The organism is Candidatus Krumholzibacteriia bacterium, from assembly GCA_035649275.1.
Classification (GTDB): domain Bacteria; phylum Krumholzibacteriota; class Krumholzibacteriia.
In genome coordinates, this window is the sequence record DASRJW010000122.1 from 1 (window position 1) to 40,912 (window position 40,912).

Here is a 40,912-nt window from a genome sequence, read left to right on the forward strand (position 1 = left end):
CATAGAGACCGATGGCGTACATCGACAGCACCGCCGCGGTGCGCGCGGTGTCGTGGGCAGAGAAGCGTCCGTGCTCGTAGAGCAGGGCGATGATGGGCTCGCGGAGCGCCACGAGACCCGCGGTCGCCGGAAGCGTCAGGAAGGCGACCAGCTTGAGCGCGCCGGTGAGGCTGGCGCGGAAGGCGGGCAGATCCTCCCGGGCGGCGTGCCGGCTCAAGGCAGTCAAGTTCACCGTCGCCACGGCCACGCCGAAGACGCCGATGGGAAGCTGCAGGAGGCGGAAAGCGTAATTGAGCCAGGAGGGACTGCCCTGCTCCAAATGGCTCGCCAATATGTTCGCGACGAAGATGTTGACCTGCGTGGCCGACAATCCGATCACCGCGGGAGCCATGAGACGGAGGATTTGGCGCAGCGCCGGGTCGTCGAAGCGGGGGCGGAAGCGCGGCCGGAATTGCCAGCCGGCGCGGGCGAGAGGCGGGATCTGCACTCCCATCTGCAACAAGCCGCCGAGCAGGACGGCGCCCGTCCAGAGCAGCACCGTCGAATGCTCGCCGGGATGGACGAGGAGCAGCACCGCGCCGACGACGATGGCAGCGAGGTTGAAGAGCGCCGGCGCCACTGCCGGGACGAAGAAGCGGTGCTGGGCGTTCAACATCCCCATGAGCACCGCGGCCAGCGCCACCATGGGGAGGAAGGGGAAAAGGATGCGGGTCAGCGTCGTGGTCAGCTCGAGCTTTCCAGGCGTCGCCGCGAACCCCGGCGCGATCCAGCGCACCAGGGGTTCGGCGGCGATGGTGCCGATCAGGACCACTGCCGCCGTCACCAGGCAGAGGGAAGTGAGGACCAGGTTGCCCAGGGAGAAAGCCGCCGGTTTTCCCTGGCGTACGAGCTGTTGGGTGAAGGTGGGCACGAAGGCGGTGGAAAGAGCTCCTTCGGCGAGGAGGTCACGCAACAGGTTGGGGATGCGGAAGGCGACGACGAATGCGTCGCTGTAGAAACCGGCCCCGAGGAGAGCCGCGAACATCTGCTCCCGCACCAGGCCGCCCAGGCGCGAGAGCGAAGTGGCCAGACTCACCAGCCCTGCCGCACCCATGAGGCCGCGGGCGGGCCGGCTGGTCGGAGCCTGGACCGTCGCTTCGCTTCCCGCCGCCACACCCACCTCCCCGGCCTCGACCCCATGGGGGCGAGCAACCCGCCGCCATTCTAGGCACCCGCCGGTGGCGCTGAGAAGCGCGCGATCGTTGCGACCGCCATGCCCCTCGGCTATCGTCGTCGGTAGCGAGGGGCTGGGCCATCGGCGGGCCCGGCGGCTTCAGGAGCATCCGAGCCGGCGGAGGACTGCTTGACCCCCACGAAGGCCACCACCGCACCCCGCCTCGACGCCGACGCCACGGCCAGCCGCGAGCCCATGTGGGCCCTGGTGGTGGACGCGCCCACTTGGAACGAACGTACCGGTTTTCGCAAGACCCGCGTTCCCCGCCCCGTTCTCGACGAGAAGCAGAACCCCGCGGACGCCCAGCAAGTCTTGGTGCAGGTGCTCCTGGCCGGCGTCTGCGGTACCGATCGCGGCATCTACGAGCGCACCAGTCTGGGGGAGACGATCCTCCGTTCGCTCGCCGCTGAAGGCAAGAGCGAGCGCGTCGTCGGGCACGAGTTCATCGGTCGCATCGTCGCCGCGGGCTCGGACGTGCAACGGGATTACGGCTTCGCTCCCGGCGACATCGTCGCCGCCGAATCGCACGTCTTCTGCGGCCGCTGCTACCAGTGCCGCCTCGGACAGACCCACATCTGCAGCGACGATCGCATCCTCGGCGTTTCCCGCGATGGCTGCTTCGCCGAGCTGGTGAAGTTGCCGGCGCGGGTGCTCTGGCCGACCGACGTGCGCAAGATCGCCCTGGAGGTGGCGGCCATCCAGGAGCCTTTCGGCAACGCCGTGCACGCCTGCACGCGGGTGGACCTGCGCGGCAAGACGGTGGGCATCTTCGGCTGCGGCACCATCGGTCTCTTCGCCGCGATGATCGCCAAGTCGCTGGGGGCGACGCGGGTCTTCGGCATCGAGCCCGACGCCGGGCGCCGCGAGCTGGCGCGCCGCGCCGGTGCCGACGTGGTGCTCCCGGTGCGCGCCACCGGAACCCACGACCCCGGAGCGGACGCCGGTCTCCTGGAGGCGCTCCGCACCCAGACGGGCGGCGTCGGCCTCGATGTGGCGCTGGAGATGTCGGGCTTCAACAGCTCTCTCAACAACGCCATTGGCGCCGCGCGCCGGGGCGGCGAGGTGGTGCTCTTCGGCCTGCACTCCGGCGACTTCACCGTGCAGCGCTACGAGAGCGTCATCCTCAAGGGGCTCACGCTCTACAGCGTCATCGGCCGCGAGATCTTCCGCACCTGGACCTTCACGCAACGATTGCTCGAGGAGCCCGCCAACGGCATCCAGGACAAGATCCTGGAACTCGTGCTGCGCAACGGCGACGGCACCATCCTCGACATCCGTGATTTCGAGGCGACGGTCTTCGAGGCCATGCTGCGCCAGCATCCAAAGGTGCTGCTGCGCTTCGCCACGATCTGAGACATCGAGGTCGCAGCTCTCAGCCTGCAAACTACAGAGTCGGACCCTCCCTCGACGTCGAAGGGCCGCACACGCTCATGGTCTCGCCCGCAGCCCTTGAGATCATCGCCGTCTGCACCTGAGTGGCGGAGCGGCTCGCCTCCTCTTGAGAAAAGTGAGAGGTCCTTCCCTGTGGCCTGGGCGATCGGAACTCGTTTCGAGCGGTCCGCACCGCCCTCATGAGAAGGGCGATTGGGCGCGGCGGGTTGCCGCTTCCCTCGAGGACGGTCGCTGGCGGAATCTCAGTAGTCGAAGCCGATGGCGAAGAAGGTCTTCCACTCCTGCTTCTGGCTGAGCGGGTCGAAGGGCTCGGTGTTGAGCGGCAAAGCGGCGTCGAAGCGCAGCGGCAAGCCGACGTAGGCGCGCAGGCCGAAGCCGAAGGCGGTGTGCACCCGCCGGTAGCGCGGGTTCTCCTCTTCGAACCAAGTCGAGGCGGCATCGAAGAAGACGACGCCGCGGATGAGCTCGGTGGCGCCGAAGAGCGGGAAGCGCGCTTCCACGTTGGCGAAGGCAGCGCGGGTGCCCGTCAGCCCGCCGAAGTCGGTGCCACGGAAGGTGTCGGGGCCGCCGATATAGAGGATGCGCGAATCCCGACCCCAGGAGGAGGCGCCGATGAAGCGCAGCGCCAGGGCGCCGCGGCGGTGCACGTTGAGATAGCGGCGCCAGTCGAGGACGCCGATGGTGTAGTCGAGGTCGCCGAAAGTCTTGCCGCCCTCGATGCGCCAGCGCCCGCCAGCGATCGGGGTGAAGCCGGAGTACGAGGTGTTGTCGTGCACCAAGGCCAGGGTGGGGATGGAGTAGTAGTAGTTCGCATGCATCTCCTCCACCACCGACACCGGTTGGAGCGAGTCGCCGCCCACCGTCGAAAACACCGAGCGGGTCAGGTCCTCGTTGCGGAAGTCCACCGAGAACTCCAGGCGGCGGAAGCGGTTGAAGGGGTAGTAGAACTGGGCCCCGAGTCCGCGATAGACGGTGCTCTCGACATTGCCCTTTGATGGCGAGCTGTAGACCAGGATGTCGTCGCGGTACTGGAACCCCGCCAGCCCCCACTGCCAGCGGTGGCCGAGGTCGGCGTACTGCACCAGGATCTCCGACTGGTCGAAGTCGGTGCGCAGATAACCCGAGAGCAGCAGGTAGTGGTTCCCGAGCATGTCACCGAGCAGCAGCTGGCCGGAGCCGGCGGCGCCGGCGTTACCGATGTAGAGGGCGCCGACCACGGCGTACTCTGGGGTGAGCCGCGCCTTGTAGTCGCGCTCCTTCGCATCCAAGTGGGAGCTGGCGTTCTCCTGGATCGCTTCGGGGTGCGAGCTGGCCAGCTCCAGCTTCGCCGCGTCCGGCTCGCCGGGGAGATCTTCCGGGAACCCGGTGGTGCGGTACAGGTGCCAGCCGCCGTGGTGGAAAACGGAGTAGTAGATGTCGTTGGAAGCGGCCCAGGAGATGGCCGGGCCGGTGGGGATGATGCCCACGACACCGGAGGCGAAGCGCGTGCGCTGCCGCACCTCGCCGGTTTCGAAGTCGTAGGTGTAGACCTGGTAGGTGCCGGTGCGGTCCGAAACGAAGGCGATGGAGCTGCCATCGGGGCTCCACACCGGGGCGAAATCGTCCGCCTTCGAGACGACGAGGTCGGTGCGCTTCCCGGCCAGGAGCTCCTTCCCGGGACCGGGCCTCACCTCGAGTTGGGCGATGTTCCAGCTGCCAAACACCAGGCCGTCGAGGTCGGTGTCAGGGCCCTCGTCGGTGGCGAAGACGATGGAGCGGCCGTCGGGGGAAAAACGCGGGGCGCGCTCGGCGAAGGCGTCCTGCGTCAGGCGCGACACGTGGCCCGACTCCACCTCGACCGCGAACAGATCCCCGTTCCCGCCCTGCACGCCGGAGAACACCACCCAGCGCCCATCGGGCGAGAAGGCAGGATTGGCCACCGACTGCAGGTCCGTCTTGATGCGTCGGATGATCTTCCGCTTCTTGAAGTCCATGATCTGGATCATGTCGTGACCCTGACGGGTGACGACGAGGACCACGAGCCGCCCGTCGGCGGACCAGTCCGCCGAAGCCGACAGCAGGGGCAGCTCTTCGACGTCGGCGCTGCGCTCCCCGGCGAGGAGGCTGCGCGTCTTCCAGCCCTCGGGCGTCCGCTCCGCCACCATGAGTTCGTTGTAGAGGCCGCGGGAGGAGTAGAAGAGCACCCGATTACCGTCTGCCGCCGCCACCGGCGCCAGGTGGAAGGCCTTGGCGTAACCGGATTTGTGCGCCACCGCTTCGGCCACCGAATCGGGCGAGACCAAGTCTTGCCCCAACTGTGTGGCCAGGCTCTCGGCGTAAGCGCGCCAGAGGTGGTCCAACGATTGGCCTTCCGCCGTGGCGCCGTCGAACGCCGGCGGCGGCGCGCTCGTCTGCATGCTCGACGCAGGGTCCACCGGCGGCGGCAGCGATGTCGGCGGCTGCGGTGTCCGCCCGTCGGTGGAATCGGCGACGGCGGGGCGCTCGCGCTCCGGCGCCTTCAGGAGCTGGCGTACCCGGGCCGGCCCATAGCTCTTGGCGATGACCTCGAACAGTGCCTGCCCCATGCGGTAGACGCGGATGTCTTGCACCGATGACATCTGCTGCACCGAGGGCACCTTGCCGGCTCGTTGCGCATCCATGACCCACATCGCGGTGACCGGGTCGACGCCGTTGCTCACCCATTCCGCCATACCCTCCATCATCCAGAGCGGCAGGGAGCGGGCATTCATCTGCGGCAGGATGTTGCGGTTCAGCAGGTCGAACTGGAAGGCGTGCACCAACTCGTGCACCAGCACGTGGTTGAGCTCCGCGTAGGAGCCCGTGAGGGGGAGCGTGACCCGACCCTTGAGGGATTCGGTGACACCCCCGGTGCCCTCGCTGATGAAACCGCCGATGACGTTGGACTGCTCGAAGTCGTGGTGCGTCGAGTAGAGGATGACCGGGATCTTGTCCTCGAACTCGTGCTGGTAGAAGCTCGAAAGATAGGCGTAACCGCGCTCGGCCATCCGGGCCGCCTCGTTGGCCGCGGCGGCTTCCTGAGTGTAGTAGTGGATGACGAAGTGCTCGGTTTCGAGGATCCGCCAGTCGAAACTACGGTACTGGACCTTGTTCTGGCCGAACTGGGCCAGGGCGGTCCCTGCCGGCAGCAGGGCCAGCAGGACGGCCAGGAAGGGGGTCCTCGGGTCGAATCGCCTCACCCACGTCCTCCGGGGGTTCCGTGGTGCCGGGCGGCGGGAGACGGTGAGGAGCCCCGCACGGGCCAAAAACACGGCTTCCACTTCCCAGGGGCCTGGGGCCGATCGGGCGGCCAGACTTAAAGATACATCCAGGCGGCTCCCATTCCAAGGAGGCGGGGGCAGGACGGGCGTAGGGCGCTGCCGGGCGGTCGTGCCAGCCGCACCGGGTGCGGATGTGCCGCGAAGACCGTGTTAGACTGCGCTTTTTCGAGCTCTCGGAACGCCATGAGCTACCGCGGCTACTGGAAACGCGACTGGTTCCGGGTCTCCCGGCGACTCTGGGCCGAAATGATCCGCGACGATGTCTTCGGAGCGGCGGCGCAGCTGGCCTACTCTTTCCTCCTCGCCTTCTTCCCCTTCCTGGTTTTCCTGGTCGGAATCCTCGCCTCGCTCCAATTCGACGAGGTACTGATCCGCAAACAGGACCTGCTCGAGGCGATGGAACGCTTCGCCGCCGCTCTCCCAGGGGACGCGGCGGAGGTGGTGCGGCGGAGCATCGATGCCCTGAGCCAGCAGCACTCGGGGCTGCTGTCCCTCGGTGCGCTGGCGGCTCTGCTCGCGGCCTCCAGCGGCATGCGACCGGTCATGACCACGCTGAACCGGGCGTGGGGGGTGGCGGAAGGTCGCAGCTTCGGCCACCGCAGCGTGCTCTCCTTGGCGATGACGCTCGTCTTCGTGGTGCTCGTCATGGCCGGAACGATCCTGCTCTCCCTCTCCAGTCGGCTGGATGTCTGGATCGCGCAGCACTGGGGTGCGGGCTGGGCCACGGCCTGGCGGCTCGGCAGCCTCGCCGGCGGTTGGGCGACGTTGCTCTTCGTCGTCGAGTTCATCTATCACGTGGCTCCGAACGTACGCCGCCCCTGGCGCTGGATCACCCCGGGATCCTTGCTCGCCGTGCTGCTCTGGTTCGCCGGCGTGCGGCTCTTTTCCCTCTACGTGTCCAATTGGGGGCGCTACGAGCTCATGTATGGCAGCCTCGGTGCGGCGGTGGTGTTTCTCCTCTGGCTCTACATCGCCGGTTTGGCGGTTCTCGTGGGCGGTGAGCTGAACGCGGAGTTGGAGAAATCGGCCGGGATCATTGCCGTCGCGGCTTTGCCGCCGGCGGCGGCGGCCGAGGCACCTCGAGAGCGCGGCAAGCGGGCGGCCAGGGCGGAAACACGGCAGGAGCGGGGAAGGGGCGCGAAGCCGGTCGAGGCGCGACCGGTGCGGAGAAACAGCGCACCGAGGGCGGAGCCAACGCCGCCACGAGGGAAGCGCGCCGCGACCGGATCGCGGCGCCGGCGCAGTGCAGCCCAGCCGCCGCGGCGAGGGCGCGAGGGTGCCGCTCCAGGCGGGCCGGAATGAGGGGATCCGTCACCGTCGCGCGCCTGGTGCGGGCCGGGGGCGCTTGCTGGGGGCCAAACCGCCGGGTAGACTGACCTGCCGACGCGAAGCGAGCCACCGCCCACGGGAGGCGCAAGGTGAGCGCCGCTCGCAGCGTCGAAACGCCGCCTAGCCGCTCGGCACGTCGGGCTCGCAGGCCCTGAGGAAGCTCCCGAAGGAGGGGTTCGATGACGCACATCGTGACCGAACGGTGCGTGGATTGCCGTTACATCGATTGCGCCCGGGTCTGCCCCGTGGACTGCTTCTACGTGGTGGAGAACCCGGCCATGCTGGTGATCAACCCCGACGAGTGCATCGATTGCAAGGCCTGCATCCCCGAATGTCCCGTGCATGCGATCTGGCCGGACGACGAGCTCCCCGAGGTCTACAACGAGTGGCTGGAGAAGAACGCCGACCTCGCCGGCAAGGGCGAGCAGGTGACCAGCGACACCGGGCTGGAGAAGCTGCCGGACGCCCTCACCCTGGAGCAGGTGCAGGAGCGCGAGCGCTCCCGGGGCTGGGAGGTCCCGGAGCCCTCGGACGCATGAACGCGGCGGCACGCCGCCGCCGGACAGCACCGGGCAGGGAAGCATGCAACCAGCGTCGATCCCGGATGCACACTGTCATCTCGACCTGATCGCCGACCCCGAGCGCGCCATCGAGGAGGCCCTCGCCGCCGGCGTCGGCCCGTTGCTGGCGGTGGGCACCGAACAAGCCTCCAGCGAGCGCGTCCTGGAGCTACGGGGCAAGTACCCGGGGAGCGTGCTCGCCGCCGTCGGCCTGCACCCGAGCGAGATTCCCGCTCTGAGCGAGGCCGAACTGGCGGCGGAGCTCGAGTTCGTGGCCGCGACCCTGCCGCAGGCGGACGCCCTCGGTGAGGTCGGCCTCGATTTCCGCGACGCTCAGGAGGAAGGCCAGCGCGCCCGTCAGCGGCAAGCGCTGGAGCAGCAGCTGGAGTGGGCGAGCCGGCATCGCAAGCCGGTGAGCGCCCACAGCCGCCGGGCGGAGCACGAGATGGTGGAGCGCATGGGCGCCTTCGTGCAGAAGAGCCGCCTGCGCGTGAACCTGCACTGGTTCACCCACTCGGAGAAGCTGGTGCAGCAATGCGGCCGGCTCGGTATCTACATCTCGCCCGGGCCGTCGATCTTGCATAGCGAGCCGCAGGCCGCCGTGGCGCGGTGCATCGATGCGGCACACCTGCTCCTGGAGACGGATAGCCCGGTGGAGTTCCAAGGGCAACCGGCGCGACCGGTCTGGGCCGTCCAGGTGGCGGAGCGCCTCGCAGCCCTGCGCGGCGTCCCGGCGGAAACCTTGGCGACGTTGCTGCAGGAGAATTTCCGTCGCTATCTTGGGGGGTGAGACCCACGGGGCCGCCGGTGAGGTCGCGGCGCTGTTCCAAGGACCCCCATGCTTTTTCTTCTCCTCCGCACCTGCATCGCCGCCGTTCTTGCCGGCGCCCAGACGCAGTGGGAGGCAGCGCGGCGGAAACTCGGGGCCCAGGCCTCTCGGAGCGACGCTCCGGTGCGCGCGGCGAGCGACGCCGACCAGAAGTGGTATCTGCGCCAATCGCCCTTCGCGTCTTTGCCCCTCACGCCGGCGCAAGCGGCGCGCATGAACGCCGATGTCGCCGCCGGACGCGACCCCAGCCGCTGGTTGAGTCCGCGGCAGCGCGGCAACGCCCCATGACACCGAAACCGCTCCGACTGGACCATCTGTCGCTGTACGTCAGCGATCTCGAGCGGGCAGAGAGCTTCTACGTCGACATTCTCGGCTTGGAGCGCGTCATGCGCTTGCCGGATCAGGCGCTCCTCTCTCTGGGAGAAGTGAATATCGGGCTCATGCTCGGGAAGCCCCCGCCTCCCGAGCCGGACGTCCTCGACCGTCCCTTCGGCCGGGCGCATCACGCCTTCCGCATCGAGGCGGAAGCCGTGCAAGCCTGGCGGCAACGTTTGTCTGCCGCCGCGGTGCCGACGAGCGCCGTCATCGACTGGGGCGACCACGAGTGTTTCTACTTCCTCGACCCCGACGGCAACTTGCTCGAGTTCGTCACCCCGCCGCAGCCCGACTCTCGCTAGGCGCAGGCTTGCGCACCACCATGGACCAGAGGGTCCGATGGGTGTGTTGCAGCGCCTCGATGACGTGGCTGCACGAGGTCGCCAGCGCTTCCATCTCGGCCCGGTGGAAGTGGTACGAGATGGGGGCGTGGATGAAGTCGAAACAGCTCATCCACACGAAAGCGAACTTCGCCTTGGCCCAGAAGAGCAGGAAAGGGCCAAGGGGAAGAGCTCTGGCCAGGCGCGGGCTGAGGTGTGCCAGGGGCACAACCAAGAGATGGATGTGGAGGAAGAGGAGCCCGGCGGGCCCCAGCGCCAGGATTCTCTGGGCCCGCAGCGGCAGGCGGTGCAGGAGCTGCTTCGAGGGTTCGATCACCCGGGTCATCACGAAGTTGCCTTCGTGGCTGTAGACGCAGACGGCGACCATGCCGCCAGGTCGGGTCAAACGCGACAGCTCCTGGTAGCCTTTGCGGTGGTCGAGCACGTGCTGCAGGGCGTGGTCGCAGATGGCGATGTCGGCGCAATGCGAAACCAACGGTAGCCGGCAGAGATCGCCGCGCACCAGCACGATCCTTTCGAGGGCGTCAGGGAAGAGATCGCGGATGGCGTAGATCTCCGCGCCGATCTCGTTCACGATGAGACGCGCCGCACCGGCATTCCAGAGGTGGAACGCCTCCCTCCCGCGGCCGCCGCCACCGATGAAGACCGTCTTTCCCCGCACCGCCTCCCGTGGAAGCGGGATGAAGCGCCAGAATGTGTTCTCTCCATAGAAGTCGTCGGGGTTCCGGGTGAGATCGGCAGCGGTGAAAGGCTGGACGGTTTGCCACTGGTATTCCCAATTCGCCGCCGCCGCGTGCTGGGCCTTGGCACCCCCCGACAGCGTGGGCGCGGTGCCGACGTCGATGCCATTGCGACCGAGGAACTCGCGCTCGGTGGCGCCGAGGTACACTCCCTGCAGCTCGCGGGGGAAGAAAACGGCGACGCCCTCCACGACCGGATAGGCGGCGGCGCAGGTGGGGCAGTGCAGGAGGGCGCTCTCCATGACGGAACCCACGGTGCGGACCGCGGTGGCTTCGAGCGCACCGCCACACTCGAGGCAGCGGAACAGCTGTACGTCGTCCTCTCGCACCTCGAGGCACCTCTGTCGGCGGCTGCAACCGATGCATCATCCGACAGTGCCTCACCCAGGGGCAAGGGGGCGCTCCTCCAGCAGCGCCCGCAGGCGCAGCCCCAGACGGGTGTGGCGGTCCTGGCGCCGGGCGTTGGAGAGAGCCGTGTGCAGCGCCCGCCGCTGGCCTACCAGGACCACCTGCCGCCGCGCCCGGGTCACCGCGGTGTAGAGGAGATTGCGCTGCAGCATCACGTGGTGCTGGGCGTGGAGGACGAGCACCACCACGGGGTATTCGCTGCCCTGCGCCTTGTGCACGGTCATGGCATAGGCCGGGGCGAGCTCGTGCAACGCCTCGAAATCGTAATGCACCGCGCGCTCGTCGAAATGCACCAGGACCTGTCTTTTCTTCTCGTCCACTGCAATGATCCGGCCCTGGTCGCCGTTGAAGACGTCCAGATCGTAGTTGTTGCGCACCTGCATGACCTTGTCGCCGACGCGGAGTGCCGTGGCCCCGACCGTCGTCCCGTGCGGATTGAGCCACTCCTGCAGCGCCGCATTGAGCGCCACCGTGCCCAGGGCGCCGCGGTTCATCGGGGTCAGCACCTGGATGCTCTTCTCCGCCTCGACACCGAGCGAGGCCGGCAGGCGCTCGCACACCAGCTGGCGCAGCGTGGCGAGAATGGACGCCGGTGTCTGGCGCTCGATGTGCACGAAGTCGGCGCGCTGGCCGGGCGGCGGCAGATCCGGAGGCTCGCCGCGGCGGATGCGATGGGCGTTGTGCACAATGAGGCTCTTCTCGTCTTGCCGGAAGAGCTCGCGGAGCTGCACCACGGGAACGCAGCCTGAGGCGAGCAGGTCGGCCAGCGTGGCTCCCGGTCCCACCGAGGGCAGCTGGTCGGCGTCACCGACGCAGAGCAAGCGGCTCTGGGGCGGCAAGGCTTGCAGCAGGTGATGCAGGAGCGGCAGATCCACCATGGAGGTCTCGTCGACGACGAAGACGTCGCCGTCGAGAGGTCGCGAGGCAGCGCGGAGAAACCGGGCCTCCCGCGGGTTCCACTCCAGCAGGCGGTGCAAGGTGGAGGCCTCGCGGCCCGAGGCCGCGGCCAGTCGCTTCGCCGCCCTCCCGGTGGGGGCGCACAGTACGCCTCGCAGGCGCAGGCGCTCGACCAGGTCGAGGAGGACGCGGACCAGCGTCGTCTTGCCCGTCCCGGGGCCGCCGGTGATGACGAGGAGGCGCGAGATGAGCGCGGCCAGCACCGCCTGCCGCTGGCTCTTCGACAGCGAGAGCCCGGCCTTGGCTTCCAGCTCCGCCATCAGGTCTGCGGCAGCCGCGGGGGCCGGCGGTGCCTGGAGCAACAGCGCCTGCAACGCCCGAGCGCAACGCCGCTCGAGGTCATGCAGGCGCGGCGTGTACACCGCCACCTCGTTCCCTTCACTCTCGAGCACCAGCGCCCCGCGCCCGGCGAGAGCGTCGACCGCCGGCTCCACCAGGCTGGCCGGCACCGGTGTCTCTCCGGCGGCTGCCGACGCCTCAGCAAGCAGCTGCGTGGTCCGCATCACCAGCGCCGGCCGCGGCAGGAAGCAATGCCCTTCGTCCGTGGCCCGGTCGAGCACGTGCAGCACCCCGGCCTCCAAGCGGGGCTCCGCATCAAGCGGCAAGCCGAGAGCGCGGGCGACGTGATCGGCGCTGCGGAAGCCGATGCCCGTCACCTCCTGGGCCAGGCGATAGGGATCCTGGCGCAGGACTTCCACGGCGCCCGCGCCGTAGGCGCGGAAGAGTCGGAGCGCGTAGTGGGAACCGAGGTCGTGGGCCTGCAGGAAGAGAGCGATCTCTTGTAGGTGACGCTGCTCCTGCCAAGCGGCACGAATGGCGGCGGCGCGCATCTTGCCCAGGCCGCGCACTTCGCTCAAGCGCTCCGGCTCGCGCTCCAGCACTTCCAGAGTCGAAGTGTCGAAATGCTGCACCAGGCGTCGCGCCAGCACGGGGCCTACGCCGCGCACGAGACCCGAGGCCAGGTACTTTTCGATCGCGGCGGCCGAGGTGGGCGGCAAGCTCGTGAAAGTGCGGACGCGGAACTGGCGGCCGTAGCGCCGGTCGTTTTCCCAGGCGCCCTCGAGGCGCACGCTCTCCCCCGGCCGCAACCCCGGCAGGGTGCCGACGAGGGTGACCGCGGCGCCGCCGGCTTGGGGCTGCAGGCTCGCCACCGTCCAGCCGCTGCCGGGATCGGCGTAGACGACGCGCTCGATCACGCCTTCCAGGAGCGTGGCAGAAGCGCCGGGAGCGAAGAGATCGGTGCGCACCTTGGCTCCGCGGGAGGGCGGGGGAGCGGCGCGCTCAGCTGATGCGCCAGTACTCGAGCACGCGCTCCAGGGTGAGGGAGGCCTCGGCTTCGCCACGACAACTGTACCAGCAGCGTGTGCACGGTGTGGGTTCCATGCCGCGGTACTCCTTGTAGTCGACGAAGGGCGCGAAGTCGGCGCATTGCCGCACCTGGCCGTCGGGGGTGAGCTGGACGAAGCCATTGCCCGCCTTGCAACCGGCGATGCCCGCGCCGTTGGTGAAGTAGGGCACGATGCGCTCGAGGTAGAAGCGCGAGTTGCTGATGTTGCCGTAGCGCTTCTTGTGGGCGATGAGATCGACCACCAGCTTCTCCAGGGTGGCCCTCTGCTCCGGGGAGAACCAGTGCTCCCGGTTGCCGTTCTTGAAATCCGTGTAGCAGCTCAAGGAGACGTCGGCGTTCCAAGCTTGCATCTGCCGGGCGATGGGCAGGATCTGATCCAGGTTCTCCCGCATGATCACGGTGTTGGCGGCCATCCGGTGGCCCCGCGCCGCCATCTTGGGAATGATGTCCATGATGTGGGTCAACAGGCCGGGCAGCTTGCGCTCTTCGTCCTGGCGCTCGTCCAGGTAGTTGAGGGAGATGTTGAGCTGGTCCAGGCCGGCGGCGAAGAGCTCCAACGCCTTCGCTTCCGTGAGCAGCGAGCCGTTGGTGATCACATAGATGTAGATGAACCCGTGGGTGGCCTTGACGTCGCGGATGATCTGGGGCAGCCGTTTCTCCAGCAGCGGCTCGCCGCCGGTGATCGCCAGCACGATGGGGTTGAGCCGGCGGGCCATGTCGGTGACGTCACCGAGCTTGGGGCTGTAGCGCGTTTTCCAGTCGTCACAGAAGTCGCAGCCGGCATTGCAGTGCTTGGTCATCTCGATGCTGGCGAGCATCGGCCGGCCGTGGACGCGGTTGTAGATGTATTTGCGCGTCGCCTCGACCTTCTCGTACACCGTCAGCTTGCGCATGGCCTACCTCCCTGTCGCGCCAGGGCGGGAGCTTAACAGACCTGGGAGGGGTGGTGAAAGCGGGCTCAGGCGGAGCCGCGGAACTTCTGCTTCAGGAGGCCGAGCTGTTCGGCCATCGTGTGGGTGAGCGAGATGCCGCCTGCCGCGGCGGCCGGTGGCTTGTCCCGCGGGCGCGGGGCGCGTTCCCGGCGCGGTTCGCGCCGCCGCGGCGGCGGCGCTTCGGGCTCGACGGCACGGCGCAGGGAGAGCGAGATGCGGCGCTTCTCGACATCCACCTGCAGCACCTTCACCTGCACTTCCTGTCCTGGGGTGACCACGTCCTGGGGCGCGGCGATGTGCTGATGCGAGAGCTCCGAGAGATGGACCAGGCCGTCCAAGCCCACAGGCAAATGGACGAAGGCGCCGAACGGCGCCAAGCGCACCACGGTGCCGGTGAGGACGTCGCCGGCATGCAGCTGCTCCTGCACTTGCGCCCAGGGATCGGGACCGAGATCCGCCAGCGCCAGGGCGATGCGCTCGCGCCGCGTGCCGGGATGCTCGATCTTGACGACGCGAACGCGCACCTTGCCGCCCACGGTGAGGATGGAGGCCGGGTCCTCGACGCGCGAGTGCCCCATGCGCGACACGTGCACCAGACCCTCCAAGCCACCCAGGTCGACGAAAGCGCCGAAGGGTTGCAAGCGCTTCACCACGCCCTCGACCTCGGCGCCTTCGCTCAGCTGCTTGCGCAGCTCCCGCGCTTGGGTCTTGGCTTCCTCCCGCAGCACGCTGCGGCGGGAGACCACGATGTTGCGCCCGTGATTCTCCCAACGCAGCACGCGGAAGGGGAGCGTCTTGCCCAGGTAGCTCTCGGGGGTGAGCACGAAGGCCACGTCGATCTGGGACAGGGGGCAGAAGGCGCGCACCCTGCCGATGCGGATCTCGAAGCCGCCCTTGTTCAGGGCTTGCACGGTGCCGGAGACGTTCGCCCGTTGCTCCAAGGCGAGCCGCAGCCGGGCGGCATCGAGGACGCCGCGCTTCTTCCCGAGGGTGAGCACGATGCCGTCGATGCAGGCGCCGACGGTGGAGGTGAAGCGGTCGCTCTCCCGCAAGAGGACGGTGCCGCTGCGATCGCGGATCTCCGCGGTGCGCAGGCGTGCCGGGGTCGGGCCAGCGAGCTCGACCAGCGTCTCTTCCTCACCGATGCTGACGACGCGGCCGCGGACGCGGTCTCCCACCTTGAGCGCTGGAGCGGCGGCGCTACTCGAGTCCTCGGAGGATGCTGCTGCGGCCGCGCTACTCGAGTCCTCGGAGGATGCTGCTGCGGCGGCGGTGTTGCTCGAGTCCGCGGGTGACGCTACCTCGGCGGCGGACTCGAGGGGTGCGGTGGCGGTGGGAGTGTCAGCGAGCGTCGTCGAGGGGGATTCGGTCGCGGCGGTTGCAGGAGGCGCATCGGCCGCGACGGTCTCTCCTGCGGTGACGACGTAGTCCACCTCGGTGGGCGCCGCCGGCGCAGCGGGCTCCTCGGCCACCTGTCCTGTCGTCTCCGTGGGCGACTCGGGCGTTGGTGACACGTCGAAATCTTGGGGCATCCGGACTCCTGCCTCGGGTGCGACGTCTCGGGTGGCCGAAGGCTAGGCGGGTAGCATAGCGCATCCCGCCCCGCCACCCAAGGGCTGGGCAGGGCGGCCGGGAGGTCGAGGTCGGGAGAAGACGGCACCCGTCCGCGGCCCGTTCGGCGCGCCGTGGGAGGCGGCGCCAAGCCCTCTGGCTATAATGGCGCGTGCGGCGCGCACCCGGCGCGCCCATGGCCACCGTGGGGAGCGCGCCCAACGATGTACCGGATCACCCGAGAACTGCATTTCTGCTACGGCCATCGCCTCCTGGACTACGACGGCAAGTGCTCCCACCTGCACGGACACAACGGCGTGGTGGTGCTCACCCTGGAAGCGCCGAGTCTCGACGCCCTGGGGATGGTGGCGGACTTCCAGGTGCTGCGCTCGAGCCTCGGCCAATGGCTGGACGAAACATTGGACCACCGGATGATCCTACGTCAGGACGATCCGGCCGCTCCAGGGCTGCTCGCCCTCGGTGAACCTCTGCGTCTGGTGCCGTTCAATCCTACCGCCGAGAATCTGGCGCGCTTCGTCTTCGATCGCGCCCGCGAACTCGGCCTCCCGGTGTGCGAGGTTCGTTTCGTCGAGACACCCACCTGCTGGGCCACCTTCGCGCCCTGAGGCCCGCGGCGCCGCCGTCGACCTACGCTCCACGACGTATGGAACCTGGGCCGCGGCGCGTTTCTTGCGCACCGGCAAGGCCCGATCCGTCCCTGGAGCGTCGCGTGTCCAGCCAGGACTACAGGATCAACGCCGAGGTGAGGCGGTTCCTCGTGAGCCGCTGGGTGGACGTGTCGTCGCTGCAGATCGGCACCACGAATGGCGTCGTCTACTTGATGGGGAGCTTCGAACCCATGGTGGAAGACGCGCTCGAACGGGTGGGACACGTACACGAACGCGACCCCTCCCGGCGCCTGCTGCGCCTGCTGATGCTGGTGGAAAAGGAGCTGCGCCGCCTGCGGGGTGTGCGCGACGTGGTGTTTCATCTGCGCAATGCGCGGCGCAAGGGGGGCATCTGGCGAGTTCAGGGACCGCACGGCGAGGTCTCTCTGACCGACGCGTCACGAGAGCGGGGGAAGAGCCGCGGCGCCGGCGACGTGCAGGTGGCCGCGCCGAAGGACGAGGCGAACGATGACGAAGGACCGGACACCGCTGCGAGCGCTGGGTGAGCTGCTGGCAGCGCTGGAGGCGCGCCTGGAGCGCCATCCGCACTTCCCGGACCTGCGCAACCTGCGCGGTTTGGCGCGTACCTACGCCGGGGAGTACGAGGGGGCCTTCGCCGATTTCATCGAAGCCTTGCGCGTGCATCCGCAATACGAGGCGGCCCTGCTGAACGTGGCCTGGTTGCACGCGCAGCGCCATGAGCCCGAGCTGGTGCGGGCGGTGCTGCGCGAACCTCGCGGCCGCCGCTTGCGCCCGGCTCTGCGCGCTCACCTTCTCGTGCTCGCCACCCACGCTGCCTCCGGCGCGGAGCCGGCGCTGCAGGTCCTCGACACCCACGCCCCGGCGCAGCAGCCGGCGGAAGAGCCCTTCCTGGAGCTGGATCGCCTGTGGCTGTCGGTGGAGCTCGGGCGCTGGGATGCCGTGGACAAGCAGGTACGGCGGATCGTGTCCTGGCAACCCGGCGTCGGGCCGCTCTTCCGCCGCACCGGATTGGTGGGCCCGCCCGCCGAGAGTCGCGCCGCCTTCGCCACCTGGAGCGATTGCTACCGCGGCAACCCGAACGTGGCCACACTGCTGCGCGAGGGCGCCCGGTTGCGCGCGGCCGGCGCCGAGAGCGCCGCGTGCCAGGAACTCCTGGCCTGGAGCGCCGTGCTCTCGCTGGATCTCTGCGAGTACTGGCTCACGGTGGGTGAACAGCACGACCTCGAGGCCCGGGACGTAGATGCCGAGACCGCTTTCCGCCAAGCCCTGCAGGTGGATCCCAGCCGGGCCCAGCCATATATCAAGCTGGGCCAGCTCTACGCCGCCTGCGGGCGACCGCAGGAATCGATCCGAGAATTGCAGCACGCCGCGGCCCTGCAGCCCCGCTATGCGGACGTGCGCTATCTTCTCGGCCTCCTGCTCGAAGATCTCGGCCAGTTCGAAGAGTCCGAGGGTCATCTGCGCACGGCGCTGGACATCAATCCGCGCTACACGCTAGCGCGGATCGCGCTCGGCACCATGCTGGCGACGCGGGGTCGTGACCGCGAAGCGCTGAAGCACCTGGAGCAGGTGCGCGGCGACGGCGTGGACTCGGCGGATCTGGAGAACCATCTGGCCGCGCTCTACGAGCGACTCGGCCGTCCCGAGGATGCAGCGCGCGCCCGCGAGCGCGCCCTCGCTCCGGAGGACAACGCCGACCTCGATTGAACCTGCAGGCGTAACGCTTCACCAGCGGTGGTAGGCCGGGTGCCCCGGTTGCACGGCCACGAAGACGCCGCGGCAGGAAGCGCAAGCTTGCTCGCCTGCTTCGAGGCTTCCTTCGACGACGGCGCGATCGGCGCTGGACTCGACCACGCGGGCGCGCAGGCGCAGCGACGTCGTGCTCGGCGTCGGCCGGCGCAGCTTGATGCTGTACTCGGCGGTGACCGTGCAGGGCGGGGACGCGGCACCGCGCTGGCCCATGAGGTGGATGGCCGCGGTCCAGTTGCAGTGGCAGTCGAGGAGGGTGCCGATGATGCCGCCGTTCAGCACCCCGGGGAAAGCCTCGTACTGCGGCGCCGGGGACCATTCCGCCACGACCTCGTCACCGGCGACGAAGCTGCGGATGCGAAGCCCCTCCGGATTGGCCGGACCGCAGCCGAAGCAGGTGTTCGCCGACGCATAGGTTTCCTGCAGGCTTTTCGTCGTCATCCGCCGGGGCCCTTCTTGAAGCGGACGGTGCCCGCCGGAGGCACCCACCCCGGGGGCGGGGCGGTACCGCCGCCAAAGAGGAAGCTCTCGCACTCCTGCATCCAGGCCGACCGCGCCGCCGGGTCCGAGAGGCGCAGGCCCTTCTCGTTGATCAGCAGCAGCGAGTGTTGCAACCACTGGTTCCAGGCTTCCTGGGAAATTTCGGCGAAGATGCGCGCACCGAGCGGGGTGGGGAAAGGTGCTGCTACGAGGCCGGGCAGCTCCCGGCCCAACTTGCGGCAATGCACGCGCCGGTTCGGCTCGGCCGGCGGTGGCGGAGCGGCACCCTGAGAGGCACCTGCCGTCCCGGGAGAGGGCGGTACAGATTTAGGCGAGGGGATTTGCTTCCGCATGGTAGACTCTTCCCGGTCCGGGCGAACCTTGGGTACCCCGCGAGTTTCGCGTCCTCTCCGCTGGCCTCGCCGAGGGCCGCAATCCACCCCAGGATAGCAGGGGATGGCGAAAACGCCCAAGCCAGACGCAGCCCTGGCGAGAAGGCTGGAAACTACGTAGATTCTGGGCTGTAGCCACGAGCGCCCCGCTACGTCTGCCGTGACGGAGATGGTCCATCTTGAGCAAGCGTAAGTCCTCGAATTCCAAGGGGAAACAGGTGCGGAAGCGGCCCCGGCACAAGCCCGCGGCGAAAGCCGAGTCGGCCCGGGTCGAGCCGCGTCGAGTCCAGGACGCCGCCATGCTGGTGGGAGCCCCGGGACCCCGGATGCAGCAGGTCCTCCAGGCGGAGATCGCTCCCTGGCGACGCGATGCCGTGAGCGACGAGGAAGCCCAGATCCGCGAGTTGAAGCGCATCCCCCTGCGTCATGTGTTCGACAACGACGAGGCCCGCCGGCGTCTGGTCGGTCGGGCGATGTCGCCAGGGAAGAAGCGCTTCACCAAGCACAAAGCGGCTTCGGGCTCCTCGAGTTCCTCGGGTTCCTCGGGTTCCTGAAGCGGCCGGGACCAATCGACACGATGGGGGGCGCAGGTCGCCCCCCTCGCTTTTCCTGGATGCATGAGCGCCCCACGCCGTCAGCCTGCACACGTTCTCCTGGAAGTCCTCCTCGGCTGCAGCTCTGCCCTCGGGGTCGCCTGCGAGCGACTGCCGACGGAACCGGCGCGGAGCCGCGACGGGGCCGTCCGGGCCATGACCTTCGCCGCTTGGAGCGCCGACGGCTATGCCTCCGAGTCGGCGGCGGCGGAGCTCTCGGGGGTGGCTGGTCTCGGCGCCACCAGCATTTGGATCCTCATCACCGCCACCCAAGGAGACCGTCACGCCTCGAGCCTCGGGGCCTCGGGCCTCACGCCGAGCTTGGAGTCGGTGCGCGTCGCCGCGACCCGCGCCCGCTCTCTCGGGCTCGACGTCGTCTTGAAAGTGCACGTCGACCTCGCCGACGGCACCTGGCGTGGTCACATCGAACCCGACGATCCCACCGCCTGGTTCCAGTCGTACCGGGATTTCCTCCTGCCGTGGGTGGATCTGGCGGTGGAGCTCGGGTCGAGCCATTTCGTCGTCGGCACCGAGCTCGCCGGGACGGTACGACACGAAACTCTCTGGCGCGAGACGATCGCCGCGGTCCGAGCCCGTTACGCCGGCACGCTCGTCTACGCCGCCTCCTGGGACGAGGCTTCCCGGGTGCCGTTCTGGGATGCCTTCGACCGGGTGGGCGTCGATGCCTATTTCCCGGTGGCGGTGCGCGCCGAGGCAGGGCGGGCCGAGCTGCTCGCGGGCTGGCAGCCCTGGCTCGATCGACTCGAGCGGCTGCACCGCCAAACCCATCGACCGGTGCTGCTCACCGAGATCGGCTATCCCAGCATCGATGGCGCCGGGATGACGCCGTACCGCGTACCCGCAGGCCGCATCGATCTCGGCGAGCAAGCCGATCTCTACTGGGCCGCCCTGCAGGCCACGGGAGAGAACGAGTGGATCGTCGGGCTCGTCTGGTGGAACTGGCTCGCGGGTGGTGGAGGGGGGCCGGGTGACCGTGACTACACCCCCGCGGGCAAGCCCGCGGCGCAGGAGCTCGCCTCAGCGTGGCTACCCATGGTGATGCCTGCGGCGTCACGAACGGGCCAAGCTCGATGAAAACGCCGGCGCGCCACCGCGCGGTTCTCGCCCTCTGGCCGCTCTACGCACTCCTGCCGCTCTCTGTGCTGCTGCTCTCCGCGCTGCTCCCGCTCCCGCAGGAAGCGTACGCCGAGGAGGTAGGTCTCCACTCGGGATGTGTCGAGCTGGGTGTGGCCGGCGCGCTGACCCACGTAGAGGGCTCGACGCAGGCCCAGATCCTGTTGCGCTCCGGGCCCTTCGTCGCCGCAGGACCTGGGCTCGTCGGATTGCAGGGCGAGTTCGGATACACGCACGAACGCGATCTGGATCGTTTCGAGGTGCAGGGGATCGTGTCGTGGCAGCGGAGCGCCTGGCGGCCGGAGCTGTGGCCGTACCTCGCCGTGGCCGGCGGCGTGCAGGTCGAATGGTTGGGGAGCTTTCGCACCACACGCTTCCCCGTGGGCGCCGATGCCGGTGTCCGCACGCTCCTCGGCAACCGGGCCGGCCTGCGGCTCGAGTACCGCTACCGCCGCCTCCTCGACGATCCCGTGGCCGACTACGACGAGCATCGCCTCGTCCTCGGCGTGTCGCTCTTCCTGCACAACCAGCCGCCTTCCTGAACTCTCGTCCACCTCGCTCCGCCGGTCTTCCGGCTGGGCTCGTGCGGCCCACTCCGCACGGAAGTTGCGTTCTCGCCGCAAGGTCTTGCATCGCGCCGGTCGCTGCCAGGCGGCGGCGCTCGTCGCACGCCGACGAGACCACCGAACACGAACTGGCAGCGCACGATGCTGCCGCACGGGAAGCACCAGCGCGGCATGGTACGTTCGATGCAGACTTACGTGACGACGACTTCACCCACCCCGCGCCACACCTCCGCAGATGCGCCGCTCCGGGCGGCCCGATGGCCGATTCAGGTTTCCCTCGACCGCAGGTTGGGGCCGCTCCGGATGCAGCTCGGCCCGGGGGCGCCATCAAACTGGAGGTTTAGGCCACGGGCGCCCGCGCGCTCTTGGTTTCGTGCGCACGTTGTAGGGGAAATGGAGGTCAGCCATGCTTCACATCCCGCGGCTTCTGTTGCTGCCGCTCCTCGCCATCGCACTCCTCGCCGGCTGCCTGAACGACAGCTCCACCGCACCGGCGGTGAGCACCTCGACGAAAAGCGTCCCGTCGTTCCCCTCCGATCCGGGGGAGTTCGTCTCTACCATCGACAACCCCTATCTCAATTTCCGGATCGGGAGGGTGTTCCACTACCGCGCCGAGACGGAGGCTGGCATCGAGACCAACGTGGTCACGGTCACCCGCCAGGCCAAGACCATCCTCGGGGTGCCGGTGACGGTCGTGCACGACGAGGTGTTCCTCGACGGCGTGCTCACGGAAGACACTTTCGACTGGTTCGCCCAGGACCAGGACGGCAACGTCTGGTACTTCGGTGAGGCCACGGTGGACGTCCCCACCGGCGACACCGCCGGTTCCTGGGAGGCCGGTGTCGGCGGCGCCATGCCCGGCATCATCATGCTCGCCGAGCCCGAAGTCGGCATGAAATACCAACAAGAGGACGCCCCGACCGTGGCGGAGGACCTGGCCAGGGTCTCCGGCCTGGACGAAACGGTCGCAGTGCAGCTCGGCACCTACACGGGCTGCCTCAAGACGACGGAGTCGAATGGCCTGGAGCCGGGAAGCAAGGAGTTCAAGTTCTACGCCCCCGACGTCGGTCTCCTGCTGATCGTCGAAGATGGTGGCAAGGGGGCGCGGGTCGAATTGACCGGGATCGAGCATTGAGAGTGGCAGGCGCCGGCGCTAGCCGGAGCGTCACTACAGCCGCTGCGTCTTCTTCAGAAAACGCAGCGTGCCGTAGGCTCCGGCCAGCGCGGCGAAACCGGCGAGCACCCACTCGAGCCCTGGTCTGGCGCCCTTCCAACCGCCCGCGGCGAGGCGTTCGCGGGCCACGATCCCGAGCGCCAGGGCCACCCAAGTGAAGGTGGTGCCGTACTCTTTGCGCGCCAGGCGGCGCCAGTCGAAGCGGTGTCCCGCGAGGGCCTTCCGCAGGGCGCCGAGGGAGGGGAAGAAGCGTGGGACACGCCGGCAATAGTCGGCGTAGACGCCGCCGAACTTGTGCAGGAGATACGCTTCTTCCGCCGCCACGATGGCGAGGTAAGCCAGGGCGAAGAAGGGTACTCCCACCCCGTAGCCCAGGGGCGAGAAGATCATGGTGAACAGTCCGAGAACGATGAGGAAGTTGCCGGCGTAGAGAGGGTTGCGCGTGAGGGCGAACATTCCCTCCTGGACCAGATCTTCTGCATGGAGCCGCCGGTTTTTTCCGCCGCGCACGATGTAGACATAGCCGATGGCGCCCGCGCGCAAGAGTTGACCCGAGAGGGCGACGGCGAAGCCGGCGAGGTCGAGGGCGGCGTCGGCAAGGCTGCTACCGAAAGCCGGGCGCGGCCGGGAAAGCAGCCAGAGCGGGACGAAGACGAGGGGGAACATCCCATTGCGCCAGCGGAAGAAGAAATTCCCCAAGGCCACGAGTCGGCGTCGCCCGGAGAGACTCGTCGCAGCCAACGGAGCCTCCGCCGGAGCGACGAGGTTCATTGCATCGCCAGGATCGCGCAAAAGTTGTACCACTTGAAGAAAATGTCCACCTGGCTGAAACCGGACTTGCGCAAGAGCTCCTTGTTCTCCTCCAAGCGGTAGGGAACGAGCACGTTCTCCAAGGCTTCGCGCTTCTGGGCGATCTCGAGGTCGGTGTAACCGTTCCGTTTCTTCAGCTCGTAGTAGTGATCGATGAACAGCCGGTTGAAGGTGGAGCTCTCGCCGAGGACCTTCTCGACCAGGATCAGGCAGCCGTTCGGAGCCAGGCCCTCGCGGATCGAGCGGATCAGGCGTTCGCGGTACAAAGGGCGGACGAACTGCAGGGTGAGCACGAGGAGCACCACGGAGGCATTCTCGATCGGCACGCCGAGCCCGAGGTCTCGGCACTGCAGCTCGAAGGGATGGCGGAAGCCGTGCCGCCGCAGCTTGGTCTGCGCCTGCTCGAGCATGTCCGAGGAGGAATCGACGCCCACGAAGCGGACCTCCACCTCCGGCGGCAGGATGCGGTCCAGGTGCAAGAAGCTCGTGCAGGTGGAGCAGCCGAGATCGTAGACGTTGGTGCCCGGGGCGGCGAAGTCGGCGGCCAGCTCCGCCACCATGCGTTGGATCTCCTGGTAGAACGGCACCGATCGGTCCAGCATGTCGTCGAAGACCGCGGCGGTCTCCCGGCCGAAGTCGAAGTCCTGCGCCCGGCGTTGCACCGCGAAGATCCCGTCCCGCGAACTCTCCGTCATGGCTTGCCTCGGGGTTGCTGCGGTGCGGCGGTGCCGGCCCATCCCAGCGCCGTGACTAGCGCCGCGAACTCGTTCAGATTCAGCTGCTGGAACCCATCGGAGAGCGCCTGCTCCGGGCGGTGGTGGACCTCCAACATCAGACCGTCGGCCCCAACGGCGAGGGCAGCACGGGCGCACGGGAGCATGATGTCCCGGCGGCCGAGCGCGTGGCTCAGGTCGACGATGACCGGCAGCGCGGTCTCCTTCTTGAGGAGCGCCACCGCCGCCAGGTCCAGGGTGTTGCGCGTCCAGGGTTCGAAGGTGCGGATGCCGCGCTCGCAAAGCACGACGGCCTCGTTGCCGTGGGAGAGGATGTACTCGGCGGAGAGCAAGAATTCGTCGAGGGTCGCCATGAAACCGCGTTTGAGGAGCACGGGCTTGGCGACCTTTCCCAGCGCCTTGAGGAGCTCGGTGTTGTACATGTTGCGAGCGCCGACCTGCAGCATGTCGGCGTGCTCGGCGACGACGTCCAGCGTCGCGGTGTCGAGCACTTCGGTCACCGTGGGCAGGCCATGGCGCCGGGCCGTGGACTGCAACAAGCGCAGACCGTCTTCGCGCAGCCCCTGGAACGAGTAGGGGTTGGTGCGGGGCTTGTAGGCACCGGCGCGGAAGATCGTCGGCCCAGGCAATTCCGCCAGGGCCGCTGCGATGGTGTCCATCTGCTCCGGCGTTTCCACCGAGCAAGGTCCGGCGAAGAGCACCGGCCGCCCGGCGCCGATCGCCACCTGGCGTACCCGAATGCCACCGGCCGGCAGCAGATCCCGACGCCGAGCGAGCATGGTGCGGTCCCGCTCGCGGTTCTGCAGGTCCAGGGAACTGCGAAAGATGGCCCGGAAGATCTCTTTGATCGCCTCGGGACCGAAGGGGCCGGGCGGCGCGGCGAGCAAGGCCTCGAGCATTTCCTCTTCGCGGCTCGGTTCGTAGCTGTCGAGGTTTTCGCTTCTCTTGACCGCGGCGATCTCCAGCACGATCTCGGCGCGCCGCTGTAGCAGCTGCAGGAGATCGCGATTGAGCCCGTCGATCTGCCGCCGTAGCTCGCTCAGGCTCCGCTGCGTCACGGTGGGGTCTCCTTCACTGCATCCCCGGGCGTCACGGGGACGCGAACGAGGGAGCGTAGCACTGTCCGGGCGGTGCGTCGAGGCGGCACATGCTAGAGGGAGCGCCGGAAGCGACGCGGCGCTGGGCGTCGCACCGGAGGATGCATTAAACTCGCCCGGCGCGTCTGATGGCTTGCAGCAGGGAGTTCCATGTTCCAACGCGTACTCATCGCGAACCGCGGCGAGATCGCGCTGCGTATCATCAGAGCGTGCCAGCGTCTGAAGATCCAGACGGTGGCGGCGTACTCCGAAGCGGACGCCGATTCCTCCCACCTCGAACAGGCCGATCGTCGAGTCTGCATCGGCCCGGCGAAGAGCGCCGACAGCTACCTCAACATGGCCGCCATCCTCCAGGCGGCGGAGCAGACGGATTGCAGCGCCATCCATCCGGGCTACGGCTTCCTCGCCGAGAACGCCCTCTTCGCCGAGCTGTGCACGCAGGCGAAGATGACCTTCATCGGTCCACCCGCCGGCGCCATGCGCCGCTTGGGGGACAAGGCCACGGCGCGGCAGACCATGCGACAGGCGGGTCTGCCGATCATCCCCGGATCGGCGGGGACGCTGTCCGGCTGGGAGGAAGCGCGGGCGCTGGCGGAGGCGATCGGTTTCCCCGTGCTGCTCAAGGCCACCGCCGGCGGCGGCGGCAAGGGGATGCGCCGCGTCGACGCCGCCGAGGACATCGAGGCCAAGTACCGTGAGGCCGCCCTCGAAGCCGAGAAGGCATTCGGCAACGGTGCCCTCTATCTGGAGAAGTACATCGTCGACGGACGTCACATCGAGTTCCAGGTGCTCGCCGACGCCTACGGCAACGTCGTCCACCTGGGGGAGCGCGAGTGCTCGGCGCAGCGCCGGCATCAGAAGCTGGTGGAGGAATCGCCGTCGCCCGTGGTGGACGCCCGAATGCGGAACGAGCTCGGCGCCAAGATCTGCAGCGCTCTGGCACAGGTCGGCTACCGCAACGCCGGCACGGTGGAGTTCTTCCGCGACGCCGGCGGACAGCTCTACTTCATGGAGATGAACACGCGGCTGCAGGTGGAGCACCCGGTGACCGAGATGGTCACGGGCCGGGACCTGGTGGTCGAGCAGATCCGGATCGCGGCGAACGAGCCGCTGGGCTTCACCCAGGCAGACGTGGCCTTGCAAGGGCATGCGATCGAATGCCGGATCAATGCCGAGGACCCGGCGCAAGACTTCCGTCCCCATCCCGGCTTGGTCGCGAAGTTCGTGCCGCCGGAAAGCGGGAACGGAGGCGATGGGGCACGGGTGCGCGTCGACACGCACGTGCAGCCGGGCTACCGGATCCCACCCTATTACGACTCGATGCTCGCCAAGCTCGTGGTCTGGGGGAAGACGCGAGAGGCGGCGCGGGAGGGCATGCTCCGCGCCCTCGGGTCCTTCACCGTCACCGGCGTGAAGACCACGATTCCCGTGCACCTGCAGATCATGCAAGATCCGCGCTTCGCTGCCGGCGACTACGACACCGGCTTCATCGGCCGGCTGCTGCACTAGTCGAAGGGAACCCCTTGGCCAAGGTCCTCTTGCATCCCCTGGGGCGGCCGATCGCCGAGGTCGTGGAGGAAAAGACCTACCGCTCCAACCTGGAGCAGATGGAGGCGCTCAACCAGCTCCTCGCGGCGCGCCGGGAGGAAGTGCGTCGCGGCTGGGGCGAAGAGTACGTCGAGCGCGTGCATGCCAAGGGCAAGCTGACCACGTGGGAACGTATCGAGCTCCTCAAAGACCCCGGGTCTGCGCTGTTCCCCATCAACACCTTCGTCAACTACGGGATCACTTTCGGGCAACCCCCGCGCACCTCTCCTGCCGCCGGGGTGATCACCGCCTTCGTGCGCGTGCACGGGCGGCTCACCGTGGTCATCGCCAACGACAATACGGTGGCCTCCGGCTCTTGGTGGCCCATGACGCCGGAGAAAATCGAGCGGGCCCAGGAAGTGGCGCTGCGGCTCAAGCTGCCAGTGCTGTATCTGGTGGACTGCTCGGGCCTCTTTCTCCCCGAGCAGGCGAAGACTTTTCCGGGCAAGCTGGGGGCCGGCTACATCTTCAAGATGAACTCGCTGCTCTCGGCGAGCGGCGTCCCCCAGATCGCCGGGGTGTTGGGAGACTGCATCGCTGGCGGCGGTTACATGCCCATCATCTCGGACAAGCTGTTCATGACCGAGGTGGCCTACATGGTGATCGCCGGGGCGGCGCTGGTGAAGGGGGCCAAGTCCCAGCACATCACCTCGCTCGACATCGGCGGCGCCGACATCCACGTCCACCTGTCGAACTGCGCCGACGAACGCGTGCCCGACGACCGGGCGATGATCGCACGCATCCGCCAGGAGGTTGCCAAGTTGCCAGCGAGCGCGGCGGATTACTACCGTCACGCCTTCGCCCCGGCGCCGCCACGCTTCGCGCCGCAGGAGATCAACGGTCTCCTCCCGGTGGATCACCGGGTGGTCTACGACGTGCGGGAGATCATCGCGCGCCTGGTGGACAGCTCGCTCTTCTGGGAGATCCTGCCGCACACCGGCGAGGAGATGCTCACCGGCATCGCCCGCCTCCACGGGCTGCCTGTCGGCATCATCGCCAACAACCAGCGCCTCACCCAGCATCCGGAGCGGCGCGACCGCACCCGTCCCGGCGGCATCCTCTACCGGGAAGGGATCGCCAAGATGTCCCAGTTCTCCCGGACCTGCGACGCCGACGGCATCCCCATCCTCTGGCTGCAGGACATCTCGGGTTTCGACATCGGCCTGGAAGCGGAAAAGCACGGTTTGCTCGGCTACGGGTCGAACCTGCTCTACACCAATTCGACCAACACCGTGCCGATGCTGACGGTGCTGCTGCGCAAGGCTTCCGGCGCCGGCTACTACGCCATGACCGGGCGGCCCTACGAGCCGATCGTGCAGCTGTCGACGCCGGTCACGCGTCTGGCGGTCATGGAGGGACGGACGCTCGCCATCGGCACCTTCCACAGCAAGCTGGACGACAACTTCCAGATCCTCGCCACGGACCCGAAGGAGCGCGCCGAGATCGAAGCCGGCATGAAGGAAGTCGAGGCGCGCATCGATGCGGACATGGACCCCTACAAGTCGGCGCGGCAGATGGACACCGACGAGATCGTGGCTGTGCACGAGCTGCGCGATTACCTGACGACGCTGGTCGAGATGTGCTATCAGAGCATCGGCTACCGGCGGATCAAGAACCCGCGCATCTGGTCCATGCACGACCTGCACGTGCTGACCGAGAAGGTGTGAAGGCGCTGGTCCGAGCGCCGGGAAGATCCCGGCCTGTCCCCTGGAGCCGGAACCGCAGGCGGTGAGGCGGCATGTCGGAGAAGACGTTGATCGCGAACGTGCGCCCCGCCGACGGCGACACCGGGACCTTGATCGTCGCCTCACCGGTTGTGGGCCGCGCCCATGGCGTTCCCGAAGTCGGGGTGTTCCTGAACGCCTTCGCTCCCATCTCCAGGATGGAGATCCTGCACGAGAGCCACACGCTCCGACTGCCGCGGGAAGTGCAGGGGACGGTGGCGGAGATCTTCCTGCCCCAGGCGCTGACGCCGGTGGCCTACAACGAACCCCTCTTCCGCCTGGACCCGCGACTCCCGAGCACGGGTTCCGGCGGGTCTTCGCGGCGCGCACGCGGCACGAGTGCGCCGCAAGAGGATGCTGCCGCCGCCGGAACGATCGTGGTGACCTCGCCTTCCGAAGGCATCTTCTATCGCGGGGCCTCGCCCGACGCGCCCCCCTTCGTCAGCGAGGGCACCCAGATCGCGAACGGCGGTGTCCTGGGACTGGTCGAAGTGATGAAATGCTTCAACCAGATCACCTACGGCGGCCCGGGGTATCCCGAGCGGGTCGAGATCACCAAGATCCTGGTGCACGATGCCGCCGAGGTGCAATTTGGTCAGCCGCTCTTCTGGGTCCGGCCGTCGAGATGATTCTTCAGCGCTGCGCCTGCTCCCGCACCAGATAGCGGTCGAACCATTGGGTGATGGCGACGGTGGAGCGGATCCGGTTCGGCGTCTTGCGCCAGCCGTGGCCTTCGTCCGGGAAGAGGACGTAGTCCACCGGTACGCCGCGGCGTTTCAGGTTCTCCACCACCTGCTCGGCCTCGACGACCGGAACGTTGGTGTCGTTGGCACCATGCAGGACGATGGTGGGAGCCACCACGCGGTCCACTTTGTGGATCGGCGAGAGCTGCCGCAGGAGGTCGGCCTGTGTCGCCGGATCGCCGTACTCGATGGTGGAGATGGCGGCCATCCAGGGTTCGGTGTGCGCGAAGAAGGTCGCGAAGTTCACGACGCCGAAGAGGTTGGCCCCGGCGGCGAAGAGATCCGGGTACTCCGTGAGGCCCGCCATGACCATGTAGCCGCCGTACGAGCCACCCATGATGCCGAGTCGCCGCGGGTCGGCGACGCCGGCGCCGACGATGTAGTCCACGCTCGCCTTGATGTCCTTGATGCCGTCGAAGCGGAGTGCGCCGTTGTCGAGGTTCACGAACTTCTTGCCGAAGCCGGACGACCCACGCACGTTGGGGGCGAAGACGGCGATGCCTTGGCCGAGCAGCGCTTGATAGTTGGAGCTGAAGCCCGGTCGCTCCTGTCCCTCCGGTCCGCCGTGGAAGCTGAGCACCATGGGATAAGGCGGCTTGCCCTGCCGCGGCCGGTAGACCCAACCCGAGAGCTCGAGGCCATCGTGGGCGCGATACCGCACCAGCTCGGGCACGACGAGTTGCGTCATGTCGACGCCGGCATGGGGGCTCTGCGTGAGCTGTCGCAGGGTTTGCTTCTTCAGATCGTAGACCCAGATGTCGGCGGGATGGGTCGAACCGGAGAGAGTGAGCGCCAGGAGCCGGCCGTCCTTGGAAAACTCGACGCCACCGGCCAGTTCCGCGGGGAGCTGGGGGCCGGGCGTTTGGCGTTGCTTCCCGAGGTCGTAGAAAGCGATCTCGCTCTTCCCGGCGACATTCCACACCAGCGCCAACGCTTTGCCCGCGTCGTCGAGGGTGAGGCCGTCGAGCTCGGCGTCGTCGCGCGCGAGCAGCGTCTCGAACGGTCCGGCTTCCCCCGCAGCGGAGAGACGCACACGCGCCAGGGCTCGCAGATCGCGGTCCTTGTTCGACACCAGATACACGCTGTTGCCATCCGGGGCGAGGACGCCCGAGAAGCTCCCGGGCGGCTCGTGGGGCGTCACCAACACTTCACGGCCGGTGCTGAGCTCGACGCGGTAGAGGTTGTTGTCGCCCCGGCTCACCACGCGTTGGAGCAGCGCATAGCGGCCATCGTGGGAGACGTCGACGAAGCCGCCGATGCCGCGGTTCTCGCACACCATGCGTAGCTTGCCGCCCGCGAGGTCGTAGACGTAGGCATCGATGGCGGCGGGAGTGCGTCGGTTCGACCCCAGGGTGAGGAGCTTGCCGTCACGGGACCACGGGCCGAGGCGGTTGTTCTCCTTGCCGCCGCCCGTGATCATGCGCACCTCGGTACCATCGGGACGCATGAGATAGACCTGTTCGTTCAAGCCGCCTCCCGGCGCCAGGGAGAAGGCGATCCAGGCGCCGTCGGGGGACCAAGTGAAGCCGCTCACCGGGTCGTCGAAAGCCGTCACCGCCTCGGGCCAGCCGCCGGCGGCCGCCACCTTCCAGATCTGCGGCTGGCCGCTCATGTTCGAGGCGAAGGCGATGGTTTGGCCGTCGGGGGAGAACGCCGGCTGGTTGCAGAAGCCGATACGGGCCATGAGCGTCACCGAGCGCTCGAGGTCGGAGGCGGGCTCCGTGGCGAGAGTGGGAGCGGCCTGGAGCAACAGCCAGGCGGAGCAGGCGAAGAATCCGGCAGGCGTCTTCATCTCACACTCCTGTTTTCCCAAGGCGAAGATGTCGAAGGCCGTGACGAGTGCCGCGCCCACGCGGACGCGAACTGCACCCCAGGACGTGTCGCCACAACCGTCCAGTATAAGCCCGCGGCACCTTGTCCGGCAGGTGACGAGATCGGAGTCTCCAATTCCTGCTCGCTTGGGGTCGTTCCTCGTATCGTCCGAGACAGGCCTCGAAGCCGACTCACCGGCTTCGCGGGAGCGGAAAACGCCGAGAGCTCTGGCACGTTCTACCGTCGGTCCCGCCGCTGGAGAACGATGAGAGGTGTGCCAGGTGGAGCTCGACCGGTCGAGCGGAAAACGCCGAGAGCTCTGGCATGTTCTACCACCGTTCCCGCCGATGGAGAACGATGAGAGGCGCCGACGAGCGGCGCGAGCCGAGCGGGCAAGCTCCGACCGGTCCGGCAGCTGCCGGACCACGCAGCGCTCTTTCAGTTCCCACGGTACCTACACCCTGGGAGAAACGGGGTAAATGGGAATACAGGGAATATAGAAAAATGGCCGAAGCTTGTCAACAGGTCTTTTCACAGAAAACATCGTGCTTCGCGGCAAACATCGCACAATTGCTCGCAGAGACGCTCTACAGCTGTACACGACGTTGACAGCGTAAGAATCTTTGACGGTTTTCATCGAATGCTATCCACAGAGATGCAAGTCGGCGTGCCAGCTCTGTGGAAAACTCGTGGGGTCGTCAGCCAGCGTTTCAGATCGAAACAGATTGTGAAAACGTTCACGAGCTTATCGGTCGAGTGCGTTGTGGTGTTGCGCGATGTCGTCGCTTCCTTCCGAAGGGGCGCACTCATTCGATGTCGCCGCAGCTGACCGGCAAGCAGGGAGACCCGGAGCGACCGGTTGCATCAGTCGGCGAGGATGGAACGCGCTGCGAGGGCACCTGGCAGGCAGGTGAGCCCGCCACCGGGATGACTGCCGCTGCCGCAGAGGTAGAGACCGGGGATGGGCGTGCGATAGCCGACGCAACCAGCAGCGGGCCGAAGCAGCAGCTGGTCCAGGGCGTGGTCGCCGTGGTGTAGGTTGCCGCCTGGGAGCGCGTACAGCGCTTCGAAATCGGGTGGTGCGAAAACGCGGCGCGCCACGACTTCGAGACCGGAGGCGCGTTCCCTGACCATCTCCTGCACCCGCTCACCGAGACGGTCGCGCTGCTTCGCGTCCCATCCGGGCTCCAGGTTCCAGGGGGCGTAATGCACCAAGACCGAAGCGACGGCCCCTGCGGGTGCGACGGCGCCTGCAGGTGCCACCGCACGGTCGCCAGGTGGCCGGGCTTCCCCATTCGACGACGGAGCATGGATCTCGAGGACTGGCCGCTCGGCGATCCGCCCGTACTTCACGGCATCGAAAGCGCGTTCGATGTCGAGCATCGAGGCGCCAGTGCGCGCGAACTCGACGGGGAGATTCTCGTAGCCCTTGAAGCGGAGGGGGGCGCGCAGCGCGAACAGCACCTGCGCCGTCGTGCCGCGGGAACGATAGTGCTGGAGGCGTTCGGTGAGGCGCCCCGGCAACGAACGGAGCGTTAGAAGCGCCAAGAGCTGCTGCGGATGGCAAGAAGCTGCAACCACCGGGGCGTCGAACGTCTCACCGCTGGCGAGCTTCACGCCTTGGACCTTGCCCGCCATGCGCACCTCGGCGACTGGAGCTCCGTTGCGGATCTCGGCGCCGTGAGTCCGTGCAGCGCCTGCGATCGCGGCCACGAGTGCCGGCCCGCCGCCCTCCACGCCCGGACCTGCGAGGCCGGCCTGGCGCAAGAGCAACGCCGTACCGCCGGGTGAGCGCGGCCCCATGAAGGTGGAAGCCAGGGGGGGAAGGGACAGCGCCGCCTTCAACAAATCATCGGCGAACCATTCGTCGAGCCAGTCGGCGGTGCAAAGGGGTGGTAGGCGCAAGAACTCGAGCAACCCGCGCCGTCCCAAGCGGCGCAAGCGCAGCCCCGGGCGCCAAAGCACCCGAGGGTCGAGGGCCTCGTTCGAGGTGGGGTCGAGGGGTGCTGCGTCGAGGAAGCTGCGCAGCACTTCACGCAGGCCCTCGAGCGCCGCGATGTAGCGCGGATACCTCTCGCCGTCCTGCGGCTGACGCTGGCGGATCGCGGCCGTGGCGCGCGCCACCTCGCCGGCGAGGAGCAAGCTGTCGCCGGGCGCGCCGAGGGCGAGCACATCGGGCGGGGCGGTGCGCCAGCGCAGGCCGTGCCGGGCGAGCTCGAGTTCGTCGGCCACGCGGCGCGAAACGAGTGTCGTGTCCTGGAAGACGCCGCAGCTCCAGAAACCAGGATGGAACTCCTCGGCCGCGGCGAGACCGCCGATGTGCTCCTTCTGCTCGAGAACGAGGACGCGCCGCCCCTGGCGCGCGAGCAGCGCGGCCGTGGTGAGGCCGTTGTGGCCTGCACCGATGACGATGGCATCGTACCGACCGCTCACACACCCCCCGATCGCAGCAATGTCTTCGCCGCTAGCTCGCCGGACGCACCCATGACGCCGCCACCGGGGTGGGTGCCGGCGGCGCACATCCAGAGCTGCCGGAGCGGTGTGCGGTAGCGCGACCAGCCCGGCACGGGGCGGAGGAAAAGCATCTGCTCCAGCCCGAGCTCACCGTGGAAGATGTTGCCTTCCGTGAGTCCGTACTCCTGCTCGAGATCCCAGGGCGTGAGCACGTGGCGGTGCAAAATGGCGTCAGGGAGCGAGGGGCAGTACTCGGCCAGGGTTTGGATCACGGTGTCGGCGAAGGCCTCGCGCTGGGCGGGCCAACTCTCCGGCCCTTCCGCCAACCAATACGGCGCGTACTGCACGAAGATGGACATGACGTGCTTGCCCGGCGGCGCCACCGTGGGGTCGGCGAGTGAAGGGAAGACGATGTTGAGGAACGGCCGGCGCGAGAAGGCACCGTACTTGGCGTCGTCGTAGGCCCGTTCGAGATAAGCGATGTTGGGGGCGATGGAGACGTCGCCCATCAGATGCGCACCGGCGCCCGGCCGGCAGGTGAAATCGGGGAAGCGGTCGAGCGCCAAGTTCACCTTCCCCGAGCTGCCGCGCAGCTTGTAGCGTCGGATCCCGGCGAGGAAGTCCGGCTCGAGATGCTCGGCGCCCACCAGCTTGAGGAAGGTGCGACGCGGATCCAGGGCGCTGATCACGGCGCGCGCCGCGATCTCGTCGCCATTCTCCAGGACGACGCCGCTGGCCCGCCCGTCGCGCACGCGGAAGCGCGCCACCGGAGAGTGGGTGAGGATCTCGGCGCCGTGGGCCTGGGCCGCTCCGGCGAGCGCCAGGCTGATCCGCCCCATGCCGCCCTTCACGAACCCCCAGGCGCGGTAGGAGCCGTCGATCTCCCCCATATAATGATGCAGGAGCACGTAGGCCGTCCCCGGGGAGCGCACGCCGAGGAAGGTGCCGATGATGCCGCTCGCCGACATGGGCGTCTTGAGGTGCTCGCTCTCGAAGAAGAGATCGAGGAAGTCCACCGCGCTCATGGTGGTGAGACGGATGGCGAGCTCGCGCAGGTCGCGATCGAGATTGCGGACCGACAGGCCGAGACGCCGCATGGCGCCGAGCTCCCGCGGCGACAGCGAGGTCGGGTCCGGCGCGGGGTTGTCGATGGTGGGCTTGATGAAGTGCGCCAACCGGCTCATGGCGAGACCGAACTCAGGATAGACATCGGCGTCGCGGGCACTGAAAGCGGCGATTTCGAGCCGGGTGCGCTGCGGGTCGCTCCAGCGCGCGAGCGAGCGCCCATCCGGGAAGGGCGTGAAGGTGGATTCGAGCGGCAGGATCTCCAGTCCAAAGCGCGGCAGGTCGAGCTCGCGCACCACTTGCGGCCGCAGCAAGCTCACGATGTACGAGCAGGCCGAAAAGGTGAAGCCCGGAACGATCTGTTCGCTGACACAGGCGCCACCCACCAGGTGGCGCCGCTCGAGGACGAGAACGCTCTTTCCCGCCTTGGCCAGGTACGCAGCGCAGGCGAGACCGTTGTGGCCGCCGCCGACGACGATGGCGTCGTAGGAGGAGCGCGCCGGCTTGGCGGGCGCGGACCCGGCGCTGCGCTCGGCTTGGGCGAGGTCTGTCGATCGGGTCTTCGCGCTCACGCCTTCTTCCTCTCCGGATCGAAGAAGGGGAGAGCCGTCACCGTGGCGCCCACCTTGCGCCTCTGGAACTCGACGGTGACCTCGATGTCGAGACGGGTGCCGGGAGCACTGGCGGCGCGCCGCACCGTGGCGAGCGCCAGGTTCTTCTTCAGGAGCGGCGACCAGGCGCCGCTCGTCGCGTAACCCACCTGTCGGCCGCGCCCCTCGTAGACCGGCACCGGCGTGCGCCAAGCGCCGGCGGGAAGTCGCGGCGGCAGGCCGTACTCGGCGTGCAGCGCCTCGTATTCCTCCCAGTCGTAGACGAGGCCGACGAAGGCCCAGGTCGCTCCCGCGACCACTTCGGCTCGCAGCGCTGCCTGGCCGACGAAGGGCTCGCGTTCCAGCTTCACCGTCCAGCCGAGGCCGATCTCTTGCGGCGTCGACTTGCGTGCTTCGAGGAGACACATGTGGGCGCTGAAGTAGTCGACGCCGTTCATGACGAAGCCCGCTTCGATGCGGCAAACGTCGAGCGCATCGAGACCGACCGGGAGCAGGTGGAGATCCCGGCCAGCCGCCAAGACGGCATCCCACACCGGAAGTGCGTGCTCGGCAGGCACCCAGAGCTCGTAGCCCAGGTCGCCGGTGTAGCCGGTGCGCGAGATCCAGCCCTGGACGTTGCCGAGGCGCGCGGGGGCGATGCCGAAGTAGCGCATCTTGGCGAGATCGACGTCGCTCATCTGCGAGAGAATGTCGCGGGCGAGGGGGCCCTGCAGCGCCAGCGTGCCGAGCTGGCGCGAGCTGTCTTCGATCGCCACCTCGAAGCCTCGCGCGTGGCGGAGCAACCAGGCGAGGGCGGGTTCCGCCGCGGTGACGCGGAAGCGATCCTCGTCGAGACGCGCCACGGTGCCATCGTCCACTACCTTGCCGCCGTCGTCGCACCAACAGAGGTAGGTCATGCGCCCGACGGCGAGCTTGCTGATGTCGCGCACGGTGACCCAGGAGAGGAACGCCGCCGCGTCACGGCCCTGCACCTCGTACTTGTAGAGAGGCGTCACGTCCAGCAAGCCGGCGCCGTGACGGATCGCCTGATACTCCGGGTCGAGCACGGTGTCATAGGAGCGCACGGCGTAGTAGCCGGCCCACTCCTTCCAGAGAAGGCTCGTGCACTGCGCCGAGGTCCGCGGGTGGAACGGGCTCGGGATGGGCATGGAGTGCTCCGCCCAGAGGGTGTGCGTGCGCGGCCCGAGATGGCGCCGCGCCCACGACCCAGAGCGGCCGCGGTGCGGGCCCCGCGCTCTTCTAGCACAATCACTGCACCAGCAGAAGGAGGGCCTGGGTCGGATCGCCCCGTGGCTGGTGCGTGACGGAGTTCATTCCTTGTCTGATGTTGCGATCGGAGTAGGGCGCAGTAAGCCCATCGGGCCTATCGAGTCGGCGCTGGGGTGGAATGCATCGCCGATAGGTAAAAGGGTCGAGCGAGCGAAACATGTCGAGGCCCCGGTCAGGCGGGGCGCGATGCACCTCTGCCTGCCGGGGCCCTGTTGGTAGCGGGGGCAGGATTCGAACCTGCGACCTTTGGGTTATGAGCCCAACGAGCTACCAGCTGCTCCACCCCGCATCAAGATCGCGCTCACCATAAAGGCCGTGCCGATGGGTGTCAAGGCCATGGCAGGTGAACCCCTTGAAAGAAAAAGTGCTTGGCCTGACGGGCAGGATCCGAGGCGCGAGGTCAGGGGACTTCCTCGAGGTCTTGCCGGCTCGCCATGCGGGCTTTTCCCGCTGCCTGGCGACGCAAGGAAGGTACGTGGCGAGGACACGGAGATGAGCAGCAGCCGCTACGTTCCATGCAACCGTGTCAGGAGCGGCGAGCAGTTGTCGCTGCACGGTTTGCGCAGTGGAAACGGCTGCATACGTATGTTGCCTGTTCCTCGGGTCAATTCCTGGCTTGATCCGATCGCGCCGCAGCCGTAGATTGCCCGAAGCTCGCGGCGACCCGAGCGCCGGCCGCGACCAGGCCCACGAGGTGCGAGATTCTGCTCCACGGAGGGTGGCGGAATCGGGCGCCTTGGGGGAGATTCAGAATGGCGAGGTGAGCCAGCCACTCGCCTCATCGGGGGGAGTCAACGGTGCGCTTCGATTCGAACAACTCACCCGCGGGCAACTCCACCACACGTCCGCGTCCGCTGGACATCTACCTCGGTTTCGAAATCGTCCGCGACCGCGAAGATCGTTTCATCGCCATCCCACAAGGCTGGGCAGGTGCGCATGCTCCCGAGCTCGAGGCCCGGGACCTGCCCACGCTCCGCAAGCTGATCTGGGATTGGTGGTTCAACCTGCCGGACTGAGCGGCAGATTCGGCGAGACGTCGTCAGCGCCGAGTGCCGCGCTGCACGACCTTGCTCCCCCCGGCGCCTTGCCTCGCTGGACGCGGCGGTGCCTTCTCGACCTCCGCTTGCAGGGCCGCCTGGGCTTTCTCCACCCGCTGCGCTTCCTTCTCGCTGACCGCGACGATGCGGACGAGCTTCTCGCCGGGATAGATCATCCCGTATTCCTCGCGTGCGATCCGCTCGATGGTGGCGCGGTCTTTCTTGCGGCGCCCCGCCTCTTCTTGCAGCCACTTCTGCCGCGCCGCGAGCGCGGTCACTTGCCTCTCCAGACGGTGGATACGGAAGCGGCGCCAGAGGATGGAAGCCAGGCCGCCATCGGCGAAGAGGAAACCGAAGCCGAGGAGGGCGACGATGGCGCCGGTGACCCAGCGCCGGCGCCGGCGGCGATGGGCGGTGCGCGCCGCGTGCCGGCGCAGGAAGCGCGGCGGCGTCCAGGCCAGCGGATCGACGGGTTCGCGCTCGATCGCGTCCAGATCCATCGGTTCGGACATCCGCGTCACCTCACCACAACCCATCCACCCGGGCGCCGAACCTAGCTTCGACTCCAGGTGCTGTCAATGCGAGGGGATTGCGCCTGGCGCGCCAAGACGGGCGCCATGGTGGACCGCGCCCTAGGACGAGCGCCGCCGACCCCGCGCCAGGGCGGCGAGGCCCGGATAGCGCGCCGACTCGCCCAGCTCCTCTTCGATGCGGAGCAGTTCGTTGTACTTGGCAGTGCGGTCGGTGCGCGACAGGGATCCGGTCTTGATCTGCCCGGCGTTGGTGGCCACCGCGAGGTGCGCGATGGTGGTGTCTTCGGTTTCGCCGGAGCGGTGGGAAACGACGTTGGTGTAGCCGGCGCTGCGGGCCATTTCGATGGCGTCGAGGGTTTCCGACAGCGTCCCGATCTGGTTCAGCTTGACGAGGAGCGAGTTGGCGATGCCGGCGTCGATGCCGCGCTGCAGCCGCTCGATGTTGGTGACGAAGAGATCGTCCCCCACCAGCTGCAGGCGATCCCCGAGCGCCACCGTCAACTCGCGCCAACCGTCCCAGTCGTCCTCGGCCAGGCCGTCCTCGAGAGAGACGATGGGGAAGCGTCCGCAGAGATCGGTCCAGAAGGCGACCATGGCGCTGGCGTCGAGCTCCTTCTTCGCCTCCGCCTTCAAGGTGTAGACGCCCTTGGCGAAGAACTCGCTGGCCGCGGCGTCCAGCGCCAGGGCGATGTCCTCACCGGCCCGATAGCCGGCGCGCTCGATGGCCACGAGCATGATCTCCAGGGCTTCGGTGTTGCTGCGCAGGTTCGGGGCGAAACCGCCTTCGTCTCCGACCGCGGTCGCCAGTCCTTTCTCCTGCAGCACCTTTCTCAGATGGTGGAAGGTTTCGGCCCCCCAGCGCAGCGCCTGGGCGAAGTCGCCGGCCCCGACAGGGACGAGCATGAACTCCTGGATGTCGAGGTTGTTGTCCGCGTGCCGGCCGCCGTTCAACACGTTCATGAGAGGCACCGGAAGAGTGCGGGCGTTGGTGCCGCCGATGTAGCTGTAGAGGGAGAGGGAGGACTCGGCGGCGGCGGCCCGAGCGACGGCGAGGGACACGCCCAGAATGGCATTGGCACCCAGCCGGCCCTTGTTGGTGGTGCCGTCCAGCTCGCTCAGGCGCAGGTCGATGGCCACCTGATCGGTGACGTCCATGTCCAGGATCTCCGGGGCGAGCTCGTCGTTGACGTGGCCGACCGCTTTCAGGACGCCCTTGCCCAGGTAGCGGCTGGAGTCGCCGTCGCGCAGCTCCACCGCCTCGTGCTCCCCGGTGGAGGCGCCGGAGGGCACCGATGCCCGGCCATGCGCCCCCTCGGTGGTGTGGACCTCCACCTCCAGGGTGGGAAAGCCGCGCGAATCCAGGATCTCGCGGGCATGCACGAACTCGATGGTGCTCAAGCCGCCCTCCTCCGGGAGAGTCCGGGACGAAGAGGAACCGACCGGTCGGCGCAGTCGTTCAGTCTATGGAGGGGGGATGGGGGGGTCAAGCGCACCGGGATCACCGGAGCACTTCGATGTGTTGAAAACTTTAGGACTGCCTAGAATGCCTATGCTAGGGTGCGGCGGACGGCAGGCAGCCCGCAGAGGCGGACCTGCCGCGAGATTCGTGGCTGTGTTGTGACTCCAAAGACCGCCGCTGTTGACGCGGAGGAGCGTGCCATGGAAACCGGAGAGCAAGGGATTGGAGCGCAGTCGCCATCGGCGCGGCTGCACGGGACGTGGGATGATGGGCGCCCGGCTGGCTCGACTGCCCAGGCGGTCAAGACCAAGCTGCAGCATGCGGGGGATGTAGCCAAGAACAAGTTGGTGCAGGCCCGGCATGCGACGGCAGTGAAAGCGCAGCACGCGCGCGTAGGCGTGGAGCGACAGATCCAGGCGCACCCACTGAAGGCGGTGGGGATCGCGCTCGCTGCCGGAACGATCCTGGGTTTGGCGCTACGCCGGCGGCGGCGCTGAACAGGAGCGGCACGGTGCGCGCGGCCGCTGGACCCGAAGGTCCGCGACGGCCGGCGCGAACCGCGCGCTGACCCGCTGGCGTGGGAGCCCCCATGTCCCCGCAGATCGACGAGCAGGCCCAAGACCTGGGCCGGCACGTGGGCGAAATCGTCAAGCTGCATGTCGACCTGGCGCGCGCCGAATTGCGCGCCGGGTCGGCGCGGTTCGTTTTGGGGCTCGTGGCGCTGGCGACGAGCATCTTCGTCGCCAGCCTCGCCATCGTCGCTTTCGCCCTCGCCCTCTATCTCTTGTTGCGGTCCCTCCTGTCCCCGATCCTCGCGGCGACGATCGTTGGCGTGTTGCTGGCGCTGGTGAGCGCACTCGGTTTCCTCCAGGGGTGGAAGTGGGTGCGCGGCATCGGCTCCTTGCTCTTGCCCCGCACTCGGGAAATGGTGGGTGAACTGCTCGCGTGGCGCGACGACAAGACGAGCTCGTAGCGGCGATCCGGCGGGAGCGACAGGCACTGCGCCAGGAGGTCCAGGAATTCCTGGCCCTGGAACCGCTGAAGGCGCAGATCCGTGACAAGCCCGGACCCTGGCTGGCGGGCGGCCTCCTGGCCGGCGCCCTGGCGGCGAGCTTCCTGGTCGGACCGCTGTGGCAGAAGCGGGGACAGTTGGCCCGGTCGTTCGTGCGCTCCCGCCTCAAGGACGTCGTGGTCGCCCTCTTCCTGGCGACGGTCCGCCAGATTCCCCGGGCAGCGGCGCGGATGGATGGGGGCACGGCGCGGCCGGAAGCCGACTCCCGGTACGGGGTCCCGCCGCGCCGCTTCCGAGTCCGCCCGCGGCCGGTATGGTCGGAACGCTCCTGACGCTTTCTCCCCCTCGATCTCCTCCGGACCGGCGGGATCTACGTACTTCCGGCTTGCCTTCCCCGCGCCGGTGGGCTAGGTTGAATGGTGCTCGCGTGCTTCACATACCCCGCCCGGGGATCACGGCGGGGCGCTCGGCGATCACGGAGGAACGCCGGAAGCGCCAGACCGTGAGGTGCGAGTCTTGGCTCGCCCTTCGTTCTTTCGACTCCGTGACAGGTGATCGAGGCGCCGTGGTGCGCTCGTAGCGTGACCACGCCGCCGCCGAGGGCTCGGCAGGTGCCGGTGTTCGCGAGCCTCGCCGAGCACGGTGCGAACCACGAAGGGGTTGCTCGCCGTGAAGAAGGAAGATCTCCTCCTGGTCGAACGCTGCAAGAGCGGGGACCAGATCGCCTACGGACAACTCGTCCGCAAATACCAGAACTCCGTGTACAACCTGTGCCGCAAGATGGTGCGCAACCCGGATGAAGCGCGCGACCTGGCGCAGGAGGCCTTCGTCAAGACGTTCGCGGCCTTGGAACGCTACAACCCCGTGTACGCCTTCTCGAGCTGGTTGTTCAAGATCACCTCGAACCTCTGCATCGACCACATCCGCAAGCAACGCATGCGCTTGCTCTCCATCGACGAACCCCTGGAAGGCGC

38 protein-coding genes and 1 tRNA gene are annotated in these 40,912 nt (G+C 68.1%); 21 read left to right on the forward strand and 18 right to left on the reverse strand.

All coding sequences use genetic code 11. The annotated features are described in order from the left end of the window. Window positions 1-1,153, reverse strand: a 1,153-nt coding sequence (gene murJ, locus VFE28_13110) for a murein biosynthesis integral membrane protein MurJ (GenBank protein ID HZM16934.1), incomplete at its 3' end; no start/stop codon positions are given. A 189-nt stretch (window positions 1,154-1,342) separates the two neighbouring features. Between murJ and VFE28_13115 the strand changes: the two genes are divergently transcribed. Beyond that, complete coding sequence (locus VFE28_13115; protein ID HZM16935.1) at window positions 1,343-2,566, forward strand: alcohol dehydrogenase catalytic domain-containing protein; 1,224 nt, start codon at window positions 1,343-1,345, stop codon at window positions 2,564-2,566. Between the two features lie 281 nt (window positions 2,567-2,847). Here VFE28_13115 and VFE28_13120 read toward each other — a convergent pair whose 3' ends face one another. Then, a complete protein-coding gene (locus VFE28_13120) occupies window positions 2,848-5,802 on the reverse strand; it encodes a BamA/TamA family outer membrane protein (GenBank protein HZM16936.1) in 2,955 nt (984 codons plus the stop codon). A 264-nt stretch (window positions 5,803-6,066) separates the two neighbouring features. On the opposite strand from VFE28_13120, the gene VFE28_13125 reads away from it, so the two are divergent. The 5 genes from VFE28_13125 to VFE28_13145 all read left to right on the forward strand — a co-directional run bounded on the left by VFE28_13125 (window position 6,067) and on the right by VFE28_13145 (window position 9,278). Next, on the forward strand, window positions 6,067-7,185 hold the full coding sequence (locus tag VFE28_13125) for a YhjD/YihY/BrkB family envelope integrity protein (protein ID HZM16937.1): 1,119 nt from the start codon (window positions 6,067-6,069) through the stop codon (window positions 7,183-7,185). 206 nt (window positions 7,186-7,391) lie between these two features. Further along, on the forward strand, window positions 7,392-7,751 hold the full coding sequence (locus VFE28_13130) for a ferredoxin family protein (GenBank protein ID HZM16938.1): 360 nt from the start codon (window positions 7,392-7,394) through the stop codon (window positions 7,749-7,751). 43 nt (window positions 7,752-7,794) lie between these two features. Continuing rightward, window positions 7,795-8,562, forward strand: coding sequence for a TatD family hydrolase (locus VFE28_13135; protein ID HZM16939.1), 768 nt, complete (start codon window positions 7,795-7,797; stop codon window positions 8,560-8,562). A 48-nt stretch (window positions 8,563-8,610) separates the two neighbouring features. Beyond that, window positions 8,611-8,889, forward strand: coding sequence for a hypothetical protein (locus VFE28_13140; protein ID HZM16940.1), 279 nt, complete (start codon window positions 8,611-8,613; stop codon window positions 8,887-8,889). After that, complete coding sequence (locus VFE28_13145; protein ID HZM16941.1) at window positions 8,886-9,278, forward strand: VOC family protein; 393 nt, start codon at window positions 8,886-8,888, stop codon at window positions 9,276-9,278. The genes VFE28_13140 and VFE28_13145 overlap by 4 nt, the downstream gene beginning before the upstream one ends. On the opposite strand, the gene VFE28_13150 is transcribed toward VFE28_13145, so the two are convergent. The 4 genes from VFE28_13150 to VFE28_13165 all read right to left on the reverse strand — a co-directional run bounded on the left by VFE28_13150 (window position 9,250) and on the right by VFE28_13165 (window position 15,234). Beyond that, window positions 9,250-10,386 (reverse strand): methyltransferase domain-containing protein, encoded by a 1,137-nt coding sequence (locus VFE28_13150; GenBank protein ID HZM16942.1) that lies wholly within the window; start codon window positions 10,384-10,386, stop codon window positions 9,250-9,252. The two genes, VFE28_13145 and VFE28_13150, sit on opposite strands and share 29 nt — an antisense overlap. A gap of 51 nt (window positions 10,387-10,437) precedes the next feature. Beyond that, the gene (locus VFE28_13155; GenBank protein HZM16943.1) at window positions 10,438-12,669 is read right to left on the reverse strand and encodes an ATP-dependent RecD-like DNA helicase; all 2,232 of its coding nucleotides are present in this window, start codon (window positions 12,667-12,669) and stop codon (window positions 10,438-10,440) included. Between the two features lie 34 nt (window positions 12,670-12,703). Continuing rightward, window positions 12,704-13,663 (reverse strand): radical SAM protein, encoded by a 960-nt coding sequence (locus tag VFE28_13160; GenBank protein HZM16944.1) that lies wholly within the window; start codon window positions 13,661-13,663, stop codon window positions 12,704-12,706. Between the two features lie 65 nt (window positions 13,664-13,728). Beyond that, window positions 13,729-15,234, reverse strand: coding sequence for a S1 RNA-binding domain-containing protein (locus VFE28_13165; GenBank protein ID HZM16945.1), 1,506 nt, complete (start codon window positions 15,232-15,234; stop codon window positions 13,729-13,731). Window positions 15,235-15,477: 243 nt separating this feature from the next. Between VFE28_13165 and VFE28_13170 the strand changes: the two genes are divergently transcribed. From VFE28_13170 to VFE28_13180, 3 genes are all read left to right on the forward strand, one after another. Then, complete coding sequence (locus tag VFE28_13170) at window positions 15,478-15,879, forward strand: 6-carboxytetrahydropterin synthase (protein ID HZM16946.1); 402 nt, start codon at window positions 15,478-15,480, stop codon at window positions 15,877-15,879. Between the two features lie 104 nt (window positions 15,880-15,983). Beyond that, the gene (locus VFE28_13175; GenBank protein HZM16947.1) at window positions 15,984-16,427 is read left to right on the forward strand and encodes a hypothetical protein; all 444 of its coding nucleotides are present in this window, start codon (window positions 15,984-15,986) and stop codon (window positions 16,425-16,427) included. Continuing rightward, on the forward strand, window positions 16,390-17,610 hold the full coding sequence (locus VFE28_13180) for a tetratricopeptide repeat protein (protein HZM16948.1): 1,221 nt from the start codon (window positions 16,390-16,392) through the stop codon (window positions 17,608-17,610). The genes VFE28_13175 and VFE28_13180 overlap by 38 nt, the downstream gene beginning before the upstream one ends. A gap of 18 nt (window positions 17,611-17,628) precedes the next feature. Here VFE28_13180 and VFE28_13185 read toward each other — a convergent pair whose 3' ends face one another. Beyond that, window positions 17,629-18,093, reverse strand: a complete 465-nt coding sequence (locus VFE28_13185; GenBank protein ID HZM16949.1) for a PaaI family thioesterase — start codon at window positions 18,091-18,093, stop codon at window positions 17,629-17,631. Further along, window positions 18,090-18,380, reverse strand: a complete 291-nt coding sequence (locus tag VFE28_13190) for an oxidative damage protection protein (protein HZM16950.1) — start codon at window positions 18,378-18,380, stop codon at window positions 18,090-18,092. The genes VFE28_13185 and VFE28_13190 overlap by 4 nt, the downstream gene beginning before the upstream one ends. A 323-nt stretch (window positions 18,381-18,703) precedes the next feature. Here VFE28_13190 and VFE28_13195 point away from each other — a divergent pair, with 323 nt between their 5' ends. The 4 genes from VFE28_13195 (at window position 18,704) to VFE28_13210 (ending at window position 21,952) form a co-directional block, all read left to right on the forward strand. Further along, window positions 18,704-19,078, forward strand: a complete 375-nt coding sequence (locus VFE28_13195; protein ID HZM16951.1) for a hypothetical protein — start codon at window positions 18,704-18,706, stop codon at window positions 19,076-19,078. Between the two features lie 63 nt (window positions 19,079-19,141). Then, entirely contained in the window at window positions 19,142-20,212 is a 1,071-nt protein-coding gene (locus VFE28_13200) for a hypothetical protein (protein HZM16952.1), read from the forward strand. After that, complete coding sequence (locus VFE28_13205; protein HZM16953.1) at window positions 20,209-20,793, forward strand: hypothetical protein; 585 nt, start codon at window positions 20,209-20,211, stop codon at window positions 20,791-20,793. The genes VFE28_13200 and VFE28_13205 overlap by 4 nt, the downstream gene beginning before the upstream one ends. A 430-nt stretch (window positions 20,794-21,223) precedes the next feature. Then, the gene (locus VFE28_13210) at window positions 21,224-21,952 is read left to right on the forward strand and encodes a hypothetical protein (GenBank protein ID HZM16954.1); all 729 of its coding nucleotides are present in this window, start codon (window positions 21,224-21,226) and stop codon (window positions 21,950-21,952) included. A 33-nt stretch (window positions 21,953-21,985) separates the two neighbouring features. Here VFE28_13210 and VFE28_13215 read toward each other — a convergent pair whose 3' ends face one another. Genes VFE28_13215 through VFE28_13225 form a run of 3 tightly spaced genes read right to left on the reverse strand, consistent with a single transcriptional unit; the run spans window position 21,986 to window position 24,593 of the window. Further along, on the reverse strand, window positions 21,986-22,732 hold the full coding sequence (locus VFE28_13215) for an isoprenylcysteine carboxylmethyltransferase family protein (protein HZM16955.1): 747 nt from the start codon (window positions 22,730-22,732) through the stop codon (window positions 21,986-21,988). 26 nt (window positions 22,733-22,758) lie between these two features. Then, window positions 22,759-23,496 carry a carboxy-S-adenosyl-L-methionine synthase CmoA gene (cmoA, locus tag VFE28_13220; protein HZM16956.1) on the reverse strand — a complete coding sequence of 246 codons (738 nt, stop codon included), beginning with the start codon at window positions 23,494-23,496 and terminating at the stop codon, window positions 22,759-22,761. Further along, entirely contained in the window at window positions 23,493-24,593 is a 1,101-nt protein-coding gene (locus tag VFE28_13225; protein HZM16957.1) for a bifunctional 3-deoxy-7-phosphoheptulonate synthase/chorismate mutase, read from the reverse strand. Before VFE28_13225 ends, cmoA begins: the two co-directional genes overlap by 4 nt. A 189-nt stretch (window positions 24,594-24,782) precedes the next feature. On the opposite strand from VFE28_13225, the gene accC reads away from it, so the two are divergent. From accC to VFE28_13240, 3 genes are all read left to right on the forward strand, one after another. Then, a complete protein-coding gene (accC, locus tag VFE28_13230) occupies window positions 24,783-26,141 on the forward strand; it encodes an acetyl-CoA carboxylase biotin carboxylase subunit (protein ID HZM16958.1) in 1,359 nt (452 codons plus the stop codon). Window positions 26,142-26,155: 14 nt separating this feature from the next. Beyond that, on the forward strand, window positions 26,156-27,886 hold the full coding sequence (locus tag VFE28_13235; protein HZM16959.1) for a carboxyl transferase domain-containing protein: 1,731 nt from the start codon (window positions 26,156-26,158) through the stop codon (window positions 27,884-27,886). A 71-nt stretch (window positions 27,887-27,957) separates the two neighbouring features. Further along, window positions 27,958-28,572, forward strand: coding sequence for a biotin/lipoyl-containing protein (locus VFE28_13240; protein HZM16960.1), 615 nt, complete (start codon window positions 27,958-27,960; stop codon window positions 28,570-28,572). Window positions 28,573-28,576: 4 nt separating this feature from the next. On the opposite strand, the gene VFE28_13245 is transcribed toward VFE28_13240, so the two are convergent. The 5 genes from VFE28_13245 to VFE28_13265 form a co-directional block, all read right to left on the reverse strand. After that, window positions 28,577-30,478, reverse strand: coding sequence for a S9 family peptidase (locus tag VFE28_13245; protein HZM16961.1), 1,902 nt, complete (start codon window positions 30,476-30,478; stop codon window positions 28,577-28,579). Between the two features lie 884 nt (window positions 30,479-31,362). Continuing rightward, window positions 31,363-32,931: an NAD(P)/FAD-dependent oxidoreductase gene (locus VFE28_13250; GenBank protein ID HZM16962.1), complete on the reverse strand. Its 1,569-nt coding sequence runs from the start codon at window positions 32,929-32,931 to the stop codon at window positions 31,363-31,365. Further along, window positions 32,928-34,589, reverse strand: coding sequence for an NAD(P)/FAD-dependent oxidoreductase (locus VFE28_13255; GenBank protein ID HZM16963.1), 1,662 nt, complete (start codon window positions 34,587-34,589; stop codon window positions 32,928-32,930). The genes VFE28_13250 and VFE28_13255 overlap by 4 nt, the downstream gene beginning before the upstream one ends. After that, window positions 34,586-35,776 (reverse strand): aminomethyltransferase family protein, encoded by a 1,191-nt coding sequence (locus VFE28_13260; protein HZM16964.1) that lies wholly within the window; start codon window positions 35,774-35,776, stop codon window positions 34,586-34,588. The genes VFE28_13255 and VFE28_13260 overlap by 4 nt, the downstream gene beginning before the upstream one ends. A 334-nt stretch (window positions 35,777-36,110) precedes the next feature. Next, window positions 36,111-36,186, reverse strand: a tRNA-Met gene (locus VFE28_13265). Between the two features lie 508 nt (window positions 36,187-36,694). Between VFE28_13265 and VFE28_13270 the strand changes: the two genes are divergently transcribed. Further along, the gene (locus tag VFE28_13270) at window positions 36,695-36,913 is read left to right on the forward strand and encodes a hypothetical protein (protein HZM16965.1); all 219 of its coding nucleotides are present in this window, start codon (window positions 36,695-36,697) and stop codon (window positions 36,911-36,913) included. Window positions 36,914-36,936: 23 nt separating this feature from the next. Here VFE28_13270 and VFE28_13275 read toward each other — a convergent pair whose 3' ends face one another. Together VFE28_13275 and eno are read right to left on the reverse strand one after the other, a co-directional pair. Next, the gene (locus VFE28_13275) at window positions 36,937-37,446 is read right to left on the reverse strand and encodes a septum formation initiator family protein (protein HZM16966.1); all 510 of its coding nucleotides are present in this window, start codon (window positions 37,444-37,446) and stop codon (window positions 36,937-36,939) included. Window positions 37,447-37,566: 120 nt separating this feature from the next. After that, complete coding sequence (gene eno, locus VFE28_13280; GenBank protein HZM16967.1) at window positions 37,567-38,865, reverse strand: phosphopyruvate hydratase; 1,299 nt, start codon at window positions 38,863-38,865, stop codon at window positions 37,567-37,569. 261 nt (window positions 38,866-39,126) lie between these two features. Here eno and VFE28_13285 point away from each other — a divergent pair, with 261 nt between their 5' ends. From VFE28_13285 to VFE28_13300, 4 genes are all read left to right on the forward strand, one after another. Continuing rightward, window positions 39,127-39,423, forward strand: coding sequence for a hypothetical protein (locus VFE28_13285; protein HZM16968.1), 297 nt, complete (start codon window positions 39,127-39,129; stop codon window positions 39,421-39,423). 92 nt (window positions 39,424-39,515) lie between these two features. Next, window positions 39,516-39,899: a phage holin family protein gene (locus tag VFE28_13290; protein HZM16969.1), complete on the forward strand. Its 384-nt coding sequence runs from the start codon at window positions 39,516-39,518 to the stop codon at window positions 39,897-39,899. After that, window positions 39,872-40,270, forward strand: a complete 399-nt coding sequence (locus tag VFE28_13295; protein ID HZM16970.1) for a hypothetical protein — start codon at window positions 39,872-39,874, stop codon at window positions 40,268-40,270. The genes VFE28_13290 and VFE28_13295 overlap by 28 nt, the downstream gene beginning before the upstream one ends. Window positions 40,271-40,580: 310 nt before the next feature. Then, window positions 40,581-40,912 (forward strand): sigma-70 family RNA polymerase sigma factor (locus tag VFE28_13300; protein HZM16971.1); only part of this gene is annotated, 332 nt, incomplete at its 3' end.

Excerpts from the sequence above, each read along its gene's own strand:
- VFE28_13125 (HZM16937.1), top strand. The coding sequence starts at position 6,067 with ATGAGCTACCGCGGCTACTGGAAACGCGACTGGTTCCGGGTCTCCCGG.
- accC (HZM16958.1), top strand. The coding sequence starts at position 24,783 with ATGTTCCAACGCGTACTCATCGCGAACCGCGGCGAGATCGCGCTGCGT.
- VFE28_13135 (HZM16939.1), top strand. The coding sequence starts at position 7,795 with ATGCAACCAGCGTCGATCCCGGATGCACACTGTCATCTCGACCTGATC.
- VFE28_13290 (HZM16969.1), top strand. The coding sequence starts at position 39,516 with ATGTCCCCGCAGATCGACGAGCAGGCCCAAGACCTGGGCCGGCACGTG.
- cmoA (HZM16956.1), bottom strand. The coding sequence starts at position 23,496 with ATGACGGAGAGTTCGCGGGACGGGATCTTCGCGGTGCAACGCCGGGCG.
- VFE28_13185 (HZM16949.1), bottom strand. The coding sequence starts at position 18,093 with ATGACGACGAAAAGCCTGCAGGAAACCTATGCGTCGGCGAACACCTGC.
- VFE28_13145 (HZM16941.1), top strand. The coding sequence starts at position 8,886 with ATGACACCGAAACCGCTCCGACTGGACCATCTGTCGCTGTACGTCAGC.
- VFE28_13165 (HZM16945.1), bottom strand. The coding sequence starts at position 15,234 with ATGCCCCAAGATTTCGACGTGTCACCAACGCCCGAGTCGCCCACGGAG.
- VFE28_13200 (HZM16952.1), top strand. The coding sequence starts at position 19,142 with ATGAGCGCCCCACGCCGTCAGCCTGCACACGTTCTCCTGGAAGTCCTC.
- VFE28_13140 (HZM16940.1), top strand. The coding sequence starts at position 8,611 with ATGCTTTTTCTTCTCCTCCGCACCTGCATCGCCGCCGTTCTTGCCGGC.
- VFE28_13205 (HZM16953.1), top strand. The coding sequence starts at position 20,209 with ATGAAAACGCCGGCGCGCCACCGCGCGGTTCTCGCCCTCTGGCCGCTC.
- VFE28_13170 (HZM16946.1), top strand. The coding sequence starts at position 15,478 with ATGTACCGGATCACCCGAGAACTGCATTTCTGCTACGGCCATCGCCTC.
- VFE28_13245 (HZM16961.1), bottom strand. The coding sequence starts at position 30,478 with ATGAAGACGCCTGCCGGATTCTTCGCCTGCTCCGCCTGGCTGTTGCTC.
- VFE28_13260 (HZM16964.1), bottom strand. The coding sequence starts at position 35,776 with ATGCCCATCCCGAGCCCGTTCCACCCGCGGACCTCGGCGCAGTGCACG.
- VFE28_13285 (HZM16968.1), top strand. The coding sequence starts at position 39,127 with ATGGAAACCGGAGAGCAAGGGATTGGAGCGCAGTCGCCATCGGCGCGG.
- VFE28_13180 (HZM16948.1), top strand. The coding sequence starts at position 16,390 with ATGACGAAGGACCGGACACCGCTGCGAGCGCTGGGTGAGCTGCTGGCA.
- VFE28_13240 (HZM16960.1), top strand. The coding sequence starts at position 27,958 with ATGTCGGAGAAGACGTTGATCGCGAACGTGCGCCCCGCCGACGGCGAC.
- VFE28_13210 (HZM16954.1), top strand. The coding sequence starts at position 21,224 with ATGCTTCACATCCCGCGGCTTCTGTTGCTGCCGCTCCTCGCCATCGCA.
- VFE28_13130 (HZM16938.1), top strand. The coding sequence starts at position 7,392 with ATGACGCACATCGTGACCGAACGGTGCGTGGATTGCCGTTACATCGAT.
- VFE28_13160 (HZM16944.1), bottom strand. The coding sequence starts at position 13,663 with ATGCGCAAGCTGACGGTGTACGAGAAGGTCGAGGCGACGCGCAAATAC.
- VFE28_13275 (HZM16966.1), bottom strand. The coding sequence starts at position 37,446 with ATGTCCGAACCGATGGATCTGGACGCGATCGAGCGCGAACCCGTCGAT.